At 55.6% G+C, this 56011-nt stretch carries 56 protein-coding genes, 3 tRNA genes and 1 rRNA gene; 24 read left to right on the top strand and 36 right to left on the bottom strand.

Going from position 1 to position 56011, the window contains the following annotated elements; all coding sequences use genetic code 11:
- Positions 1 to 39 precede the first annotated feature (39 nt).
- Genes nusG through rpmG form a run of 3 tightly spaced genes read right to left on the bottom strand, consistent with a single transcriptional unit; the run spans position 40 to position 992 of the window.
- Positions 40 to 576 (bottom strand): transcription termination/antitermination protein NusG, encoded by a 537-nt coding sequence (gene nusG, locus C7386_RS10050; RefSeq protein WP_110435833.1) that lies wholly within the window; start codon positions 574 to 576, stop codon positions 40 to 42.
- Positions 577 to 593: 17 nt separating this feature from the next.
- Positions 594 to 824 carry a preprotein translocase subunit SecE gene (secE, locus tag C7386_RS10045; RefSeq protein WP_110435832.1) on the bottom strand — a complete coding sequence of 77 codons (231 nt, stop codon included), beginning with the start codon at positions 822 to 824 and terminating at the stop codon, positions 594 to 596.
- An 18-nt stretch (positions 825 to 842) separates the two neighbouring features.
- Positions 843 to 992 carry a 50S ribosomal protein L33 gene (gene rpmG, locus C7386_RS10040; protein ID WP_110435831.1) on the bottom strand — a complete coding sequence of 50 codons (150 nt, stop codon included), beginning with the start codon at positions 990 to 992 and terminating at the stop codon, positions 843 to 845.
- Between the two features lie 294 nt (positions 993 to 1286).
- On the opposite strand from rpmG, the gene ruvX reads away from it, so the two are divergent.
- On the top strand, positions 1287 to 1703 hold the full coding sequence (gene ruvX / locus C7386_RS10035) for a Holliday junction resolvase RuvX (RefSeq protein WP_116705447.1): 417 nt from the start codon (positions 1287 to 1289) through the stop codon (positions 1701 to 1703).
- Between the two features lie 199 nt (positions 1704 to 1902).
- On the top strand, positions 1903 to 3243 hold the full coding sequence (locus C7386_RS10030; protein ID WP_116705446.1) for a Na+/H+ antiporter family protein: 1341 nt from the start codon (positions 1903 to 1905) through the stop codon (positions 3241 to 3243).
- A gap of 141 nt (positions 3244 to 3384) precedes the next feature.
- On the opposite strand, the gene C7386_RS10025 is transcribed toward C7386_RS10030, so the two are convergent.
- Positions 3385 to 3753: a hypothetical protein gene (locus C7386_RS10025; RefSeq protein WP_116705445.1), complete on the bottom strand. Its 369-nt coding sequence runs from the start codon at positions 3751 to 3753 to the stop codon at positions 3385 to 3387.
- A 175-nt stretch (positions 3754 to 3928) separates the two neighbouring features.
- Here C7386_RS10025 and C7386_RS10020 point away from each other — a divergent pair, with 175 nt between their 5' ends.
- On the top strand, positions 3929 to 4870 hold the full coding sequence (locus tag C7386_RS10020) for a sedoheptulokinase (RefSeq protein WP_165815531.1): 942 nt from the start codon (positions 3929 to 3931) through the stop codon (positions 4868 to 4870).
- On the top strand, positions 4855 to 5226 hold the full coding sequence (locus C7386_RS10015; RefSeq protein ID WP_165815530.1) for an FGGY-family carbohydrate kinase: 372 nt from the start codon (positions 4855 to 4857) through the stop codon (positions 5224 to 5226). Before C7386_RS10020 ends, C7386_RS10015 begins: the two co-directional genes overlap by 16 nt.
- A 231-nt stretch (positions 5227 to 5457) precedes the next feature.
- Here the strand turns inward: C7386_RS10015 and C7386_RS10010 are convergent, their stop codons facing one another.
- Positions 5458 to 5880 carry a PPC domain-containing DNA-binding protein gene (locus C7386_RS10010; RefSeq protein WP_116705442.1) on the bottom strand — a complete coding sequence of 141 codons (423 nt, stop codon included), beginning with the start codon at positions 5878 to 5880 and terminating at the stop codon, positions 5458 to 5460.
- Positions 5881 to 6005: 125 nt separating this feature from the next.
- Here C7386_RS10010 and C7386_RS10005 point away from each other — a divergent pair, with 125 nt between their 5' ends.
- The gene (locus C7386_RS10005; protein ID WP_116705441.1) at positions 6006 to 6650 is read left to right on the top strand and encodes a chloramphenicol acetyltransferase; all 645 of its coding nucleotides are present in this window, start codon (positions 6006 to 6008) and stop codon (positions 6648 to 6650) included.
- Between the two features lie 45 nt (positions 6651 to 6695).
- On the opposite strand, the gene C7386_RS10000 is transcribed toward C7386_RS10005, so the two are convergent.
- The 4 genes from C7386_RS10000 to C7386_RS09985 form a co-directional block, all read right to left on the bottom strand.
- Positions 6696 to 7130, bottom strand: a complete 435-nt coding sequence (locus C7386_RS10000) for a YolD-like family protein (protein WP_116705440.1) — start codon at positions 7128 to 7130, stop codon at positions 6696 to 6698.
- A 17-nt stretch (positions 7131 to 7147) separates the two neighbouring features.
- The gene (locus C7386_RS09995) at positions 7148 to 8230 is read right to left on the bottom strand and encodes a GGDEF domain-containing protein (protein WP_116705439.1); all 1083 of its coding nucleotides are present in this window, start codon (positions 8228 to 8230) and stop codon (positions 7148 to 7150) included.
- 402 nt (positions 8231 to 8632) lie between these two features.
- Positions 8633 to 10138 carry a Y-family DNA polymerase gene (locus C7386_RS09990; RefSeq protein ID WP_110435822.1) on the bottom strand — a complete coding sequence of 502 codons (1506 nt, stop codon included), beginning with the start codon at positions 10136 to 10138 and terminating at the stop codon, positions 8633 to 8635.
- 20 nt (positions 10139 to 10158) lie between these two features.
- On the bottom strand, positions 10159 to 10515 hold the full coding sequence (locus C7386_RS09985; RefSeq protein WP_110435821.1) for a hypothetical protein: 357 nt from the start codon (positions 10513 to 10515) through the stop codon (positions 10159 to 10161).
- 149 nt (positions 10516 to 10664) lie between these two features.
- Here C7386_RS09985 and yedF point away from each other — a divergent pair, with 149 nt between their 5' ends.
- From yedF to C7386_RS09940, 9 genes are all read left to right on the top strand, one after another.
- A complete protein-coding gene (gene yedF / locus C7386_RS09980; protein WP_116705438.1) occupies positions 10665 to 11276 on the top strand; it encodes a sulfurtransferase-like selenium metabolism protein YedF in 612 nt (203 codons plus the stop codon).
- Positions 11276 to 11518, top strand: coding sequence for a putative Se/S carrier protein (locus C7386_RS09975; RefSeq protein WP_116705437.1), 243 nt, complete (start codon positions 11276 to 11278; stop codon positions 11516 to 11518). The genes yedF and C7386_RS09975 overlap by 1 nt, the downstream gene beginning before the upstream one ends.
- Before the next feature lie 11 nt (positions 11519 to 11529).
- Positions 11530 to 12663 carry an aminotransferase class V-fold PLP-dependent enzyme gene (locus tag C7386_RS09970; RefSeq protein ID WP_116705436.1) on the top strand — a complete coding sequence of 378 codons (1134 nt, stop codon included), beginning with the start codon at positions 11530 to 11532 and terminating at the stop codon, positions 12661 to 12663.
- A gap of 30 nt (positions 12664 to 12693) precedes the next feature.
- The gene (locus C7386_RS09965; protein ID WP_116705435.1) at positions 12694 to 13254 is read left to right on the top strand and encodes an alpha/beta fold hydrolase; all 561 of its coding nucleotides are present in this window, start codon (positions 12694 to 12696) and stop codon (positions 13252 to 13254) included.
- 69 nt (positions 13255 to 13323) lie between these two features.
- Positions 13324 to 14844: an amino acid adenylation domain-containing protein gene (locus C7386_RS09960; RefSeq protein ID WP_165815529.1), complete on the top strand. Its 1521-nt coding sequence runs from the start codon at positions 13324 to 13326 to the stop codon at positions 14842 to 14844.
- Positions 14831 to 15607, top strand: a complete 777-nt coding sequence (locus C7386_RS09955) for a GNAT family N-acetyltransferase (RefSeq protein WP_116705433.1) — start codon at positions 14831 to 14833, stop codon at positions 15605 to 15607. Before C7386_RS09960 ends, C7386_RS09955 begins: the two co-directional genes overlap by 14 nt.
- Before the next feature lie 14 nt (positions 15608 to 15621).
- Positions 15622 to 15849, top strand: coding sequence for an acyl carrier protein (locus C7386_RS09950; RefSeq protein WP_110435814.1), 228 nt, complete (start codon positions 15622 to 15624; stop codon positions 15847 to 15849).
- The gene (locus tag C7386_RS09945; protein ID WP_116705432.1) at positions 15849 to 17390 is read left to right on the top strand and encodes an MBOAT family O-acyltransferase; all 1542 of its coding nucleotides are present in this window, start codon (positions 15849 to 15851) and stop codon (positions 17388 to 17390) included. Before C7386_RS09950 ends, C7386_RS09945 begins: the two co-directional genes overlap by 1 nt.
- Before the next feature lie 11 nt (positions 17391 to 17401).
- Positions 17402 to 19255, top strand: a complete 1854-nt coding sequence (locus C7386_RS09940) for a polysaccharide deacetylase family protein (protein WP_110435812.1) — start codon at positions 17402 to 17404, stop codon at positions 19253 to 19255.
- A 71-nt stretch (positions 19256 to 19326) separates the two neighbouring features.
- Here the strand turns inward: C7386_RS09940 and aguB are convergent, their stop codons facing one another.
- Positions 19327 to 20196: an N-carbamoylputrescine amidase gene (aguB, locus tag C7386_RS09935; RefSeq protein WP_110435811.1), complete on the bottom strand. Its 870-nt coding sequence runs from the start codon at positions 20194 to 20196 to the stop codon at positions 19327 to 19329.
- Positions 20197 to 20274: 78 nt separating this feature from the next.
- Positions 20275 to 22545, bottom strand: a complete 2271-nt coding sequence (gene rnr / locus C7386_RS09930; RefSeq protein ID WP_165815528.1) for a ribonuclease R — start codon at positions 22543 to 22545, stop codon at positions 20275 to 20277.
- A gap of 233 nt (positions 22546 to 22778) precedes the next feature.
- Between rnr and C7386_RS09925 the strand changes: the two genes are divergently transcribed.
- Genes C7386_RS09925 through C7386_RS09915 form a run of 3 tightly spaced genes read left to right on the top strand, consistent with a single transcriptional unit; the run spans position 22779 to position 25839 of the window.
- Positions 22779 to 23534, top strand: a complete 756-nt coding sequence (locus C7386_RS09925; protein WP_110435809.1) for an SDR family NAD(P)-dependent oxidoreductase — start codon at positions 22779 to 22781, stop codon at positions 23532 to 23534.
- Positions 23531 to 24331 (top strand): tRNA lysidine(34) synthetase, encoded by an 801-nt coding sequence (locus C7386_RS09920; protein WP_116705430.1) that lies wholly within the window; start codon positions 23531 to 23533, stop codon positions 24329 to 24331. Before C7386_RS09925 ends, C7386_RS09920 begins: the two co-directional genes overlap by 4 nt.
- Positions 24332 to 24345: 14 nt before the next feature.
- A complete protein-coding gene (locus C7386_RS09915) occupies positions 24346 to 25839 on the top strand; it encodes an AAA family ATPase (protein ID WP_116705429.1) in 1494 nt (497 codons plus the stop codon).
- 247 nt (positions 25840 to 26086) lie between these two features.
- Here the strand turns inward: C7386_RS09915 and C7386_RS09910 are convergent, their stop codons facing one another.
- Together C7386_RS09910 and C7386_RS13810 are read right to left on the bottom strand one after the other, a co-directional pair.
- Positions 26087 to 27064, bottom strand: coding sequence for a TraX family protein (locus C7386_RS09910; protein ID WP_116705428.1), 978 nt, complete (start codon positions 27062 to 27064; stop codon positions 26087 to 26089).
- 195 nt (positions 27065 to 27259) lie between these two features.
- Positions 27260 to 27394 (bottom strand): hypothetical protein, encoded by a 135-nt coding sequence (locus tag C7386_RS13810; RefSeq protein WP_270576750.1) that lies wholly within the window; start codon positions 27392 to 27394, stop codon positions 27260 to 27262.
- 136 nt (positions 27395 to 27530) lie between these two features.
- Between C7386_RS13810 and C7386_RS09905 the strand changes: the two genes are divergently transcribed.
- The 5 genes from C7386_RS09905 (at position 27531) to C7386_RS09885 (ending at position 32031) form a co-directional block, all read left to right on the top strand.
- Complete coding sequence (locus C7386_RS09905) at positions 27531 to 28772, top strand: vWA domain-containing protein (protein ID WP_116705427.1); 1242 nt, start codon at positions 27531 to 27533, stop codon at positions 28770 to 28772.
- Positions 28773 to 29288: 516 nt separating this feature from the next.
- Positions 29289 to 30332, top strand: coding sequence for an O-acetyl-ADP-ribose deacetylase (locus C7386_RS09900; protein WP_116705426.1), 1044 nt, complete (start codon positions 29289 to 29291; stop codon positions 30330 to 30332).
- A 77-nt stretch (positions 30333 to 30409) separates the two neighbouring features.
- Entirely contained in the window at positions 30410 to 31054 is a 645-nt protein-coding gene (locus C7386_RS09895; protein ID WP_110435801.1) for a vWA domain-containing protein, read from the top strand.
- A gap of 5 nt (positions 31055 to 31059) precedes the next feature.
- The gene (locus C7386_RS09890) at positions 31060 to 31863 is read left to right on the top strand and encodes an ADP-ribosylglycohydrolase family protein (protein ID WP_116705425.1); all 804 of its coding nucleotides are present in this window, start codon (positions 31060 to 31062) and stop codon (positions 31861 to 31863) included.
- Between the two features lie 18 nt (positions 31864 to 31881).
- Entirely contained in the window at positions 31882 to 32031 is a 150-nt protein-coding gene (locus tag C7386_RS09885; protein WP_318261279.1) for a hypothetical protein, read from the top strand.
- Between the two features lie 251 nt (positions 32032 to 32282).
- Here the strand turns inward: C7386_RS09885 and C7386_RS09880 are convergent, their stop codons facing one another.
- From C7386_RS09880 to C7386_RS09840, 9 genes are all read right to left on the bottom strand, one after another.
- A complete protein-coding gene (locus C7386_RS09880; protein ID WP_116705424.1) occupies positions 32283 to 32885 on the bottom strand; it encodes a Type 1 glutamine amidotransferase-like domain-containing protein in 603 nt (200 codons plus the stop codon).
- Positions 32886 to 32911: 26 nt separating this feature from the next.
- Positions 32912 to 33799 (bottom strand): peptide chain release factor N(5)-glutamine methyltransferase, encoded by an 888-nt coding sequence (prmC, locus tag C7386_RS09875; protein WP_116705423.1) that lies wholly within the window; start codon positions 33797 to 33799, stop codon positions 32912 to 32914.
- A gap of 20 nt (positions 33800 to 33819) precedes the next feature.
- Complete coding sequence (locus C7386_RS09870) at positions 33820 to 34785, bottom strand: tRNA-dihydrouridine synthase family protein (protein WP_318261278.1); 966 nt, start codon at positions 34783 to 34785, stop codon at positions 33820 to 33822.
- A gap of 5 nt (positions 34786 to 34790) precedes the next feature.
- Positions 34791 to 35726: a DUF1385 domain-containing protein gene (locus tag C7386_RS09865; protein ID WP_116705422.1), complete on the bottom strand. Its 936-nt coding sequence runs from the start codon at positions 35724 to 35726 to the stop codon at positions 34791 to 34793.
- Positions 35723 to 37273: an ATP-binding protein gene (locus C7386_RS09860; protein WP_116705421.1), complete on the bottom strand. Its 1551-nt coding sequence runs from the start codon at positions 37271 to 37273 to the stop codon at positions 35723 to 35725. The genes C7386_RS09865 and C7386_RS09860 overlap by 4 nt, the downstream gene beginning before the upstream one ends.
- Before the next feature lie 569 nt (positions 37274 to 37842).
- Positions 37843 to 38532: a response regulator transcription factor gene (locus C7386_RS09855; protein WP_110435794.1), complete on the bottom strand. Its 690-nt coding sequence runs from the start codon at positions 38530 to 38532 to the stop codon at positions 37843 to 37845.
- A gap of 67 nt (positions 38533 to 38599) precedes the next feature.
- Entirely contained in the window at positions 38600 to 39934 is a 1335-nt protein-coding gene (locus C7386_RS09850) for a hypothetical protein (protein WP_116705420.1), read from the bottom strand.
- A gap of 412 nt (positions 39935 to 40346) precedes the next feature.
- Positions 40347 to 41081, bottom strand: coding sequence for a hypothetical protein (locus C7386_RS09845; RefSeq protein WP_116705419.1), 735 nt, complete (start codon positions 41079 to 41081; stop codon positions 40347 to 40349).
- Positions 41082 to 41100: 19 nt separating this feature from the next.
- On the bottom strand, positions 41101 to 41619 hold the full coding sequence (locus tag C7386_RS09840) for a peptidylprolyl isomerase (protein WP_110435791.1): 519 nt from the start codon (positions 41617 to 41619) through the stop codon (positions 41101 to 41103).
- A gap of 1332 nt (positions 41620 to 42951) precedes the next feature.
- On the opposite strand from C7386_RS09840, the gene C7386_RS09835 reads away from it, so the two are divergent.
- Positions 42952 to 43650 (top strand): ClpP family protease, encoded by a 699-nt coding sequence (locus C7386_RS09835; protein ID WP_116705418.1) that lies wholly within the window; start codon positions 42952 to 42954, stop codon positions 43648 to 43650.
- A gap of 271 nt (positions 43651 to 43921) precedes the next feature.
- Here the strand turns inward: C7386_RS09835 and C7386_RS09830 are convergent, their stop codons facing one another.
- From C7386_RS09830 to C7386_RS09790, 9 genes are all read right to left on the bottom strand, one after another.
- Entirely contained in the window at positions 43922 to 44824 is a 903-nt protein-coding gene (locus C7386_RS09830) for a DMT family transporter (protein ID WP_110437170.1), read from the bottom strand.
- 67 nt (positions 44825 to 44891) lie between these two features.
- A tRNA-Thr gene (locus tag C7386_RS09825) sits at positions 44892 to 44967 on the bottom strand.
- A gap of 2 nt (positions 44968 to 44969) precedes the next feature.
- A tRNA-Trp gene (locus C7386_RS09820) sits at positions 44970 to 45045 on the bottom strand.
- A gap of 6 nt (positions 45046 to 45051) precedes the next feature.
- Positions 45052 to 45127, bottom strand: a tRNA-Asn gene (locus C7386_RS09815).
- Between the two features lie 166 nt (positions 45128 to 45293).
- A complete protein-coding gene (locus tag C7386_RS09810) occupies positions 45294 to 46559 on the bottom strand; it encodes a dihydroorotase (protein WP_116705417.1) in 1266 nt (421 codons plus the stop codon).
- Between the two features lie 24 nt (positions 46560 to 46583).
- Positions 46584 to 47978 (bottom strand): aminopeptidase, encoded by a 1395-nt coding sequence (locus tag C7386_RS09805; RefSeq protein ID WP_110435788.1) that lies wholly within the window; start codon positions 47976 to 47978, stop codon positions 46584 to 46586.
- Positions 47979 to 48004: 26 nt separating this feature from the next.
- A complete protein-coding gene (gene coaE / locus C7386_RS09800) occupies positions 48005 to 48604 on the bottom strand; it encodes a dephospho-CoA kinase (RefSeq protein WP_110435787.1) in 600 nt (199 codons plus the stop codon).
- Positions 48595 to 49533 (bottom strand): DUF4268 domain-containing protein, encoded by a 939-nt coding sequence (locus C7386_RS09795; RefSeq protein WP_116705416.1) that lies wholly within the window; start codon positions 49531 to 49533, stop codon positions 48595 to 48597. Before C7386_RS09795 ends, coaE begins: the two co-directional genes overlap by 10 nt.
- A gap of 2 nt (positions 49534 to 49535) precedes the next feature.
- Positions 49536 to 50561 (bottom strand): L-threonylcarbamoyladenylate synthase, encoded by a 1026-nt coding sequence (locus C7386_RS09790; protein WP_110435785.1) that lies wholly within the window; start codon positions 50559 to 50561, stop codon positions 49536 to 49538.
- A gap of 134 nt (positions 50562 to 50695) precedes the next feature.
- Between C7386_RS09790 and C7386_RS09785 the strand changes: the two genes are divergently transcribed.
- Complete coding sequence (locus tag C7386_RS09785) at positions 50696 to 51088, top strand: HIRAN domain-containing protein (RefSeq protein ID WP_207655869.1); 393 nt, start codon at positions 50696 to 50698, stop codon at positions 51086 to 51088.
- A 2-nt stretch (positions 51089 to 51090) separates the two neighbouring features.
- Here C7386_RS09785 and prfA read toward each other — a convergent pair whose 3' ends face one another.
- The 5 genes from prfA to rrf all read right to left on the bottom strand — a co-directional run bounded on the left by prfA (position 51091) and on the right by rrf (position 55862).
- Positions 51091 to 52155, bottom strand: coding sequence for a peptide chain release factor 1 (gene prfA, locus C7386_RS09780; RefSeq protein WP_110435784.1), 1065 nt, complete (start codon positions 52153 to 52155; stop codon positions 51091 to 51093).
- Positions 52156 to 52204: 49 nt separating this feature from the next.
- The gene (locus C7386_RS09775; RefSeq protein WP_116705415.1) at positions 52205 to 52960 is read right to left on the bottom strand and encodes a YdcF family protein; all 756 of its coding nucleotides are present in this window, start codon (positions 52958 to 52960) and stop codon (positions 52205 to 52207) included.
- Positions 52957 to 54885, bottom strand: a complete 1929-nt coding sequence (gene abc-f, locus C7386_RS09770) for a ribosomal protection-like ABC-F family protein (RefSeq protein ID WP_116705414.1) — start codon at positions 54883 to 54885, stop codon at positions 52957 to 52959. The genes C7386_RS09775 and abc-f overlap by 4 nt, the downstream gene beginning before the upstream one ends.
- 159 nt (positions 54886 to 55044) lie before the next feature.
- On the bottom strand, positions 55045 to 55689 hold the full coding sequence (locus tag C7386_RS09765) for an HAD family hydrolase (protein ID WP_110435781.1): 645 nt from the start codon (positions 55687 to 55689) through the stop codon (positions 55045 to 55047).
- Between the two features lie 56 nt (positions 55690 to 55745).
- Positions 55746 to 55862 (bottom strand): 5S ribosomal RNA (rrf, locus tag C7386_RS09760).
- Between the last annotated feature and the right edge of the window lie 149 nt (positions 55863 to 56011).

The raw sequence follows: 56011 nt of genomic DNA, 5'->3' as shown, positions 1-56011 counted from the left end.
CACTTGCCGTAAATGCGGAAATCTATCTTCCGCTCATTGTCACTCGTCGAGAGTTTCAACCTGATCGAGCTCAAGCTCGACAGGGGTTTCGCGGCCGAACATGGAAACGGTTACGTTTACCTTGTTCTTATCCGGCTCAACCGACGATACAACGCCGATAAAGCCTGCCAGCGCGCCGTCGATAACGCGAACACTGTCGCCTGCGGCGTAGTTTACCTCGATCTCGCGCTTTTCCACGCCCATTGCGATGATCTCTTCCTCAGTCAGCGGAATCGGCTTGGAGCCGCCGGACTTGTCCTGACCCAGAAAACCGGTGCAGCCGCGCGTATTGCGGACCAGATACCAGGTTTCATCGGTCATGATCATCTTAACGAGCACGTAGCCCGGGTACAGCTTGCGCTCTACCTCGCGGCTTTTGCCGTCCTTTACCTCAACGACCTTCTCGGTCGGGATGTTGACGGCTTGGATCAGGTCATGCAGCTTGCGGTTTTCGACCGCTTTTTCGATCGAAGAGGCTACCTTGTTTTCGTAGCCGGAGTACGTATGAACAACGTACCATTTTGCAGCGTCTGACATTGTTGCCTCCTTTTAAGTTAGGCGGCGAAATGTTTAAGCAGCGTCTGGACACCAAGACCGAATACGATGTCAAGCACCCAGATGAAAATGCCGATGATGACTACGCAGGCGATAACGACCAGCGTATTATTCGTCGTCTGCTCACGGGTGGGCCAGACGATCTTACGGCATTCGCTCTTCAATTCGCGGAACCACTTGCCGATACGAGCAAAGAGACCGGGCTTTTTCGCTTTGGTTTCTTCAGCCATTAAGCTACTTCCTTTCCCTTACTTCGTTTCGCGGTGAAGCGTGTGCTTCCGGCAGAAACGGCAGTACTTGTTCATTTCCAGACGATCCGGATCATTCTTCTTGTTCTTCATTGTGTCATAGTTTCTCTGCTTGCACTCGGTGCAGGCCAGCGTGATCTTTACGCGCATAGATAACGGCACCTCCTTTTAATATCTCGCTTCGTTTCCGTATCCCTGTGACACGGCTTGAAGCTAATTGCCTCCCTCTGTCAGCGTTCCGACGTCAACTTTTCAGACACACGAAAAATAGGCGCAAAAAAAGAACCTGCATAGGTGTTTTTAGTATAGCATGTGAGCGATTTACGGTCAAGCATTTTTTCTGAAAAAGTGCTGATTATTTTCGTTTTTTATGGTATACTCAGGGTAATCACACGGGCAGAAAACACCGATTTGAAAAACTGCCCAAGAAACAGGAGTATGACTATGCGTATTTTGGGCATTGATTACGGAGACGCCCGCACCGGCCTTTCGATCTCCGATCCTTCCGGCTTTCTGGCCGGCTCGCCGAGCGTGATCCACGAGTGGAATTACGCCAAGCTGGTGGACAAGCTGGTGGCCTTCATCCAGGAAAACAAGATTGAGGAAATCGTCCTCGGCCACCCGAAGAACATGGACGGCACAGTTGGCCCTCGTGCCGAGAAGTGCGAGACTCTGGCAAAGGAGCTGGAGGAGCGCACCGGACTGCACGTTGTGCTGTGGGACGAGCGCCGCACGACGGTCGCCGCACACGAAATCCTGCACCGCAGCGGCAAAAAAGAGAAAAAGCACCGTCAGAACGTCGATGCAGTCGCGGCAACGCTTATCCTGCAGGGTTATCTGGATTTTAAGCGCCGCCAGTGATTTCCGGTATATCTATTTATATAGTATCCTTTTTCGGCACCTGTTTCCCACAGGTGCCGTTTGCTTTTCCAATAACTTCTTTCGATAAGAAACATTTCTTGACGGTTTGGCTTTTTTCTGCTACAATAAGAAAAACTTCAATACTTTACCGTGTGCAAGTCCCGCTGCATGCGGTTTTTGTTTCTAAGGAGAATGATACATGTCTATTCTTTTCAGCCTGCTCACAAACCCGGTCACGATATCCGTACTGGTGCTCTGTGTTCTGTGCCTGACCGGTTTGAATGTGCTGCTGTCCATGCTCATCGCGTGCATCATCGGCGGCGTGGCCGGCGGTATCCCGCTGCTGAACGCGCCCGAGGGCACGCAGACCGTTATGCAGCTGCTGACCGGCGGCTTTGCCAGCAACGCTACGACTGCGCTGGCGTACATCCTGCTCGGCACATTTGCCACCTGCATCGCCACGACCGGTCTGGCCGATATTCTGTCGAAAAAGCTGTCACGCCTGCTCGGCGGACACAAGCTGGCGCTCATCGGTGTGCTGACGCTCGTTGCCTGCCTGTCGCAGAACCTCATTCCGGTGCATATCGCGTATATCCCGATTCTCGTGCCGCCGCTGCTCGGCATGATGAACCGTATGCGGCTTGACCGGCGTGCCGTTGCGTGTGCGCTGGCGTTCGGCCATAAAGCGCCGTATATCACCATTCCGTTTGGTTTCGGATTGATTTTCCAGCGCGTTATCGCGGATAATCTGAGTGAAAACGGTCTTTCTGTAACGGTCAAGGACGTTACCGCCGCCAACTGGAGTATTGGCGTTGCCATGCTGATCGGTCTGTTCATCGCCGTATTTGTCCTGTACCGCAAGCCGCGGGACTACCACGACATTGAAGCAGACACCTCCGCTGCCGAGGTAATTTCGGAAAAGCTCGAGTATCGCCATTATGTCATGCTTGCCGCCGCGATTGTTGTTGCAGTCGTGCAGGTTATCAGTCAGGATCTGGCGCTTTCCGCGCTGTGCGGCCTGATCATCATCATCGTGTTCCGCGCTATCAAATGGAGTGACATTGACGAGCAGATCGAGGGCGGTATCCGTCTGATGGGTCAGATTGCTATCATTATGCTGGTGGCAGGCGGCTACGCCTCGGTCATCAAGGCCACCGGCGGCATTGACGCGCTCGTAAACGCCGGTATTTCCGCCGTAGGCGGCAGCAAGGTTGTCGCTGCGGTTGTCATTACGCTCATCGGTCTGCTGGTGACGATGGGCATCGGCACCTCGTTCGGCACTGTGCCCGTGCTCGCTGTGCTGTTCGTGCCGATGTGCAGCTCGCTTGGGTTCTCCACTCCGGCTACTATTCTGCTCATCTCAGCCGCCGCTGCCCTCGGTGATGCAGGCTCGCCCGCGTCCGATACTACGCTCGGCCCAACCTCCGGTCTCAACGCCGACGGTCAGCACGACCATATCCGTGATACCTGTATCCCAACGTTTATCGCGTTTAATATTCCGATTATGATCTGCGCGATTTTGATGTCGCAGGTGCTGTAAAATAACACCCCTGCAATAATATTAAGGTTTAAGGCGCGGCCTCCAGCTGCGCCTTTTCTCCGCCGTGACGATAAAAAACGCTCGAGATTACTCGAGCGTTTTATTTTTTATCCACAGCAATGTGGATAACTCGGTGGAAAGCTACTCCGTCTTTCCATCCAGAATTTCCGCAATATCGTCAACCAGCTGTTCCCAGTCATCCTCAGTGCCCTCGGTCTGCAGGAAACCGGTGCCCATATCGTTGACAAAGGCGTGTCCGATGTCGATATAACTGTCGTAATCCGGCTCATGGTAGCCGTATTCCGTGCCGAGCAGCACGATTTCGTCGCATTCATCGCCCTGCAGGTGCGCCATCGCTACATTGAGAAAGCCGTTTTCCGCCATGCTGTCATCATCGTCCGGCGCCGCCCATGCACGCTCCCAGTATTCGTCCTCATCCTCGTTGAACAGGCCGTCCTTGTAATAGTCCAGCTCACGCCGAATGCTCTGCTTGAGAAAATTTCGGTCCATGTTATTCGCTCCCCTTTTCTCTGTTCTGCGACTTTATTATAGCATGTGCAACTCGTTTTTCAAGTCGGTAAATTATCCACAAACTTGTGGACAAATTTGTGCGCAATTCCTTTTCATACACGCTCCGCTGTGCTATACTGCTGACAGAACCATCAGGCGAACCGAGGGACCCGGCATGAAAACATTAGGCATTGACATCGGCACCACAACAATCAGCGCGGCTGTACTCGAGGACGGGCAGTTTCTCGCCAGCGAAACGCGGGCAAACGGTGCCTTTATTCCGTCTGCGCTGACGTGCGCACGCGAGCAGGACGTGGAAAAGATCACACAAATCGCACTTTCTGTTATCGAAACGCTGTTTGAACGCTATCCGGATATTCATTCCATCGGCGTGACCGGGCAAATGCACGGCATTCTGTATGTGGACGCGGACGGCAATGCCGTCAGTCCGCTGTACACCTGGCAGGACGCGCGCGGCAGCCTGCCGCACAGCAAAACCGAAAGCTGGGTGCAGTATCTCACGCGCGAGACCGGATGCCTTGCCGCAGTCGGTTTCGGTCTGGCAACGCACGCGTACAACCTTGCCGCCGGACTTGTGCCGCCCGCCGCCGTCACCTGCTGCACCATCGGTGACTACCTTGCCATGCAGCTGTGCGGATTGGCTGCGCCGCGCATGGATGACAGCAATGCCGCAAGCATCGGCTTCTTCGACGCGGAACACTGTGCTTTCGACCAAAACGCTCTGCAAAAAGCCGGTATCGACCCGAACTTTGTCCCGCAGCTTGCCGCCGAGCCGGTAATCGGGCACTTCCGGAATGCGGCTGTCTGTGCCGCCATCGGTGACAATCAAGCCAGCTTTCTGCGCTCGGTGCGCGACAAAACCGCCGAAATGCTTGTGAATGTCGGCACCGGCAGTCAGTTTTCCGTGTTCACGCCGCACTATCTGCAGGCAGACGGCTTAGAGACCCGTCCCATGCCGGGCGGCGGCTATCTTCTGGCCGGTGCTTCGCTGTGCGGCGGACGCGCTTACGCACTGCTCGAGCAGTTTTCCGCTCCGCCGCGTCCATGCTCGGCACAGAAACGAACAGCTGCTACGACGCAATGGCGCGTCTGCTAAATGAAAATCCGCGTCCGGATGATGTGCCTGCCGTCTGCACCCTGTTTGAAGGCACGCGCGCAGACAGCAGCCTGACCGGCAGTATTTCCGGCCTTACAACGCATAATTTCACGCCTTTACACCTGATTTACGGCGTGATGGACGGCATGGCCGACGAGCTGCATCGAATGTACACCGCGTATCGGCAGGCCGGCGGCACGCCGAAAAGGCTGATCGGCTCGGGCAACGGTCTGCGGCAGAACCGGTATCTGCAGCAGCGCTTTGAGTCTGCCTTCGGCTGTCCGCTCACGCTGTCCGACGGCCGCGAGGAAGCTGCCGCAGGCGCGGCGCAGTTCGCCGCAGAGCAGCAGATTTGACAGCAAAAAAGCTATCGAAAAGTCATATCATCAATATTCTCAAATATTTCGCGCGTTAGCGCGTATCAAATAGCATTTGCTTTGCAAATGCAAAAAATCCGGGGACATGCGCCTCGGATTTTTGACTTCTGGAGGGAGAAAGTTTCGACCATCGGGAGGAACTTTCGTACGACTTTGGAACGGCCCACGGTCCGTTCCTGCTTGTCGGCGAAACTGTAGTTTCACGACAGCTTATGCAAAATGGAACAGATTGAGTCCAGTCACATCGTCATATTTACGGTCGATCTTGCCGTCGATCAGCCGGATTACCATCTCGCAGGTTGCGCTGACGACCGCGCGGTTGAGGTGTCCGCCGAACACCTGTCCCCGCTCATTGCCCGCGCTCAGGTGCAGATGGCAGTAAAATCCGTCGTTCATCGTGTCGATCGTGCCGGTCAGCGACACAATCTCAAAGCTGCCCTTGAAATCGTTCGCGTAATACTTCTTTTCCGCAACATTGTACACGCCGACCGTGAAATCATTGATCGCACCGAGCGCCTGCACGCTTGCGAGCGTAACGTGCTCCTTGAGAGCCACCGCCTTCACCTGCTCTAAAATCTCCTCGCCGCGATCCATACGGACGAGAATCGTATCGTTAAATCGTTTGTAATCCATATTGCGCCTCCTGTTCTCTCATGATTGTAGCATTTCTGCGTTTAAAATGCAATTTCCGTTCCCGCTCGGCGCGGTGCTGTGCTATAATCAGAGTAACCATCAGGGTTCGGAAAGGATGGAATGCTATGCAAGCCTTCAAAAAAGTCGATATGGAAAGCTGGCCTCGCCGTGAGCACTACCGCTACTATACCAAGGCTCTCAAGGTCGAATTCAACATGACGGCGCCGGTGGATGTGCAAAACCTGCTCCGTTTCTGTCATGCACACGGCTGTAAATTCTACGCAGCGGCGATTTACTGCGTCACCAAGGCACTCAACCGCATCGAGAACTTCCGCATGTTCAAAAACGCGGACGGCGAACTCTGTGTCTGGGATAAAATCGTGCCGAATTTCACATTCTTTCATCCGGATGACTGCACGTTTTCCGACTGCTGGACGGACTTTTCCGAGGATTTCCCCACGTTTTACAACGCCATTACCGCAGATATGCAGACCTACAAGGATGTCAAGGGCATCAAGACCAAGCCGAACCAGCCTGCGAATTTCTACTGCGTATCCTGTACGCCGTGGACGGCGTTTACCGGCTGCGGCAGCCGCGTCGCGGACGGACAGCCTGCATACTTCCCCATCGTTGTCATGGGCAGGTATGAAAAATGCGGCGGCAAGGTCAATATGCCGGTCAATATCACCATCGCACATGCGGTAGCAGATGGATACCACGCAGGCCTGTTCTTCCGGTATCTGCAGGAAGAACTCGATTTCTTGCGCTAACTATACAAAAATCCACGCTCTTCTTTGTGAAGAGCGTGGATTTTCTTATTCATTCGGTCCAAATATTGCCCCGTCCAGCATCAGCACATCCTCCATCGGAATCACCGTGCCGTCTGTCAGGGTCAGCCGCCGCGCGAATTCATCCGCCTTTTTGACCACACCGGAAACTGTGCGGTATGCACCGCCGGATTTGCGTTCATCCGGCACAAAATAGGTGATCTCCACCTCGGGTTCTGCATCAAGCACAGAAAGCAGCAGCTGATACCGCTCGTTGAGCGCGGTCAGCATGGTCTCATCCAGCTCGATTTTACGGTCGGTCAGCCGCGCTGTCTCACGGATAACACCGGCATATCCGGTCAGCGCCGCAAACGGTGAAAACTGCGCCGCACGGTCGCTTATGGGCATCTGCGGACGGGTTGGGGAGACATGATGCGGCAGATTCATAATCCCGGCGTATTTTCGATTGTCTATTACGGACATGCTTCACCTGCTTTCTTCTACTGCGTTTCGTCCAGAAAAATCCACAGCAGTTCATGTGCGTCTGCGGAACTCCGGTCGGCCATGGTGATTTTGAGATGTACCCGGCTGCCGCCCCGTATCTGATAGGTCATCTTCAGCGAACCATGCGCCGCAATTTGCTTCTCTATATAGCTGTAATCCAGCAGCTTTGCAAATTCGTCATGATACTCCGGGTGGACCAGTTCGCGGCAGTACTCACGCACGGAAGACATAAACGCATGATGATTATTCTCCAGCATGGTCTTAAAATATGACGGAACATAGATATACCGACAGGTATCCTGCTTGGTATTGACCATGTACACTCCCCTGTAAAGCGGTGCGATCGCCTGCAGAAAACGGGTGACATCCTGCTTTTTGATGAGCAGCTGTTCCAGCTTGTCGTCGATGATACGCATTTGACGGATACCGCCGTTATTGCGGTAAAACTCCATCTTGTCATGCCGCATGGCCGTTTCAGCCTGATTGACCGTCTCGTTCAGCGTCTGTCTGTCCGTGCTCTCAGACACGCCGACCGAGACCTCATACCCCATCTCACGGATTGTGTCGCAGAACGCCGCAAGGCTTTCTGCAAGCTCCTCCGGCTGACGCGCCGGACACAGCAGGACAAACTCGTCACCGCCGATACGATACGCGCAGTCATCCGGGAAATACTTCCGAATCCCGTCCGCAATCGAGCACAGCATGTGGTCGCCGGCCTCATGTCCCAAATGGTTGTTGATCTCATGCAGGCCGACGGCATCCATATAGATGCAGGTCAGCCGCGCATAATTCGCCAGCTGAAAGACCTTGAGGTCGTGCTCGTACTTGCAGCGCGTGTACAAATGGGTCAGCACATCATGATTATAGTAGTCCTCGGAATGGTCGGCTGTATGGTGCGACAGCTGCAGTTCCTCTTCACCGAGCACGATGGGCTGACCGTTCTCACCGTTCTTGAGTGAAAGCGTGATTTCCATATTTTCATCCAGAATCATATCATCCGGATATCGTTTTTCCAAATATTCCGCTACCAGACGCAGGACATTTCCGGCGTGATAGCCTTTTTCGCAGATAATTTTCATTTGCCTTCTCCGTATGCAGCTGCCTTGCGGCTTCACAATCCTTCCAGAAAAGATATATTCTCCATATTATTGTGAATATATTATATTTCCTTTGATTGCCATATACAAGGGTAACTGCCTGAAATGTCGATTTCTCGACACAGAACGTCCGTGGAGAGGCAGAATCAGGCAATATATTTACATTGCCTTAGGGCAATACCGCATAATTGAACAAGAGCGATTTGCGAGCAAATTTTGCGTGCTGACAAGGCGCGGTTTTGCGGTAATACTTGATGTATTACCGTGAAATCGCAACAAAGTCAGGACATAAAATTTCCGCAAAGCGCCGCGGCAGTGCGACCGGAGCCTGCACAAGGAGCCGCAGCTTTAATTGTGCGGTGTTGCCTTAGCATGTTTTTCCGATTATGCGTTATGCCCGCCGATTTTTCCGTTTCGCTCGATGGCAGTCGCGCCTTTCTCGAGGTTCATGCCCTTGAGCAGTGCGTTTTTGCCGTATTTGCTCTTGATGGCGAGCGCCGCCTGCTGCAGCTTTCGCTCCCGCTCGAGTGCGGCCTGCTCTGCCCTCCTGCGTTCCTGCTCAGCGGCATAGTCGGTGAACAGGTCAAGCTGCTCACACCGAGCCGGCTGGGGCGCGTCAGATTCCGGAATGACGTGATTTGCCACCAGATACATGCGCCGGATGAGCAGATTCGGGTCGATAATGCGGTCGAACAGCACGGTCGCTGCGTCCATGAGCTTTTGTGTAGACGAGGTCAGTCCTCCGAGGCTCTGCGTACCGTGTGCAGATTTGGGCAGCGTGCGCCCGTAGCGATCGGTCTCGGTCCTGCCGTGGTAGTTAATCCGCCGTGCCGGATCGTTCAGGTTATCAATATCGTACCCGACGGTCAGCACAAGCCGGTCGGTGACCAGGCCCTTGCTCACCAGATCGAGTACCAGCTGATCCGCCATTTCGCGGACAACCAGACGTGCCTTGTCCGCTGTATACGGACACGCGAGCACCTGCCCGGTGCTGATGCTGTTGGTGCTCGGCTTGTAGGCTTTGATATCCGCGACCGTGCACGGCTCCCATCCCCACGCATGGTCGATGAGCAGCTCCGCATTTTTACCGAACAGCTTATACAGCAGATCCTCGTTTTTCTCCGAGCACAGCGCGATATCGCCCATGGTGCACATGCCGTACTGCTCGAGTTTTTTCGCGGTGCCTCGTCCCACGCGCCAGAAATCGGTGAGCGGCTGATATGACCACAGCTCGTGCCGGAATCTGCGCTCGTCCAGTTCGGCGATACGCACGCCGTCGCGGTCGGCGGGAACGTGCTTGGCGACAATATCCATCGCCACCTTGCACAGAAACAGGTTGGTGCCGATGCCCGCCGTGGCCGTGATGCCGGTGGTGTTCAGCACATCGAGAATGATTTTCCGCGCCAGCTCACGCGCGGTCAGGCCGTAGGTCTCAAGGTAGCCGGTCACGTCCATGAACACCTCGTCAATGGAGTACACAACCATGTCCTCCGGCGCGACATATTTCATGTAAATGGCATAAATCCGGCTGCTGTACGCCATATAATGCGCCATATGCGGTGGTGCGATGATGAAATCCATCGCAAGAGACGGGTTTTCCCGCAGTTCCGCAGCAGAGTAAGACGCGCCGATGAATGTATGCCCGGGCGCACGGCGCTGCCGCTCGGCATTGACCTGCTTAACGCGCTGACGCACCTCAAACAGCCGTCCGCGGCCGGAAATGCCGTAGCTTTTCAGCGACGGCGTGACTGCCAGACAGATGGTCTTGTCCGTGCGGGTCTCGTCCGCGACAACAAGGTGCGTGTCGAGCGGATCGAGGTCACGCTCCCGGCACTCCACGGAGGCATAAAAGGATTTCAGGTCGATGGCAAGATAGGTGCGGGATTGCATGGTTATGCCCCCTTTCTGCGTTACTCGTTTTCCGGATACCACCAGCCGGAATGGCAGATATAGCCGTTCTGCTCCATAAATGGCCGCAGCACATGGATTTGGGCGGTTTCAGGGATGCGGATTCCCTCTTTTATCAGTATAGCAAAAATTCTGCTTTGATACACATCCATTAGCGCAGCCCAGTCATCCGTAACCGCACAGGCAGTCCGGTATTCCGGGGTGTCCTCATCATAATCGTCTATATTATCTGCAGTCCACCAGAACATATTGCTGCTAACTGCATATGCGTCTGCCAGGTCCTTTTCGGTATTCCTGTCCGCAAAGCAGGACTGAATTTCTGCCGGACTTTTGTCCGTAAATGGGTTATTGATCATCATACTGTAATTTTACCCTTTTTAAGAGAACACCGTCAAGAAAAACCATCCTCTCTACCCAGTATTCCGCAAGCCTGTGGATAAATTATGGTCTTCCGTGCTCTATTGTGCTATACTATCCACAGAACATCCCCTAAAGGAGGAACTTTATTATGGTACAAGTGAATGCGATCGGTGACGCATGTCCGATTCCGGTCATCAAAACGCTGCATGCGCTGCAGGATTTAAACGGTGCGGGCACGGTGCAGACGCTGGTAGATAATGAAATTGCGGTGCAGAATCTGACCCGCCTTGCGGAGAGCAAAGGCTGCTCGATCACGACCGAAAAGCGCTCGGACAAGGAGTTCTGCGTGACAATCACGACTGAAAATTCCATCGGCAAGGCAGAAGCCGATGAACAGATTGCCTGCACGGTACCGGCGGCGCAGAAAAAGACAGTCGTTGTCATTTCCGCCGACCATATGGGCGAGGGCGATGAGGAACTGGGTCGTATTCTGATGAAAGGCTTTATTTTTGCGCTCACCCAGCAGGAGCACCTGCCGAGCGCGATTCTGTTCTACAACGGCGGCGCACGCCTGACCTGCGAAGACTCGGCATCGCTCGAGGATCTGAAAAACCTGGCATCGCTCGGTGTGGAGATTCTAACCTGCGGTACCTGTCTCAACCACTACGGCCTGACCGACAAGCTGGCAGTCGGTGACGTGACCAACATGTACGTCATCACCGAGAAGCAGATGCAGGCCGACCTCATTCTGCGCCCGTGATGCGGCGCAAACGGCCGTTTGCGGTCATCGCGTTCGCGTCCACCGAGCAGGCGCTCGCGGCAGAAGCCATGTTCACGCAGCGCGGTCTGCCTGGACGCATGATCCCGATTCCCTCTCAGATGAGCGCAGGCTGCGGACTGGCATGGAAGACCGAAACAAGCGAGGAACAGGCGCTCCTCGACGCTCTGCGTGAAACCGGCATCGGATTCGAGACACATGCTCTCGTCGAACTGTTCGACTGACGGAGGAAATCATGATTTATCTGGATAACGCAGCGACCACGCTGCACAAGCCGCCTGAAGTCGCGGAGGCGGTCAAAAACGCCATCCTTACCGCAGGAAATGCATCGCGCGGCGCACATGGTGTGTCGCTTTCCGCGTCGCGCATGGTGTTCGAGACGCGGAGTCGGCTGGCGAAGCTGTTCGACTGTCCGCGTGCGGACCATGTTGTGTTCACCGCAAACTCCACCGAGGCGCTGAATATTGCAATTTACGGTCTGTTTTCGTCCGGCGATCACGTCATTTCGACCGATCTGGAGCACAATTCCGTGCTCCGTCCGCTGTATGATCTGCAGACGCGCGGCGTATCGGTGGATTTTGTACCGGCAGACCGTCAGGGCAATATCCGCTATGAGGATATGGAAACGCTCTTTCGACCGGAAACCAAGGCCGTTGTCTGCACGCATGCATCCAATCTGACCGGAAACCTGCTCGATATCGCCAAAATCGGTGCAATGGCGCACGCACACGGTGCGCTTCTGGTCGCAGATGCATCGCAGACGGCAGGTGCGGTACCGATCGACATGCAGCGCATGAACATTGACGTGCTCTGCTTCACCGGCCACAAGGGCCTGATGGGTCCGCAGGGAACCGGCGGTCTGTGCATCCGGCCGGGCGTAGAGCTTCGGCCGCTGCTCCGCGGCGGCACCGGCATTCACTCCTACGACCGCGAACAGCCGCAGGCGTATCCTGCACGGCTCGAGGCGGGCACGCTCAATACGCACGGCATCGCCGGACTGCATGCCGCGCTGAAATTTATCGAAAAACAGACCGTGCAGGCCATCGGAGCACACGAACGTGCACTCATGCGGCGGTTTTACGACGGTGTGAAGGACCTTGACGGCGTGACCGTCTACGGCGATTTCTCCCGGTCGGAACGTGCGGCTGTTGTCGCGCTTAACATCCGCGACTATGACTCCGCCGAAGTCGCGGACGCGCTGTTTGCCGATTACGACATCGCCACACGCGCCGGTGCACACTGTGCGCCGCGCATGCACGAGGCGCTCGGCACCGTGCAGCAGGGCGCGGTGCGCTTCAGCTTTTCGTATTTCAACACGGAAAACGAGGTCGATACCGCGATTGCCGCCGTGCGGGAGCTGGCGGAGTAACCCTGTATTTCCCCAAAAGGAGCCTTACCTATGAGCAACCAGCTTGCCGTGCTGTTCCCCGGCATCGGCTACCATATCGACAAACCGCTGCTGTATTACAGCGCCAAACTTGCACGCGCACGCGGCTGCGACCTGCTCGCGGTGCAGTATCCCGCTCTGCCGACCGGTTTGAGAGGTCACCCCGAAAAAATCGAACAAGCTGTGCAGATCGCGCTTTCTGCCGCAGAGGAACAGCTTACCGCCATCGACTGGACCGCTTACGACCGTGTTTTCTTCCTCTCGAAGAGCATCGGCACTGCGATTGCCGCACGGTATGCTGTTCAGCACAACATTCATCCGCGGCAGGTATACTACACGCCGATTGAACAGGCCCTGCCCTATCTCGACCCGACCGGCATCGCCTTTCACGGCACCGCCGATCCGTGGGCGAACACCGAGATGATCACGAACGGCTGCCGGAAGATCGGCATTCCGCTCTATCTGACCGAAAACGCCAACCACTCAATGGAAACCGGCGATACCTTGCACGATATTTTTATTCTGCACGATATTATGGATGAAACCGCACGCTGGATGGATTCTCCGGCGTGACCGCCGTTTTCCGTTTACTTTTTCCGCCCTCTATGATAAAATAGACTATCATAATGAGGAAGTATGTCTATGAGAAAAAATGTACTCGAATATTTGGAATCCTCTGCCCGAATGCACGCGGACAAGCCTGCGTTCTGCGATGAGAACCGCGTGTTCACCTTCGGCGAGCTGCTGAAGGCCGCACAGGGTCTGGGCACGCACCTTGCCAAGACCGTCGATACGCTGCACAAGCCGGTCGCGGTTTTGATCGGCCGCACGGCCGAAAGCGTTGCCGCGATGCAGGGCGTGCTGTATGCGGGCGGCTGCTACGTTCCGATCGACGACCACATGCCGGAAGCGCGTATCCGCCGTATTTTCGAGCAGGTCCATCCTGTTGCCATCGTCTACGCCGAGGGCAACCGCAAGCAGGCCGAGCCGCTTGCCGACTGTGCCCCGCTCATCTCGATGGACGAGGGCTTTGCCGCACCAGCTGACGCAGACCTGCTGCAGTCCATCCGTGAGAGCGTACTGGATATTGACCCGGTTTACCTGCTGTTCACCTCGGGTTCGACCGGTGCGCCGAAGGGAATCGTCATTCCGCACCGTGCGGTCATCGACTTCACCGACTGGATGAGCGAGTTCTGCGGCTACACCGAGCATGATATTTTCGGCAATCAGGCGCCGTTTTACTTTGATCTTTCGTGCAAGGATCTGTACCAGACCCTTTCGCTCGGTGCAACCTGCCATATTTTCTCGAAAAAGCTGTTTACCTTCCCGATGCTGCTGCTCAAGGAGATGGAGCGTGTCGGCGTGACCGCCATCAACTGGGCGACCAGCGCGTTCCACTTTGTGGCAAGTTCGGGTGCACTGAGCAAGTGCGCGCCGCCCACGCTGCGCAAAGCCGCTCTCGGCGGTGAGGCGCTGCAGGCGCGCTATGTGAACGCGTGGAAGGCCGCGATTCCGGGTCTTGAGGTTGTCAACATGTACGGACCGACCGAGACCACCGTGGACTGTGCCGCATTCCATCTCACCCGCGACTACCGCGACGATGAAGCCATTCCGATTGGCAAAGCCTGCCGCAATATGCAGATTATACTGCTCGACAAGGACGGCAAGCCCGTTCCGGACGGCGAGGCCGGTGAAATCTGCGTGCGCGGCAGCGGACTGGCCAGCGGCTACTTCGGCAACTGGGAAAAGACGAACGAATGCTTTATCCAGAACCCGGCAAACCCGTATTTCCGCGATATTCTGTACCGCACGGGCGATATTGCCGTCAAGAAGGACGACGGTCTGCTGTATTTCCTGTCGCGGCAGGACGGCCAGATCAAGCACATGGGCTACCGCATCGAGCTTGGCGAAATCGAAACCGCGCTGCACAGCGTGGACGGCATCGCCGCAGCAGCCTGCCTGTTCGACCGCAACCGCGACCGCATTGTCTGCATCTACGAGGGCGAACCGGATGCCGCGGCACTCGCGCGTGCCATGCGCAGGCTGGTGCCCAAGTACATGCTGCCCAACATCTACGAAAAGCTGGACGCACTGCCGATGAACGCCAACGGCAAGATCGACCGCGTCAAGCTGAAGGAGCAATTTATCCATGCGGAAGATTGAGAATTTCGCACAGATTTCCGATCTGCTGAACGCACAGCTCAAGAAAGGTGTCATCACCAACAACTTTCTGCGCGGTGAGGACTACACACGCGAAATCGAAAACGGACTGTACATCCACGAGGCAGACGGCGCTCTGCTGCTGTTCCGCGAACGCGGCGACCACCTTGTGATGACGTTCTACCTGCATCCGGGCGCGGTGCTTTCCCTGCCGGAGACGGACAGGCCGGTTGTGACCGAGCTGTCCTGCCGCGCGAAAGACGCGGAGGTCATGGCTAATGCCGCCGAGCAGTTCTGTGCCCTCGGTTTTCGTCAGGTGCTGCGCCGCACGCGGCGCACCCGCAAACCGGAAGCATTTCCGGCGGAAACAACCGCAGTTCCGGCAAAGCCGGAGGATTTCGAGGACGTTTCCCACTTTTTAAGTGAGCACTTCTCCGCTCTCACCGGCTGTCTGCCGACTGCAGACAATCTGCGCGAAAACCTCGCAAACGGCCATACCGTTATCACCCGGGACGAAAAAGGTGTTTCCGGTGTGCTGCATTTTGCGGTTTCCCGCGCCTCTACCGAGATTCGGCATCTTGCCGTGCGTGCGGACTGCCGCGGACGCGGACTGGCAGGCGAACTGCTCACCGCCTACCTGCGTGTGACAGACGGCGCAAAAAGTCAGGTATGGGCACGGACCGGCAATGCTCCGGCCGAGCATTTTTACGAACAACACGGCTACCGGCCCGACGGATGGACTTCCGCCGTGCTGCAATATAATTAAAGGAGAAATCGACCATGAGAGAAAAAATTATCGAAATTCTGAATGAGATCTGCCCGGGCAACGACTTTGAGAACGAAACTGCCATCATCGACGACGGCATCATCGATTCCCTCGACATCGTAGCCGTTATTTCCGAGCTGATGGAGGAGTTTGACGTTCAGCTGGGTGTCAACGACCTGACGCCGGAGAACTTCAACTCGGTTGACGCCATCGTTGAACTGATCGAGAACGCACAGGACTAATGGCTTTTACTTCTGCTTCGTTTATCGTACTCACCATTGCGAGCGTGCTGCTTTACTATATTGTACCGAAAAAGGCACAGTGGTGCATCCTGCTGCTGGCGAGTGCGGCGTTTTACATGGCCGGCTCGGTCAAGGCGTTTGCGTGGGTGGTTCTGGTAGCCGGAATGACCTGGGTAACCGGACTTATTCTCGGACGCTATAACGCCATCAAGCCTGCCGACAAGGCGCAAAAGGCCCAAATACAGCACAAAAAGAAGCAGATCGCGATAATTTGCGCGGTCTGCTGTTTTGGCTTGCTCTACGCGATGAAATACTGGAATTTCACGCTCGAGCTGCTGCCGTCCGCGCTCGGCAATCACATTCCCCGATGGGATTTTGTCGTGCCGCTCGGTCTGTCGTTTTTCATTTTCCAGTCCATGAGCTATGTCATTGACGTGTACCGCGGCAAATATGCGCCCGAGCGCAATCCGCTGCGCTACAGTCTGTTCGTATCGTTCTTCCCGCAGATGGTGCAGGGACCGATCAGCCGTTTCGATCAGCTGGCGCCGCAGCTTACCGCAGAGCGCAAGCTGTGCTGGGACGACCTGCAGATCGGCATTCAGCTGGCGCTCTGGGGTTACTTCAAAAAAATCGTCATCGCCGACCGCGCGGCTGTTCTGGTAAACAACGTCATCATGGAGAACTGTCCCTACGGCGGTGCTGTCATTGCGCTCGGTATTCTGTTTTACTGCATTCAGCTGTACTGCGATTTTTCCGGCGGCATCGACATCACACGCGGCGTCGCGCGCATGTTCGGCATCGATATGACGCTCAACTTCCGCCAACCGCTGTTTTCCACCTCGCTCACCGACTACTGGCGCCGCTGGCACATCACACTCGGTGCGTGGATGCGCGACTATGTGTTCTATCCTCTGGCGTTTTCCAAGCCGTTCGGCAAGCTCGGCAAGTGGGCGCGCAAGCATTTCAAGGGCATGATGGGCAAGATCTGTGCCACCTCGACCGCTACGTTTATCGTGTATTTGATCATCGGCATCTGGCACGGCGCCAACTTCCGCTACATTGCGTTCGGCCTGTGGAACGGTATCCTCATTACCGCTTCCCTGCTGATGGAGCGCCGCTTCCTGTCGTGGAAGGAAAAGCTGCACATCAACGACAAATCGACCGGCTGGCGTATTTTTATGACCGTCCGCACGTTCGGACTGGTGTTTATCGGCCGTTATTTCACCCGCGCACCGCGTCTCAAGACTGTATTCACGCTGCTCGGAACGACCGTGCTGCACCCGCATTTCAGTGAGTTTACGTCGGTTGTGCCGACGCTTGGACTGGGTATTTCCGACTTTATCATCATTTTTGTCGGCATTCTCATCGTCCACGGCGTGGAGTTCTTTGAGGAACGCGGCACGGATGTGCAGGCGTGGCTCAACGAGCGCCCGGCGCTCATGCAGCTGACCGTGCTGACCGTTTCGCTCGTGGTCCTGCTGCTGTTCGGCATTTTCCGTGCCGGATACATCTCGTCCGAGTTCATCTACAAGCAATTTTAAGGAGGCAGAGCATGAACGCAAAAAAATGGGTGCTTTCTCTGCCCGTTATCGTGCTGATCCTGGCCGCACTGCTGGCCGGATTCAACTACGTCACCGACCCGTTCGGCGCGTTCGGCGACCGGTTTATGCAGTGGTTTTCGTATGACGAGACCAACAACCCGCGTGCGGCGAAAATCTCCTATCTCGAGCAGCACCATGACGAGTACGACTCGTATTTCCTCGGCTGCTCGTCCACCAGCTCGCTGCCGACCGAATCGTTTAACGAGATGCTGAACGCGAAGTTCTACAACCTCATCATGTACGGTGCGGATATGAAGGACTGCGAAAAGATCGCAAACTACCTGATTGACAACTACACAGTCAAAAATCTGGTGCTGAATGTGTATCTGGACAATGGCCTGACCTACGATGATGAGTCCAACAAGCTGACCCACAGCCTGCACTACAAAACCGATCCGGATATGTCCGCGCTGTCGTATTACTCGCGGTTTCTCCTCGCGGACCCGCGGTATGGCTATCAGAAGCTGGTGAACAAGAAGAAAGACACTCTCATGCCGCAGTCGTTCGACGTATTCGACGAGCAAACCGGCGCGTATGACAAGCGCGTGCGTGATGTGGAGCCGATCGGCTCTACCGCGGATTATCTGAACGCCTATCCGGTATTCACCAATTATCCCAATCACGAGCCGCTGCACCTGTACAAGACCGAAGCCTGCATGCAGTCGGTGGCTGCAATCCGCAAGGTTTGCGAGGAAAACGGCGTTAATCTCATTGTGCTGACCGCTCCGGTGTACACCGACTATTACAAGAACTTTTACGACGAGGATATCACGAATTTCTACGAATCTCTTGCCAAAGTGACCGATTACTGGGATTTTTCGTCCTCGTCTGTCAGCAGTGAGCCGCGCTTCTTCTACGACAGCACGCACTTCCGCAACAACATCGGCGAGATGATGGCAGCCCGCATTGCCGAGAAGGAGTATCCCGACTTTACGCCTGCCATCACCGCGATTCCGTCGGATTTCGGCACTTATGTAACGGCTGACACGCCGCATGACTATTTCACGCAGCGTCCTGCACCGCGCACGGACGACGACACCGCCGTTCAGGTTCCGGTGCTGACGTGGCACCAGCTGACCGAGGATGTGAGCGGCTCAGCTACCATTTCGCCGGAGACGTTCCGCAAGCAGATTCAGGCACTTTCCGATGCCGGCTGCAACACGATTTCGCTTGAGCAGCTGCGCGATTACGTCTACAACGGTACGCCGCTGCCCGAAAAGCCTATCGTCCTCACGTTTGACGACGGCTATCTGAGCAACTACGAGGACGCGTTCCCGGTGCTGGGGGAATACAACATGAAGGCGACCATTTTCGCCATCGGCGTTTCCATCGGCAAGGATACCTACAAGGACACCGACCACGCCATGACACCGCACTTCGGCGCGGCTGAAATGCAGGAAATGGTGGATTCCGGCCTGATTTCCATCCAGAGTCACACCTATGACATGCACCAGTGGCCGCCGTTTGAGGACGGAAACGACCGTGTTCGGGAAACACTCGCGCAGCTGCCCGGCGAAAGCGATGCGGACTACGAAGCCGCTGTCAAGGCTGATATCCAGCAGAGCCAGCAGGCTATCGAGCCGATCACCGGCGAGAAGGTCAACGCGCTGTCTTATCCGGAAGGCGCGTACGGCACACTGACGATGGATGCGCTGCGCAGCCAGGGCATCGAGCTGACGTTCACCACCCAGCCGGGCGTGAATGCGATCGTACAGGGTTTGCCGCAGACGCTGTACAGCATGCACCGCATTACCATGACGGAAGACACCAACATGGATGAATTTCTGGCGGAACTCGCAAAATAATATCTATGATATAGAAAACGCAGACTGAGAATATTCTCAGTCTGCGTTTTTTGTGAATGGAATTTTCCATTTTATAAACCGTAGCCGCGCATTGCACCATACATTTCCGGTCTCCGGTCACGGTAGACACCCCACGAACGGCGCATCTCACGAATTTCATCCAGATCGAACGTATGCGTCAGCACGCCTGCGTTTTCGCGGTCAGCCTGCTCGACAAGCGCGCCGGTTTCATCCGCGATGAAGGACGAGCCGTAGAACGTCAGCGAGGACGACTGGTGCTGGTTATCCTCGGTCGGCTTGACGGTTTCGGTGCCGATGCGGTTTGCCGCGATCAGCGGCATAATGTTCGCCGCCGCGTGACCCTGCATGCAGCGCCGCCAGTGCGGCATGGAATCGCAGTCGAGAATCGGCTCGGAACCGATGGCGGTCGGGTAGAACAGCAGTTCCGCGCCCTGCAGCGCCATGCAGCGCGCGGACTCCGGGAACCACTGGTCCCAGCAGATACCGACGCCGATTTTCGCATAAGCCGTATCCCAGACCTTGAAGCCGGTATTTCCGGGCGTAAAATAGAACTTTTCCTGATAAAAATGGTCATCCGGAATGTGGGTCTTGCGATACTGACCCATGATCGTGCCGTCCGCGTCAATGACAGCCACCGTGTTGAACGTGGTCTCGCCGACCCGCTCGTAGTAGCTGACCGGAATGACGACCTTGAAATCACGGGCAATGGTCTGCATCTCGCGGACCGCCGGATTTTCCTCGAGTGTTGTCGCTAAATGGTAGTTCTCGTAGCTTTTTTCCTGACAGAAATACCAGTTTTCAAACAGTTCGGGCAGCAGAATGATCTGCGCCCCCTGAGATGCCGCTTCGCGGACCTTTTCGCAGGCTTCTTCCAGACCGTAGGTCATCTGAATCGCAGCAACGGTTACTTTATTGGACATAAAAGATTCTCTCCTATACTTATGGCAACACCGCACAATTAAGACTGCGGTGCTTTGCGGAAATTATGCGGTATTGCCTTATCTTCTCTTGCGCGTGGGCGGCTTTTTGCCCTTGCCGGGCTTGCCGCCGCGTCCCTTGCCGCTGTGACGGCGGCGCTCCGCGCGATTGCCTCTCGGAGCACGGTCGGTGTCCTCACGGCGCGGACGATCCAGCTTTTCCGAAACCGGAAGCGAGCCGTCAGCCGGTGCAAAGTCGATCTGACCGGTGGTGTCGCTTGCGGCAAGCAGCTTGACACGCATCGGCGTGCCGATCGTAAACCGCTTGCCGGTGTGGCGGCCAACCATCGCCATGTGCTCCTCGTCGTACTGGTAGAAGTCGCCGGTCATCAGCTCTGCACGAATCAGACCCTCACAACCGTTTTCCAGCGCAACGAACACGCCGAACGACTGCACGCCGGAAACCTCCGCGTCAAATTCCTCACCGATAAACTGCTGCATGTAGGACGCGATATACAGCTTGTCGATGTCGCGTTCGCAGTTGTCGGCAGCCTGTTCGCGGTTTGTGGACTGGTCTGCGGCTTCCTCGCACATCGTTTCGTCTGCCGCGGTAAATTCTTCGCCGAGCAGCGCCTTCTGCAGCATGCGGTGCGCCACCAGATCGGGATAACGGCGGATTGGCGAGGTAAAGTGCAGGTAGAACTTCGCCTTCAGACCGTAATGGCCAATACACTCATCCGCGTAGCGGGCACGCGCCAGCGAGCGCAGCAGAAGCGTCGGCAGCACGCGCTGCTTCGGGTCGTTCTTTGCGCCGCGCAGCACGGTCTGGAACTGCGCCGTATCCTCCGGCTTGGACGGGTCGATGCGGTAGCCGAACGGACGCGCAAACGACGCAAACACGCGCAGCTTGTCCGGATCGGGATTCTCGTGCACACGGTAGACGGTCGGCAGCTCGCGCTTGCACATATACTCGGCAACCGCTTCGTTGGCCTGCAGCATGAATTCCTCAATCAGCTTTTCACTCTCGCCGCGTTCACGGAACCGGATTTCAACCGGCTTGCCGTTCTCGTCCACGCGGATTTCCGCCTCCGGAATGTCCAGCTCGAGTGCGCCGCGCTCAATGCGGCGCTTGTACAGCGCGTGCGCCAGATTGTTCATCGTCTCGGCAGTCTCGACCAGAAAAGCGTATTCCTCGCGCAGCCCCTTGTCCCCCGCGAGAATTTTGTTGACCTTGTTGTAGGTCATGCGGGCCTTGGAGCAGATGACCGACTTGGCAAATTTCGCACCATACCGGCGGCCGTCCTTATCGACCTCCATCAGCGCGGAGAACGCCAGACGGTCCACCTTCGGGTTGAGCGAGCAGATGCCGTTGGACAGCGCGAACGGCAGCATCGGCACAACGTGTCCCGGGAAATAAACCGACGTGCCGCGGCGGAACGCCTCGGCGTCAAGCGGCGAATCCGGCGTAACGTAATGGCTCACGTCCGCGATGTGGACGCCGAGCAGATAATGTCCGTTTTCCAGCTTTTCGAGCGATACCGCGTCGTCAAAGTCCTTCGCGTCATCGCCGTCGATGGTAAAGATCAGCTTGTCACGCAGGTCAAGCCGCTTGCCGGCGGTGCCCATATCGACCTCCTGCGGAATGGCAAGTGCCTGCTCGAGCACCTCGTTCGGAAATACGTCATACACGCCGTTTTCGTGCAGAACAGCCGCGATAGCGGCCTCCATCGTACCGCTTTCGCCCAAATCCACGCGAACAACGCCCTGCGGCATAAACTGCTCATCGCCGTAGTGCGAGATCGAAACAGCCACGCAGTCACCGACGGCGGCTTCGCCGAGGTCATGCTTGTCCACCGCAATCTCCGGATACTTTTTCGAGGTCGGCTGCACGAAAAATGCCTTGCCGCGCTGCACGAGTTCGCCGGTCAGCTCCTTGCCGGCGCGTCCCAGCACGCGGATAACGGTTGCTTCCTTGCGGCCGCGGTTGTTCTTGCGCTCACTCACCTTGACGAGCACGCGGTCGCCGTGCCACGCACCGCCGGACGCATTCGGCGGGATGAACAGATCATCCGGCTTGGCTTCGCCCTCCGGATAATCCGGCGCGACAAACGCGAATGCCCGCTCGGTAGCCAGATAGGTTCCGGCCGCACAGCCGTAGTGCGCGGAGACCGCAAAGCGGTTTTTCTTGTTTTTCATCACCCTGCCGTCCGCAACGAGCGCATCCAGCGCGTTTTTGAGATTGTTTTTGCCTGCATTCGGCAGCTCGCGCCGGATGTCCTCAATACGGCACGGGTGCACCAGAATTTCCAGCAGTCTGGATTCCAATTCGGTGTCTGCTTCTTTATTTTTCATATTCGCCCCTCCTATCTTCGGCTTCTGGCGAAAAATTATCCATTGTAAAAATAAGCTGTCATACTTCATCATTATTATACCATTCTCCCATCTTATTGAAAAGCGAAATCGGGGTAAACCCGTAACCGGCCGCAAATTTGTACAGAATGTGACGAACGGCATGAATTGACGCGGACAACGCATCATGATACTATATAGTATATGAATATCAGAGCAAAACGGAGGGAATTTGCATGAAAGCACTCATCACGGGTGCGTCCTCTGGACTGGGACGCGAAATGGCGCGCCTGCTGGCGGCACGCGGCTACGAGCTGATCCTGTGCGCCCGCAGAGAGGAACGCCTGCGCGAACTGGCGGCAGAGCTGCCGGTACCGTGCCGCATCATCGCGGCGGACGTGTCGGACGAGCAGGAATGCCGTCTGCTGTACGAGGCCGTACAGAGCGAGGAACTGGAGGTCGTGATCAACAACGCGGGTTTCGGCCTGTTCGGCGAGTTTGTCACCGCCGATCTGGATGAGGAACTGCGCATGATCGACACCAACGTGCGTGCCGTACACATTCTCACCAAGCTGGCTGTGCGGGATTTTGTGCAGCGCGGACGCGGCTACATTCTCAACGTGTCATCCTCGGCGGGATTTTTGCCGGGACCGCTGATGGCGACCTATTACGCCACCAAAAACTATGTTCTGCGCCTGACAGAAGCCTTGCGCGAGGAGCTGCGCCGCGCCGGCTCTCCGGTGCGTGTGTGCGCCCTCTGTCCGGGACCGGTGGACACCGAGTTCAACAAGGTCGCAGGCGTGCGGTTTTCGCTCTCCGGTCTGTCGGCAGAGCGTGTGGCGCGCGAAGCTGTTGACGGCCTGTTTGCAGGCAAGGCAGTTGTCGTTCCGGGTGCAGCCATGAAGGCCATGACACTGGCGCGGCATTTCGCGCCGGACAGCATTCTTGCCCGTATCACCTATCATTTTCAGCATAAGAAGGGCGCAAAATGACTGCAAAAGAGATAAAAAGAACGCTGCAAAGCGAATTTGTGCGTACACTGCGCAAGCCGTTCGTGGACGCGGTAAAAGCATATGGACTGGTAAAACCGAGCGATAAGGTTGCGGTCTGCATCTCCGGCGGCAAGGATTCCATGCTGCTGGCACTGCTGCTGCAGGATTTGCAGCACACGGTGGATTTTGACCTCGTGTTCCTTGCAATGGACCCGGGTTATGCGCCGGAGGGCCGCAAGCACCTCGAGGAAAACGCGAAACGGCTGGACATTCCGCTCGAAATTTTCGATACCGATGTGCTGCGCGTGGCAGGGGTGCATTCTGCCGAGCATCCGTGCTTCCTGTGCGCAAAGATGCGCCGCGGCTATCTGTACACCGAAGCACGCAAGCGCGGCTGCAACAAGATCGCGCTCGGTCATCACTATGATGATGCCATCGGCACCGTGCTGATGGGACTGATCTACGGCGGTCAGGTGCAGGCCATGCTGCCGCGCGTCAAGGCCAAGAATTACGAGGGCATGGAGCTGATCCGTCCGCTGTATTTCACGCGCGAGCAGGGTGTCCTCGACTGGGCGGAATATTGCGGTCTGACCTTTCTGCCGTGCGACTGTCCGGCAAAAAAGCTGGAAAGCGACACCAAACGCGCGGAAATCAAGCAGCTGATCGCGTCTCTCGCGGCAAACAACCCGCAGATCGAAGCGAATATCTTCAACGCGGTCAAGAACGTCGATACCGCCAAGCTGCTCGGCTGGCGCGATGCGAACGGTAAACATAATTTTCTGGATCAATTTGAGTGATTCGAGGAACTATCATGAACATAAAGAGAGCAAAAAACGAAATCAAAAACGCACTCAAGGCGTATCTCGCGACCGATGAATTCGGCGCGTATCGCATTCCGCCGATTCGGCAGCGGCCAATCCTGCTGATGGGACCTCCGGGCATCGGCAAAACGCAGATCATGCAGCAGATTGCCGAGGAGACCGGCGTCGGCCTTGTCTCCTACACGCTGACGCACCACACGCGCCAGTCCGCGCTCGGTCTGCCGTTCATCGACAAGGTGATGCTCGGCGGCGAGGAACGCACAGTCACCGCCTACACGATGAGCGAGATTATCGCTTCGGTGTACCGCGAAATGGAACGCACAGACGTAAAAGAAGGCATTCTGTTCCTCGATGAGATCAACTGCATTTCCGAGACGCTCACGCCGATGATGCTGCAGTTTCTGCAGTGCAAGACCTTCGGCAACCAGCAGCTGCCCGCTGGATGGGTGGTCGTAGCGGCCGGAAATCCGCCGGAATACAACAAATCCGTGCGGGAATTTGACGTGGTAACGCTCGACCGCGTTAAAAAAATCGACATTGAAGAGGATTTTGGCGTGTGGAAGGAGTACGCGTACCGACGCGGCATCCATGGTGCCATCCTGTCCTATCTTGAGATCCGGCGCGAGCATTTTTACCGCATAGAGGCCACCGCCGACGGACTGCAGTTTGTCACCGCACGCGGCTGGGAGGATTTGTCCGAGCTGATGCAGGTGTACGAGTCGCTGGGTATTCCGGTTGATCGTCAGGTTGTGGAGCAGTATTTGCAGCTGCCGCAGGTGGCAAGTGATTTTGCGAATTATCTGCAGCTTTATAACAAATACAAGCAGGTTTACCGCGTGGATGAGCTGCTTTCCGGCACCTGGGAGCCGGTTCGCGCTTCCGAACTGCGGGACGCGCCGTTTGACGAAAAGCTGGGCGTACTCGGTCTGCTGCTGAGCAGGCTGGCGGACGGTGCCCGTGACGCGTACCGTCTGGATGCGCTGACCGATGCGCTTCACGCCGACCTGCTCGCCATCCGAGAAGGCGAAAAAGCCATCTCTTCCCTGCCGGATGAAAAACGTGCCGCGCTTGCAGACAAGCGAAACGGCGGCTCGTCCGACAAGGACGCGCTCTATGTCGCCTCCCGCGAGGTGGAGCGTCTGGATGCCTACCGGCAGACGCTCATGCTTGAAAAAGTACCCGAGGATCAGCAGTTTGACCGTCTGAAGGCGCTTTTCTCCTCCGATGTGGACGCACGCGCAGCCGCCGCAGACAAGACCGATGCCGAACTGGCAAACGCATTTGCCTTCCTCGATGCCGCCATTCCGGACTCGCAGGAGTTGGTGCTGTTCGCTACCGAACTGACTGCGAACTGGTTTACCTCGTGGTTTATCCAGAACTTCGGGTGCGATGCGTATTTCGCGCATAACAAGCGCCTGCTGTTCGATGATACGCAGAAACAGCTTCTGCAGAATATTGAATCCGCAAGAAACGAAGAATCCTAAACATTCTGCCCAGAAACCCGGTTGTGCATTAGGCTGCAGCCGGGTTTCCGGCGTATGTAGAAAAGGTAAATTTTAAAGGCAATACCGTATAATTGAACAAGAGCGATTTGCGAATAAATTTTGCATACTGATAAGGCGCGGACGGAACTCGCGCAAGGAACCGAAGCCAAAATCAGAATACAAAATTTCTGCTTAAAGCCTGCAAAAAACAGACCGACATTCACTCTGTCGGTCTGTTTTTTGCGATTTACAAATAATACTTCAACAGCTTGAGCTGCGTCAGCGGACCTTCCGCTGCAATCACCATCGCCCAGATCACCACGAGGTGCAGCGGATACGCCGCATAAAAGGCTTTGTTCAGCTTCGGGTGCGGTTTCCGGCTGCGCTCGCCGTTGTACAGCAGCAGAAGGAGCGCTGCCGCCGCCGTGCCGCGGATCGAACCCCAATCCGGCATACCGAGCGAGGAATAAAACAGCGCACCCCAGAGTAAAACAACAAGCGCGCGGCTCCATCGGCTCTCGGCATACGACAGGCACAAAATCAGCAAAATTCCCCATACACCGTAATCGATGTTGCACCGGAGATGCGCAAGCGGATACCGCTCAAACAGCAGCACAGCAAACACGAGCACCGCAAACCGCGCGAGCCAATCCCGCAGGGCAAGGTGCTTTCGCCAAACGTGCAGCAGCGCGACCGCGATTGCCGAGGCAAGGAGCAGCACGGTGCACAGCCGACGGAAACGCGAGTCAAACTCCGGCTCCGCCGTATAGACCGCGAAGCCGCCGCAGGCGAGCAGGAACACCGCAAACCCTTTGGACTGAATCACCCGCGCCAGCGGCTTTTTATGGAAGAAAACCAGCAGAACCAGCCCGATAAACAGCGTAAACAGAATATTTAAGTTTCGGAACGCCCGACTCGGATCGGCGGGAAACACCTCTCCGAACGCGGGCTCGAGATACCCACGGTTGAGCGTAAACGCATACGGAAGCTGCGAGATGACCCCGAGCAGCAGCAGACGCCCGCCGTATCGGCGGAGATCATGGCTGTGGCGGAATCCTTCGACCAGACAGAAGGTATAAATCGGAAACGCCATGCGTCCGATTGCTCTGGAAATCACATACACCTTGCTAAACGCCGGAAAAAACACCCTGTCCAGACGGCACGCCGCCGCATGGTCAATCACCATCGCAAGGAACGCGGCAAGCTTCAGCATCAGTTCGGTCATAACAGTCCCTCCTTTCCGACTGTTGCGGAAAGCGGCATCCGGAGGAGTATTGACGCTGATCGAATACCGCTTTGTTTCCTATGCTTTTACAGTTCTATTATATCGGTTTCCGCAGATTGTCACAATGTGGGATTCCCACAAAGTCGGAGGTCGGTTGTCGTGCAGATTGGATAAGAAAAACGCCGCCTGCACACATCATTCCTTGATGTAGCGCAGACGGCGCAGAAACTCTTCGTTATCGGTTTTTTCACAGATAGCGTCAATGCCGGAGGAGATGATCCAGACCGCCATGCCGCGCCGCGCGCACAGCACCAGCATATCAATGATCATCTTGTGATGCGCCGATTCCTGTCCCGCGAACGGGAAAAAGCAGATCAGCAGCTTGGGATTGAGCAGATACCACCGATAATACGAAAACCGCAGACGCTCGGGCAGTGACCATGCGCTGAGCGGTGAGGAACTGACAGTGGCAGTACGGACAGCCTTCCGGAAATATCTGCGCTTTGACGGTACTGCCCATACAAAAAAGCCGTTCACCCTCCATTTCGGGGAGCGATGGGTACCGCTGCTGACCAAGCTGTTCACGACCGAAATGGTCCGCACCGACGATCTGGCCATTGACCGCTCTGCGGCGGCCGGAGAAAACGGCATGGTGCGGGCGTCCAATGCACTGCGCGCGCAGCTGGAATCCGGCGACCGCGAAAACGAGGACCGGGATTATGTGGAAGGCTGTTTCGGCCGCAGTCTGTATCCCCCGCGGGAGCTGGCGCTGATTGAACAGCGGCTCTGCACCGGAAACCATCTCGGCTGTCACCTCTGGTTTACCCGCGGTGAAACGGTGCAAGGCAAAACCATGCGTGCCGATGTGCAGCATCTTTTCGAGCAGGCGGCCGAACAGGCCGAACGGAACCGTGCAGATTTCCTCAAAAACAATGACCTGTATCAAAGCTCCATCCTGCGGCTGACCGAGCACATCCGCAACTGCATGCAGGTGCAGCAGCAGCCGGATGCCGTTTCCGCCCGACAGGGACATGTCGATAGTCAGCGCATCTGGCGGCTTCCGGTACTGAAGGACGGAAAGGTATTTCTCCGCAGCGAGGAGGAAAACAATCCCGGCTTTACGGTGGATTTACTGCTGGACGGTTCGGCCTCACGCCTGCACTGTCAGGAGACTATCGCAGCGCAAGGCTACATTCTGGCCCGCAGTCTGGCTACCTGCGGAATTCCGGTCCGCGTCAGCAGCTTCTGCAGTCTGCGCGGTTATACTGTCGTGCGGATTCTCAAGGATTTCAGTGAGAAAAACGCGGAAAGAAAAATTTTCAATTACTTTGCTGCCGGCTGGAATCGGGACGGACTGGCGCTGCGCATGGCAGGAAAGCTGCTGGATACCGCTCCGGCGGATCGGCATCTGCTGATCCTGCTGACCGATGCCAGCCCGGATGACAGCCGCAAAATTCTCCCCACCGGCAAGGTGCCGCTCAGCCGCAGCTACGATAGCGAAGCAGGCGTGCAGGACACTGCTGAGGAGGTCCGTGCTTTGCGGCAGCAGGGCGTCCGGGTCGCTGCCGTCTTTATGGGCGAGAACACCAGCGCCCCCGACGCACGGATGATCTATGGACAGGATCTGGTCCGTATCCAGCGGATGGACCAGCTTGCCACCGCTGCCGGAAAACTCATTCAGGAGGAGATTCGGGAGCTGTCCGGGTGAGCATGTGCAAGTATATTGTAAAAGTTATCATTTTCTCTGCCGCCGACATAAAAAGGAGAAACTGCAATCGCAGTTTCTCCTTTCAGCCTGTCGAAAAAGTCCAGCAAAATGAACTGCACCCTATTTGTTAGACAGTATGATATACTATCTAACAGATGGGGTGCACTTCAATTTCTGTCCTCACTGATTAAAATAATTTCTTATTTTTATTGTATCTGTTTTAGTTTTACCCTATCGCGAATAGAACTCACTTTCTACCACTCTGACCACAAAGTCATACTCCGTTGGGATTGCTTTAGAAGGAGCACCCTGAATAAAGGAAGAAAATAAAACAATCAGCATAACGTTTGATTTTATTTATCTTTTAGCGTAAACTGATAATAAACAGAAGAACTATACTTAAATCAGTAGGATACCCGCAATGATTTTGTAACATGGAAGCAATGTTATTGTGCCTGTAGTAAAACCGGTTTTACTACAATAGATTCAAACGGAAATCAAGAGGATGTGAAAATTATGCCGCTCCAAGTTGTGAGAAACGACATTACGAAAATGAAGGTTGACGCCATCGTCAACGCTGCCAACGAGTCGCTGCTTGGTGGCGGCGGTGTGGACGGCTGCATTCATCGTGCTGCAGGACCGGAGCTGCTGGCAGAATGTGAAACGCTCCGCGGCTGCGAAGCCGGGGACGCAAAAATCACAAAGGGCTACAAGCTGCCCTGCAAATATATTATCCACGCTGTCGGTCCGCGCTGGTACGATGGACAGCATGGTGAACGTGAACTGTTGATCTCCTGCTATCAGACTTCGCTCATGCTGGCGAAGGAATACGGCTGCGAATCGGTTGCATTCCCCTTGATCTCCTCCGGCATTTTCGGCTATCCGAAGGATCAGGCTCTCAAGGTTGCAATTGACACCATCAGCAGTTTCCTTCTTGAAAACGAAATGACAGTATACATTGTCATTTTTGACCGTAAAGCCTATCAGATCAGCGGCAAGTTGTTTGCTGATATTGCAGCGTACATAGATGACCGCTATGTGGACGAACATACCGATAGTCGTTCCGAGCGTCTGCGCAGAATGAACACCTTCCGGATGGAAGAGCCGATGCCTTGCGAGGCATCCGTTCATGAAATTGCAATCGAACAGCTCACACCTTCCTTCTCTGCGGCAGTTGCCCCTAAAAAGGCGGCAACCCTTGATGATGCACTGGGACAGATCGACGAGAGCTTTTCAGAGATGCTTCTGCGGAAGATTGATGAGCGCGACATGACGGACGCACAGTGCTATAAGAAGGCAAATATTGATCGGAAGCTCTTCTCGAAGATCCGTTCGGACAAGTCCTACAAACCTTCCAAGCCCACAGTCATTGCATTTGCCATTGCCCTTGAGCTGCCGCTTGCGGAAATGAAGGATATGCTCATGAAGGCGGGGTTCGCGCTCTCCCATTCCAACAAGTTTGACATTATCGTGGAGTATTTCGTGGAGCATGGAAACTACAACGTCTTTGAAATCAACGAGGCTCTGTTCGCCTTTGATCAGAGCTTGCTCGGCGCATAAAAATGTCGCTTGAAAAGCGACCACTGCTCTCCTGTGATTTGCTACCATAGAGATAACAAATCACAGGAGGTTTTTTTATGAAGCATACAACAGAATTGGTTTTTATCCTGGACCGCAGCGGCTCCATGTCGGGGCTGGAGACAGACACGATCGGTGGATTCAACTCCATGATCGCCAAGCAGAAAAAGGAAGCGGGCGAGGCGCTGGTCTCCACCGTACTCTTTGACAACGAAAGCGTGGTCATCCACGACCGCCTGCCGCTGGAGGATGTGCCGCCCATGACCGAGAAGGAGTATTTCACCCTCGGCTGCACGGCGCTGCTAGATGCCGTGGGCGGAGCCATCCACCACATCGGCAACATCCACAAGTACGCCCGCCGCGAAGATGTACCGGAAAAGACGATGTTCATTATCACCACCGATGGTTACGAAAACGCCAGCCGCCGTTATGACTATGAGACGGTGCGGCGCATGATTCAGCGGCAGAAGGAGAAGTACGGCTGGGAGTTTCTCTTTCTGGGTGCCAATATCGACGCGGCGAAGGAAGCGGCACGCTTTGGCATCGGTGCTGACCGTGCAGTGAACTACAAGTGCGACGAGGCCGGTACAGCCCTGAACTACGAGGTCATCAGCGAAGCGGTTTGCAGCGTTCGCGCCGCAAGACCTCTCGGCGCCGACTGGAAGCGCCGCATCGACGAAGATGTGCAGAAACGTGGGAGATAATGAATATGTACGGTGCGATTTTGGGCGACATTGTGGGCAGCCCCTACGAGTTTGACTGCAACAACTACAAAGGCAAGGACTTTCCGTTATTCAGCCAGCAATCCGAATTTACCGACGATACGGTAATGACGCTGGCCGTGGCACGGGCCCTGCTGGATACTCGCGGACAGGATGATATCACCATCAAAGCGGCGCTGGTGCGGGAGATGCAGCGGCTGGGACGTGCTTATCCCGACAAGGGCTACGGTGCGCGGTTCAATCAATGGCTGTATGAGGATAATCCGCAGCCGTACCGCAGCTATGGCAACGGCAGTGCCATGCGGGTTTCTCCCGCGGCGTGGCTGGCAGAGAGTATACAAGAGGCGCTGCATCTGGCGCAGCTCACCGCCGAGGTAACCCATGATCATCCAGAGGGAATCAAGGGCGCACAAGCGGTCGCTGCGGCGATTTTCCTCGCCCGCACCGGCCACAGCAAGGTGGTAATCAAAGCGTATGTGGAATGCAAGTTTGGTTATGATCTCAGCCGTACCTGCGACGAAATCCGCCCAACCTATCATCATGTGGAGAGCTGTCAGAAGACGGTGCCGCAGGCCATTGCTGCATTTTTGGAAAGCACAGATTTTGAGGATGCTCTCCGCACGGCGGTGTCCCTCGGCGGTGACAGCGATACGCTGACCGCCATCACCGGCAGCATCGCCGAAGCATTCTATGGTGTACCGGAAAATCTGAAACAGGAGTGCCGCAAACGGCTGACACCGGATCTGGAAGAGATACTGCAAGCGTGTGAAAATATGCTTTTACAGCGGTAAAAACATGATAAACTGTAGATGGAAAGAGAAAAAGGAGAGGCTGTCATGGCGATTTTAAACTTTTCCGATGTGCTGAAGAAAGTAGGACTTGACCCGAAAGAGGTCAAGCTGATACGCCACGCATTGTCTGATAAACGATTCAGAATTAGTTTGATGAAATACTTTTAATGCAATAGATTTTTTCTCATATGAATACACAAAAGGGCTCCTTTCGAGAGCCCTTTGGGAGTACGGATTTTTGTCCGCACCCCTCACTCGCAAAACTAAAGGGCCTGCCGTCTGCAATTCACAGACAGCAAGCCCTTTCGGTTGCTTGAACAATTTTTTCGTTGAATTTTTGTCTAACTTTTGGTGCAGTTCAGGTGGCTGTGCCTTCTTTTTATTCCTTGTGAACGGTATTGCAAACTGGGATTTTCAAATTAGTCTTTGCAAATAACCTTTGAACCTTCACCATCGATTACAATTCCCTGACGGTTGTTAATTGGGCATAGATTCAAATCCGAAAATTCAGTCATTATTTTCTCAGTAACTTTCTTAAATGGTGCTGTAAGATAATGCGGAAGAACATAGAAATCAATCAAATCAAGCCCTGCATCATCTTCTTGTGAGTAGTCCTCCGGCTTTTCATCCATTTGTTCGATATATTGGATAGTTGGAGCGCATATAATCGCACCCGCCGATTCACCGATCATCAGTTTTCCCTTTGCCAATTCCTTCTTCAATAGCTCATCCGTTCCCGTTTTACGGAGCTGATCCATAAGGAAGAAAGAATTTCCACCAGTAAAATAGATCACATCCGCATCTTCAAAAACGGACTGTATCGTTAAATAAGCCTCCGTTAAAATATCAATTTCCGTTACGGTTGCTCCCAGTTTATTGAATAGCTTTCGAGCCGAGCCGACATAACCGGTATAGCCTTCACGCAGCGAAGCTGTGGGAATAAATGCGACTTTCTTGTTATCAATTTCTTCTTTTATCAAACTTCCTACACTTGAAAAGTGCGAACATAAAAACAGTTTCATCCATATCCTCCTTAATAAATCCCGATTTACGCATCCCTCGTCAAATCCACATCCGGACGAGCATTTGTGCCATACACAATGCGCGGCACACCGCTGTAATCCTCGGTGATAGTGACATCCTTGTAGCCGTGCCGCTGCATGATGCCTGCCACGTCGTCGGCCTGATGCCAGCCGCACTCGAACAGCAGCCTGCCGTTCGGCACCAGCAGCTCCCCCCAGCTGTCGCAGATGGCATGATAGAAATCCAGACCGTCCTCGCCGCCGTAAAGCGCCTCATGCGGCTCAAAATCGGCTACACTGTGGTCGAGCATCTGCATTTCGTCCTCGGTAACGTACGGCGGATTGGAAACGATGATATCAAACTGCCCAAGTCCGCGCGGAGGCGCGTGCATGACATCGGCCTTCATGGTCAGCAAACGGCTGCTCACGCCCAGATCACGGGCGTTCTCGCGGGTAATGTGCAGCGCACCGTCCGACAGGTCGATCGCGGTCACGCGGGCATCCTCGACCGTGTGCGCCGCCGCAATGCCGATGCAGCCCGAGCCGCAGCACAAATCGAGAATACGAGGTGAAACCCGCTCTTTGGCCTGCTCAATGACCAGCTCGCACAGGCGCTCGGTATCCGAGCGCGGAATGAGCACCGAACGGTCCACCTTGAAGGTCAGGCCGTAAAAATCCCATTCGCCGATAATGTACGCCAGCGGCTCGCCGTCCAGACAGCGGTCGCACAGCAGACCGGCGTAGTCCACAGTCGTATCCTCAACGTAGAAATGGGACCAGCCGGCTGTCTGCTTTTTGTCTGCTTTGCAGGCGTAGGCGGTGATCTCCCGCGCGGTCAGCTGCGGCATCGGGTCACCGCCCTCTTTCAAGCGGCGGAAAAGCTGCATGTAAACATCGTTGATAGTCTTGGTCACACAGGGTCAACTCCTAAAATTTACGCGGGTTTGAACCACAGCGGCACGGCGTTCGCCCGCACCCTGCAATCGCGGAACACGGCTGCGGCTGCCGACTGAAATTCTGCGGCATTTTTTGCTTTTTTAATTGCTTTACCCGTTTTTTCGCTGTTTTCAAACAGATTCAGATGATAAAACCAGATTTCCTTCATGCGGAGCATGGCAATCCGGCTGTCACCGAAGGCTTCGCAGTAGCGCACGAACAATGTATCGTGGAAGGTCTCGAGCATTTTTGCGTCTGCGGCCTTGCCGCCGGTCATGCGCGCCACGAGAGACGGATCGGCGATCAGCGCACGGCCGATCATCACCGCCGGTAAATCGGGATAGCGTTCGCTGACGGTGCTCACATCCCGCTCGGTGATGAGATCGCCGTTGTAGCACACGGGCATGCTGCAGCGCGGCAGCGCCGCCGCAAAGTCTGCCTCCCGGACCCTGCCCTTGTAGAAATCCTGCCGTACGCGCGGATGGATGGTCAGCTCGGTGATGGGATAGCGGTTGTAAATCTCGAGCAGCTTGTCAAACTCGCTTGCCTCATGCACGCCGAGACGGGTTTTTACCGAAATCCCCTCGCATTTTGCGAAAACTTCGTCAAAAAACCGGTCCAGCTCGTCCGGATGTGCGAGAAATCCGGCTCCCTTTCCCTTGGCCGTCACCGTGCCGGACGGACAGCCAAGATTGAGATTGACCTCGGGATACCCGAGGTCATGCAGTGCATTCACCGCCCAGATGCAGTCCGCGGCAGACTTGGTGAGCAGCTGCGGAACCGCAGGCACGCCCTCGTTGTACTCCGGCAGGACATCGCGCTTTTGCCGCGGCGTCAGCTTTTCATTTGTGGTCGGTGTGATAAACGGCATGAAATACTTGTCCACACCTGAGAAAAATTCGTGGTGCGTCCGGCGATAGACCGCGCCGGTCACGCCTTCCATCGGCGCAAAATAATAGTGCATGGCGCTTACCACTCGTCCGAGCCGTCGCCCGGAATGACCGCCTTCATCGCGGTGATCGCAACCTCGATCATGGAATCGTCCGGCTCAAATACGGTCAGGTGCTGCACCATCAGTCCCGGCCAGCGCAGCGCACGCGAGAGCAGGCTCTCCGAGCGGCCGGCGTAGCGGTTAAACTCGTAGCTTATGCCGACAACAAGCGGCAGCAGGATCAAATGCGCGAGCATACGCAGGAACGGATTGGTAATGTCGATGATGGAAAAGACGATCGACGAAACGATAGTCGCAATGATAATCAGCACAAACATGAAGCTGGTGCCGCATCTCGGGTGGTATTTGCCCTGTTTGCGAACATTTTCAACGGTCAGTTCTTCGCCTGCTTCGTAGCAGAAAATGGTCTTGTGCTCTGCGCCGTGGTACTCGAACGTGCGGCGAATATCCTTCATATGCGACACCGACCACATGAACAGCAGGAACAGAATGACGCGCACGCAGCCCTCGAGCACATTGCGCGCGAGCACACCCCAGGTTTTCGGCACAAAACCGCCGAGAAAGCTCGGCAGCAGGATGAACAGGCCGATCGGCAGGGCAATGCCGATGACAGTTGAAATGCTCAGGATGATCTTGTTCAGACCCTCCGAGCCGAATTTCTTTTCCAGCCAGAGTTCAAACTTGGACGGCGGCACATCGGCTTCCTCGTCCTCAAAGAAGGACGCGGAATAGTTGATGGCCTGCATACCCTCCTTCATGGCGGTAAACAGCGTATACGCGCCGCGAAAGATTGGCTTTTCCCAAATCGGGGCACGGCTCGGCGTCGGTTCGGTCTTGCTGACAAGCTCGCCGTTCGCCCTGCGCACGACCGTGCAGGACTTCTTGGGTCCCTTCATTACAATACCCTCGATGATCGCCTGACCGCCGATGGTGGTTTTCTTTTGCGTTGTCATGAATGCTCTCCTTCGGTAAACGGGGTTTCAGGTGCCTTCGAAATGGCACCGGTAATGCCGAGCGCCTCCTCGGACTTGGCAGACGGCAGGGTGACGGTAACCGTCGTTCCCTTGCCGACCTCGGACGCAATATCCAGCGTGCCGCCGTGCATGGAAACGATTTCCTCTGTCACGGCAAGGCCGATGCCGCTGCCTCGCTGCTTGGATGACCCCTTGTAGAATTTCTCCTTGACGAACGGCAGCTCAGCTTCGGGAATACCCTGACCGTAGTCGCGCACAGACGCGACGATGTTGCCGCCGTCACGTTTAAGGTCAATATCAATCTGCTTGCCGTCGCCGCCGTATTTCGCGGCGTTGTCCAGAATATTCAAAAACACCTGCTTCATGCGGTGGCGATCGCCGTTGATGTAGTAGTTTGCATCCACATCTTCGTCGTACAGCAGGCGGATTCCGCTCTTTTTGAGCAGGTTTTCATACATATAAACCGCTTCATACAGCTCGATGGACATATCAAACGTCTCGATCTCCAGCTTCATGCGGCCGGATTCGATGCGCGCAAAGTCCAGCAGCTCCTCGACCATGCGGGTCAGACGGCCCGCCTCCTTCTGGATGATCGTCAGGCCCTGCATGACCTCCTCCGGGTCCTCGCCGCCGCCGGCCAGCAGTGTCTCACTCCAACCGCCGATAGCGGTCAGCGGTGTACGCAGTTCGTGTGAAACCGAAGAAATGAAATCGTTTTTCATGCGTTCGGCGCGACTGATCTCGTCCGACATATAATTGATGGTATCGCACAGCTCACCAATCTCGTCATCATAGGTCTTCTGCAGCCGCACGCCGTAACGTCCGGCCGCGATCTCCTTGGCGATGGTGTTGATCTTGAGCACCGGATCGACGATCGACCGGATAAAATAACTGTTCGACGCCACAACCAGCATGAGGAACAGCAGGCACGCCAGCAGAGAGAAGCCAACGATCATCCAGATCTGCCGTTCGACGATACGCAGCGAGGTGATATACCGCACGCCGCCGACCAGATCGCCGCGCGCACTCAGCAGCGGCGCTGTGACGCTCATCACGCGCTCGCCGGAAAGCGGGTCTCTGCCGGTGAAAACCGCGGTTTTCTGACCGGAAAGCGCCTGCGATGCATCCTCGGTCGAAGCAACGCCGCCACCGGATAATCCGGAGGTGGACAGCAGAATGCGGCCGTTTGCGTCCAGAAACTGCTGTTCAAACTTGTCCTGATCCTGAAATGTGGTGACGGTTGCCTCCGCCTGCGTGTAAAACTGATCGTAGGTATCGGTGAAGTATTTGCGGAATGTGTCCGACGTGGTCGCCGCGCGTGACGCGAGGTTGTCGCGCACAGTGGCATAGTAATACCCTGAAACGCCGACAGAGATCAAAATAACCACAACGGCCAGAATAACGAGCACGAAGGACAAAGAGTTCACCAGCCAGCGGCCCTTGATACCGCCCGGCGAGTGCTGCACCTTTGGTGCCTCCGGCTTCGGAGACGGTTCCGGTTTGCGTTTTTGCTTGCGATTTGTCATAGAAAATGACCTTTCTGATGCCGCTTACCAAGCGGCAGAATGTGCGCTGACGCCGCGCGGGAATTCGCCTACCCGGCGGGGCACAAGAAGGAAGCAACCTACGGTTTCCTCCTTCTTGTGAATCTTCCTCTTTCCCTTAGAGGGCACGGCGATAATTCATAACTGAGACTATAGGGGAACGGGCGTATTGTTCATCTTCCGCAGGTGCTATCTATAATAACGTGCTAACGAATTGCGCGACACTGTTATCCCCCAGGGGACCTTCTCTTGCCCTTCGGGCAATTCACCTTGTGTCGCGCCTGCGAAGATAAAACCGCCTGTGTAGCAGTATGCTGTCTGACACTGCGCATCGGTTAGGACATGGGAGCACTCCGTGCTCCCCTACGGCAGAAAAAATCCTCTGCCGTTCTCCTATTTCGGAGCGGTCGCCGGTCTCTGGTCTGCACCAGATTAGGAAACAAAGGGAAACGGGAGTTCCAAGAGGGTAGAAACCGCAGGTGTCTACCCTTTTGGTTTCCGCGGCGAAACCGCCGCCGTTCCCCCCGCCGCGGGCGCGGCGATTGGCTATATCAGCCCTCCCACATATAACCGTAGCCGCGGACCGTTACAATATGGGTCGGGTCCGCCGGCGAATCCTCAATTTTAATCCGCAGACGGCGGATATTCACATCCACAATCTTCAGCTCGCCCACATAGTGGTGTCCCCAGACCATTTCGAGCAGCTCATCGCGCGAAAGCGCCTTGCCGATGTTCTGCATGAACGCCTTGAGCAGACCGTATTCGATCTGCGTCAGCTCAATCTTCACACCGTTCTTGAGCACCTCACGGGCACGCAGATTGAGCTTGAACGGACCGGACTTGATCACGTCATCCTCGGAGAACGGCGAACCGGATACGCGGCGGTACAGCGCGTCCACACGAGCCGCCAGTTCAATAACCGAAAACGGCTTGGTGACATAATCGTCCGCACCGTTCATCAGACCGGTTACCTTATCCGCTTCCTGCGTGCGGGCAGTCAGCATGATAACACCCGCCTGATAGCCCGCGCCGCGCATGGCGCGGCAGACCTCGTATCCGTCGATACCGGGCAACATAACATCCAGCACCGCAACCGCGATATCCTGATTTTCATGGTACTTTTCCAGTGCTATTTCGCCGGTTTCGGCCTCTATTACCTCGTAACCGCTGCGTTTCAGGTTGAGAACCAGAAAGGAGCGGATATTCTCTTCATCTTCCAGAACCAGAATTTTGCGCTTCATTGTAATATCCTCCTGTACTTTTAGCGCTTATTGGTAACTGCCGCGTTTCTGCGGCGTTTGATGATTCTTAATTGTTCCACGCCTGGTTGACCAGCGAGAATCGGGCTTTGATCTCGTCTCCGGTCAGCGCCAGCTCGCTCTGCTCGCCTTCATTTGTCAGCTTGGCGAAGTAGATGGCCTGCGTGGTCTGTCCCAGCTGGATCAGATCGGTGCGCTCGGCGTAGTATTCACGGTTGGAGCCGGTCGCGCAGTAAATGTTAAACAGCGGGATGGACATTTTGTTCTTGCGGTACTCAAAAAATTCCACATAGCTGAGTCCGCCGTCGCTTACCTTGATTGCGGTGATGCGGTCATGCCATTTCTGGTCGATCAGCAGGCTCCACGCATCCGAAATGTTCTGATAAGTGGTGGCAACCTTGGTCGGAACCTTGCCGATGCCGTAGGCATACCAGTCGAGCATATACACCGCATCGGACGAGGATGTGTCCTTATAGCCCGCCATCAGCACGGCGCGCGGCAGCTCGGTGATGCCGTCGCCGTTGACGTCGCTCGCGTAGACCGCCACCGGACGGTAGGTGCTGTGGCTGGCGGTATCCTCGCCGTCCAGTGCCAGATTGCGCAGCGTGTCGTTCGAGTAGACGAAAATATCCGTCGTCAGACCGGCGCCATTCGCCACCTTTTCCTCAGCGAACACGGCGGTCTTGCTGTCCTGCACACGGCCGGACTGCATGCGCTCAACCGCAGCTGTCCCCTGACTGGTCGCCGTCTCACCGGCCGGCAGCATGGAGCCGTTGTCATACTGATACAGGCGTGCCACGCGCTTGCCGGAGGTATCGCTCGTAATCAGCAGCAGATCCTTTGCGCCGTTGCCGGTCAGATCGGTCAGCTCCATAGCGGTATATTCGGTTTCAAGAATGATACCCGGCGTGCAGTTTTCGTCAAAATCGCACATGGTAAGCGCACCTGTTCCGTCTCCCGGCAAGCGCCAGGTGAGGACCATGCCGCGCTTGCCGCTCGGCTCAAGCACCGGAAATTCGACCGAACGCAATGCCGTTCCGCGGCCGTCGATCGTGCCGGTGCAGACGTAGCTGTCATCCTGCTTGCGGTAAACAGCTACCGTAAATTTGTTACTCGTCGCCGAGGTGGCACCGCGGAAAAACGTAATGGCCTCCTCTACGCCGTCGTTGTCCAGATCGGCAAGCTGAATAGACGAACGGTTTTCGCCCTCGCTCGGCGAGGCGTAGGATACGCCCTGTGCCAGCTGCTTTTCCAGCTCAGTCTGCAGGCTTTGGTAATTGCTAGATGGTTTGGGCGCAGCTAGCAGCTCATCGCCCGAAGGAAACACACAGCCGCCCAGCAGCAAAAGGAGCAGCAGCGCCGGTAAAATTCGCAGTGATCTCATGGAGCTCTCCTACCTAAAATGATGCAAATATTGGTTGACAGGTGCAGGCACCTATACATATTAAGTATAGCACATTCTGACAGTGGGTGGTACTGAAATTTACGCAAATTTTGCAGGATTTCAAGCGGAAAGGGATAGAAAAAGGGCGGACCGTTGGTCCGCCCTCAGGCTGTCGCAAAACTGCAGTTTCGCCGACAAGAGGAACGGACCGCAGGCCGTTCCAAAGTCGTCCAAAAGTTCCTCCCGATAGTCGAAACTTTTTCCCTCTATAAGTCAAAAATCCAAACGCTATCCTTGCGCGGCACATGTCCCCGGATTTTTAGAATTTGCACAGCAAATTCTATTTGATATGCGCTATCGCGCGAATTAACTTTAAAAGGACGCACTATGTGCGTCCTTTTACGGGATTTCATCAGTATCTCAGCGGAATACCGTGCGGTTCAGCCTCACCGGCAGGCAGCAGCGCCGCCGTAATGTCCGGCCGGCGTGTTTCGATAAAGTTTACGCCTTTGCGTATGAGTTCCGCAAGCGTATTGGGATCGTCCGTGCATCGGCTCATGGTGAACAGCCCCGCCTGTCGGCACGCCGAAACCAGCCGCTCGGATAAATCCTTCGGCTCGGCCCTCAGACCGAACAAACCGGTTGTCTGCGCGGCATTGACCAGCGCGTCAATCTCGCTCGGCAGATTGGGCAGCTCACCCATGATATGTAAATCCGGATTGGCAGACGCAACACGAGCCGCTTCTACCAGTCCCAGACCGATGATGATCGTGTCATCCAGACAATCCGCATACCGTAGCGTCATACGCAGTTGCCGCAGCATGGTCTGATCGTGCACGGTAATGGCAATCTTGCCCTGACAGGTGCGTGCCAGCTCGATTGCCTGACTAACCGGCGTCAGCTGCGGCGCCGCCTGATGCAGCTCCGCGTAGCTGTAATCGCTGACGGGCAGCCTCGTGCCGTCGGGCGCGGCAGCACAGCCGTCCGACGAAAGCACGGCAATACCGTCTGCCGACATGGCAACCGAAAAACAGCAGCCTTTTGCGCCCTCGTCGTTGCCGGCCAGAATGGATTCCAGTCCGCCGCGTTCGGTATCCATGCAGCCGTCCGCAGACAGGACAAAAGTCTCCTTATTGGTATAGTACAATACCGATCCTCTCCCTCTGTTACAGGGTCTCCGGAGCCTCGTACTCTACGCCCTGCGTATCCACGGTAACGGACTTCATCTTCTGCTCCTCGCGCGGACGGTCGTGCCAGTCGCGCTTGGTGTTGACGATGGCGTCAACAATGTCCATGCCGTCGATAACCATGCCGAAGGAAGCGTACTGACCGTCCAGATGCGGTGCGTCCTCGGTCATGATGAAGAACTGGCTGCCTGCGGAGTCCGGTGCAGCGGTACGCGCCATAGACAGAACACCGCGGGTGTGGTTCAAGTCGTTCTGGAAGCCGTTTGCGGTAAACTCGCCGCGGATCTCATAACCCGGGCCTCCCATGCCGGTGCCTTCCGGGTCGCCGCCCTGGATCATAAAGCCCGGGATAACACGATGGAAGATCGTGCCGTCATAAAAGCCCTTCTGCACCAGAGAAACAAAGTTGCGAACCGTGTTCGGTGCAACTTCCGGGTACAGCTCTGCACGGATTACGCCGCCGTTTTCCATTTCAATCGTAACGATAGGATTGCTCATTGGTATCAACTCCATAATTTTTGTCATTTTGCAGCATATGCACAGCCAAGCTGTACATATATGTATTTCTATTGTAGCAAATTTAGAGTGGAACGGCAAGTGGTGTTTGTCGAACAGCGGTAGCTATCCATTATTTTGCGCTGATTGACTGGTGCGCTTGAACCGCGTAAGCGGTTCACCCTGTCCGGGCGGCACCTTTTCTGCACCGGGTGACCGGGGCACACGAGTCGCGTGAGCGATACGCTCTGTCTGGGCGGCAGTCTTTTCTGCACCGATTTTGCAGGGTACACGAACTGCGCAAGCGTGTTCGCCCCTAACGGGCGGGGAGTTGCGCTCTGCGGAGCGCGGGAGACTGCCGCGTCCGCGGCGGGGACAAAGAGGAAGGGACACCTACGATTTGCCCGTAGGCTGCTAAACCTTGTTTCCGCGCCGTGCGCGGATTAAATGAGTGCCCTTCCGCTTTGAACTCCTGCCTTTCCCTTGTTAGATAGTCTGGCGCAAACCAGAGACCGGCGACCGCTCCGAAAAAGGGGAACGGCAGTCGGGTTACCATTGCGTGACTTTCGTGAAATATTCGCAGTTCACAGATAGCGTACTGCTACACAGACCGGAGGGTCTCCGCAGGCGCAACACAAGGTGAATTGCCCGAAGGGCAAGAGAAGGTCCCCTGGGGGATAACAGTGTTGCGCAACTCTTTGGCACGTTATAACGGACGGCACCTGCGAGTCTATCGTTTGGTATAATTTATCTTGCGCAGGCCCTGTCTATCACAACTCGCTAACGAATCGTGCGGCACTGTTATGCCGCACCCTGCTGAGAGTAACCCGCCTATGTAGCAGAAATGTATCCGACCCTGCGAATATGCGGATACATGGCGCGCAACGCGCGTCCATGTGGAAGAAAAAATCCTCTGCCGTTCCCCTTTTCGGAGCAGTCGCCGCTCTCTGATTTTCGCCAGATTAGGAATAAAGGAAACGGGATTCACAAGGGTGGAAACCTTGGTGTCCACCCTTGTGCCCACCGTCGTGGGTACGGCGAACCACCGAGCCAAAGATTGGCTGCCACTCCCCCTCCGCAGGATACCGCTGTAAAAACCTGTCGCAAAAACTGGCTATCCACTTTATCCACAGGACTTTCCACAGGGTACCTGGGGATAACCTTGTGCATAAAGTGGATAACTTTTTGTATACACCCTCGCAGGCCGCCGTATATCTCGGTTTTTCGACTACGCATTGTAATATCGGCTGTGGAAAAACCACCGTTGCATAATCCACCGCACCTTGTGGAAAACTTGTGAGCAGGGCAAATTCACCACTTCAGGAGGGATCATCTATGTCCGAAGAAACCCCGTCTATTGCCGCACCGGAACAGAATGCCATCGCGGAAACCGGCTCGATTACGGCAAAAACATCGCGCGGAACGATACACTGCATCACCATTGTCGGCCAGATCGAGGGCCACATGGAACTTCCCGCACAGAACAAAACCACCAAGTACGAGCACCTCATCCCGCAGATTGCGGCAGTTGAGCAGACCGACGAAATCGACGGTCTGCTGGTTCTGCTCAACACAGTCGGCGGCGATGTGGAAGCCGGACTTGCCATCGCTGAGCTGATCGCGGGCATGAAAAAGCCGACCGTGTCGCTCGTGCTCGGCGGCGGGCATTCGATCGGCGTACCGCTGGCCGTTGCCGCTAAAAAGAGCTTTATCGCCGTTTCCGCCGCCATGACCATTCATCCGGTGCGGATGAACGGCACGATCATTGCTGTGCCGCAGGCATTCGAGTATCTGGCGAAAATTCAGGAGCGCATCGTGGATTTCATCACCTCGCACTCACATATCACCGCCGAGCGTCTGCAGCAGCTTATGCGCGAAACCGGTCAGCTGACCGCCGATGTCGGCACTGTGATCTCCGGCAATCAGGCCGCCGCACTCGGACTGATTGATGAGGTCGGCACGCTTTCGGATGCGCTGGAAGCGCTCTATACGATGATTGGCGAGCACAAAACGCAAAAAAGAGACGGTAAATAACCGTCTCTGAGGCTGTCGAAAAACTAACGTTTTCCGAGCAGCCTCTCGCTCGAAACCACGCTTTCGAGCGAATACTGAAGAAAAACCGCGCCCTACGGGCACATTTTTTCTTCCCTTGTATAAATTCCGAGATACATGCTCCCGGAATTTATGAATTTGCTTCGCAAATTCTATTTTATGCGTGCTGCCGCACGAAGCGTAAAAATTAAAATAATACTTTTTTGACAGACTGAGAGACGGTAAATAATCGTCTCTCAGTCTGTCTTTTGCATTATACGCTCTGTTTTTTCCGTTCCGGCAGCTGTGCCAGCACGATAGCGCCAAACATCAGCACACAGCCGAAAATCTCTCGGCCGGACAGCGCCTGACCGAGAATAAGCCAGCCTGCGATAACCGAGATAACCGACTCCAAACTCATGATAAGCGATGCTACCGCCGGGTTCATGCCCTTCTGACCGACAATCTGCAGGGTATAGCCCACGCCGGATGACATCGCGCCTGCATACAGGATGGGCTTCCATGCCGCGAGGATGTTCGCGAAGCTCGGCTGCTCGAAGATCAGCATACCAATACCCGATAAGATCGCACAGAAGAAAAACTGGATGCAGGACATCTTCACGCCGTCCACCATCGGTGAAAAATGGTCGATGACTGTGATATGGATGGAGAACAGCAGCGCACACGACAGGCCGATGAGGTCGCCCATCGCGAAGCCGAAGCTGCCGCCCGTCATGCACAGGAAGTACAGCCCGGCCATCGCCAGCGCAACGCCGCACCAGTGCTTCACACCGCATCTGCGGCCGAACAGCAGGCCGAGCAGCGGCACGATCAGGATGTAGCACGCGGTGAGGAATCCGGCCTTGCCGACCGGCGTATACAGCAGCGCGAACTGCTGGGTGATGCTGCCCGCGCACAGCGCCGTGCCACAGCACATACCGCCGATAACGAGCGTTTTGCGGGCTTTGCGGCGCTCCTCGGGCGCTTGCTTCGGATGCGGGCCGCCACTTTTGCCCAGCACCGCGATGACCGGCAGCAGGACCAGTCCGCCGATGACGTTGCGCGCGAACACAAAGGTGAACGGGCCGACATAATCCATGCCGACGCTCTGCGCCACGAACGCCACACCCCAAATCGTGGCCGTCAGCAGCAGAAGCAAAGAGTTTCGCAGCTTCATACCTGTTTTTCTCCCTTATTTTGCAGAATTTTTCATAAAAAAAGAACCGCTTACAAGCGGTTCTTCATGGAGCTGCTAACCAGATTTGAACTGGTGACCTCATCCTTACCAAGGATGCACTCTACCGACTGAGCTATAGCAGCATTGGCAGGGGCAGTAGGGATCGAACCCACGGCACTCGGTTTTGGAGACCGATGCTCTACCAGCTGAGCTATACCCCTATAAAGTGGCTCCTCAAGTTGGACTCGAACCAACGACCCTGCGGTTAACAGCCGCATGCTCTACCAACTGAGCTATTGAGGAATATAAAATGCTGGTACACGCTGTTTGGATGGTTTATCGCAATCAGCTTGTATATTATAGCGCGGATACAGCTTATTTGTCAATAGGTTTTGCAAATTTTTTTCGCAAGTTTTTTACTTCCGCGCAGAATGTCAAAAAGGGACCCTCTCGGGTCCCTTTTCAGGCTTTATTCGGTAACTTTTGCTCCGGTAACGATCGCCTTCGGCGAACCAGTGAGTTTTTTGCTGGTATACGGTGTGTTGATTCCCTTGGATTTATACGTTTCGTATACCTTCTCAGTATCCCAGTCCAGCAGCACCAGACGGGCGAAATTGCCTGCCTGCACAGCACGGTCGGTCAGGCCGTAGATTTCGGCAGGTGCTTTGCTCATGCGGTCCACGAGCTGCATCGGCGTGAGCTTTCCGGTCTGGACAAGGTAAGTATTGCACACCGAGAACGCGGTTTCCAGGCCGGTGATGCCGGACGGCGCCTTTGCGAACTCGCGAGCCTTCTCCTCCGCGGTGTGCGGTGCATGGTCGGTTGCCACCATGTCGATGGTGCCGTCCGCCAGAGCCGCAATCAGCGCCTGACGGTCAGCCTCCTTGCGGAGCGGCGGATTCATGCGCGCATAAGTGCCGTGTACCGGCACATCATCCTCGGTCAGCGACAGATGATGCGGCGTGACCTCGGCGTAAATCTTCGCGCCCATCGCCTTGCCCGCTCGAATGAGCGCGACAGACTGCGCGGACGAAACGTGCTGGAACAGCACGCGCGCACCGGTATCGAGCGCCAGCGCAATGTCACGGCCGATCATTGCAGATTCCGCGCTCGCCATTGCGCCCGGTACGCCGAAATGCTTGGCGGCCGCCGAGCCGTAGTTGACACCCGGAGACGGCACGAGCGACGGCTCCTCCTCGTGGAAGGAGAGCAGCGTGCCGCGCTTGGCGGCTTCCGCCATGGCGGTGCGGCACAGCGCCGCACTCGTCAGGTTGATGCCGTCATCGGTCAGGCACGGCGCGCCCGCTTCGAGCAGTGCGTCAAAGTCGGTCAGCTCCTGCCCTTTCAGGCCCTTGGTGACCGAGCCTGCCTGCAAAACCTGCACCGGACAGTCCTTCGCCTTGTCGGTAACGTAGCGGATAATCTCGGGTGTGTCACAGGTCGGCACGGTGTTCGCCATGCAGATTACCGTGGCGTAGCCGCCCGCGGCTGCTGCCGCCGCACCGGTCAGCACATCCTCTTTCTGGGTCTGACCCGGATCGCGGAAGTGCACATGGCCGTCCACAAAGCCGGGAGATACCGTCAGCCCGCTCGCGTCATACACCGTGCAGCCTGCGGGCGCGTCGATGTGCTCTGCCACCTGCGCGATAACGCCGTCGTCACCGATCAGCACATCACACAGCGCATCCATCTGCGTATACGGGTCGAGAACCCGTCCGTTTTGAATCAACAGCATGGTAAAACCTCCGTTTTATCTCGTTTAATCGCGGTAGAACGCACCAAAGCCCTTGTATGCCATATACAGATCCAGCTTGGCAATGCACTCGAACGGTGCGTGCATGGAGAGCACCGGAACGCCTGCGTCTACGGTGTCAATGTTGCGGTTTGCAAGGTACATGGCAACCGTGCCGCCGCCGCCCTGATCGACCTTGCCAAGCTGACCGGTCTGCCAGATAACGCCCGCCTTGTCAAAGATGCAGCGAATGCGCGCCATCAGCTCGGCGGTTGCATCCGAGGTGCCGGACTTGCCGCGTGCGCCCGTGTACTTGACGAGCGCGAAGCCGCAGTTTGCGCGCGCATCGTTGCGCTTCTCGGAGACATCCGGATAGTTAGGGTCAAAGGCATTGCAAACGTCGGCAGACAGGCAGACCGAGTTCTCAAAGCACTCGTCGAGCAGCACGTCCTGGGCGCGGCAGAGATCTGCCATAAAGGTGTCGAACGCGCGGGACTGCATGCCGGTTACGCCGTCCGAGCCGATCTCCTCCTTGTCCACCAGCAGGCAGACGCCGGTATGTGCCGGAGTCTCGGTCAGGTCGAACAGAGAGGTTGCTGCCGGATAGGAACAAACGCGGTCGTCGTGGCCGTACGCGCCAACAAACGAGCGGTCAAAGCCGATGTCGCAGGCATTGAACGCCGGAACACAGCACAGCTCTGCAGACAGGAAATCCGCTTCGGTCATGCCGTACTCGCGGTTAAGGTGCTCCATAATGGCGAGTTTGATCTTCTCGCTGCACTTTTCGTCCACGGTTTCGCTCGGAACCGAGCCGATGAGGATGTTCAGACCCTCGCCCTTGATCACCTCGGTCGCCTTGCGGGTCATCTGTTCGGTAGCAAGGTGCGGCAGCAGGTCGGTGATAACGAACTTCGGGTCGGTCGGCTTGTCGCCTACGCGCACCTGCACGCGCTTGACCTCGCCGTTCTCGCACACGCAGACAACGCCGCGCAGCTCGAGCGGAATGGCCGTCCACTGATACTTCTTGATGCCGCCGTAGTAGTGGGTCTTGAAGAACGCCATGCCGTTGTCCTCGTACAGCGGCACGGTGCGGATATCAACACGCGGCGCATCGAGGTGCGCGGCGGTCAGGCGCACGCCCTCGGCGAGGCTCTTTTCGCCAATAACAGCCAGCATGATGCCCTTGTGACGGTTGATGCGGTAGATCTTGTCGCCCGGACGAAGCGTGTCATCGCGCGTCCAGGCACGGAAGCCCTTGCTCTCAGCCATGCGGGCGATTTCCAGCACAGCGTCACGCTCGGTTTTGCTCTCGTCAAGGAATTTTTTGTAACCCTCGGCGTAGGTCTGAATGCCCTGCTTGTCCTCGTCGGTCAGACGGTCAAAGCCGGTCTTTTTGTCGTAAAAAAGCTGTTCGGAAGTCATGTTGCATTCTCCTTTTTTAATCCGAATCACTTAATGAGTTGACTGTATAAAGCATCGGTGTCCCGATACAGCATATCGAGATCGCCGTTGTTTTCGATGATAAAATCGCATTTTTCGCGGTAAAACATGTCGTTCGGCTGCGCATCGATGCGGGCGCGTGCGGCTTCATTGGACAGACCGTCCCGCTCGATGATGCGGGCAACGCGCGTGTCGTGCGGCGCGAGCACAGCGATGATTTTGTCGCAGAAGTCATCCGCACCGGCTTCAAACAGGGTCGGCGCATCGTACAGCACGATGGGACACGCGCTCTGCGCGTGAATCGCATCGAGAGACGCCTTGCGGATATACGGTGTGGTGATTTCGTTGAGCTGCTGCAGCTTTGCAGGGTCGGAAAACACGATTTTCGCGAGTTTCGGACGGTCAAGTACGCCGTTCGCGTCGGTTACGCCGCCGAAGGCGGTATCGAGCGCGGACAGCATTTCTCGGTTCTCCGCACAGAGCGTGCGATAGACGGCATCCGCGTCCACCCAGCCCGCGCCGAGCGAGCGCATCCGCGCCGCGACCGTGCCTTTGCCTGTGCCGCTGCCGCCGGTCAAGCCGATGATTTTCATTAGTTTCACTTCCATTGCTCTACATATGGTTTGAAAACATCATATAAAAGTATGGTATATTTGATAAACCAGTTAAACTGATCTACCTTTTTTGTTTCGTCAAATATCGGAATATTTCTTTGCAAGCGAACACGACTTGCCTTCTTATTCGGCAGCGCCATCCACTCGAGTTGCATATCTATTTGAGCTTGAATATTTTCTCTATGTTTTTCTAAGTATTCAAAAAACTCTTGATCGTCACTGATATACAATTCTACACGTTGTTCATTGGTCTGTGTATTGACATTCAATGAAAGCGAATATCTCGATGCCCCAATGCTAAAAGTGTACCATGTCCTGACCGGAGGTTTTTTCAGCTTAAAATACTCGATAAACTTTTTGTTGCTTTGCGCATATTCGTTAAAATCTGTCCAGTAATTTAGTAATCGAGATTGCAATTGTCCTTCGGTTGCAGATATATTCTTTACTTGTTTTGCCCAATTATTAGGCTGTTCTAAAATATTAAAATGAACTGCCGGAGCCGAATCCCCGATTCTCCACAATTCCACTTCCACCAAGAAAAACGCCGTTTCATCGTCTGTATGCTCATTCAGCCATTCCATCGCTCGACGGTGTTCTTCTCGTGCCTGTTTGACAATCCATACAATGATTTTTGCGCTTTTACCAGCCGCATAGGTCAGCAATTGACCCAAATGTGTATGGTTGGAACTTTCCAGTTGATTTTCGATCACAACGGTATTATCGGTTCCTTCTTCAGAAGCCAATATATCCAAGCTGAACTTGCCTACGGCCGATTCACGCTCACGAAAACACAAATCAACACCGATAGCTTCGCCCAGTAAATTCAGATTATTTTCCAGCCAAGGTGTAAAATCGTATGCTTCATTAGGCCAAACCGTTCGCAAATCATATTCCCGCTTCAAATCAGCCAGTTGTATATTCATTTTTACACCTCAATAATCGAGAATCCCGCCGCCTTCTTAATCCGGTTCGCCACTGCAAGACCGAGACCTTCATCTGAGGGGCACTGCGCCCAAATCTGCGTTACGCTGGTATCATCGAACGCCCGCAGGCGGTCGAATACCTCGCGCGCCTGTGCACCAAGATCGTCCCTCGAGCCGAAGCACTCCACGATGCAGTTCGGGAACATATTCTTGTACTCATCAAAGCACAGCACGCCGGTGGAGTCCCCGATATGCGCTGCAATGTACTTTGCCGTGTCCTGCGGGTTGCCGCGCACGACCGTTACGGGCGCTTTCGGCGCATAATGTCGGTATTTCATGCCGGGCGCCGACACCTTCACGTCATCTCCGATCTTCTCGTACAGGGCGCGGTCAACATCCACCTCACCGAGCACCGAGCGCAGCTGCTCGAGCGTGATGCCGCCCGGACGCAGCAGGCGCGGACGCTCGAGCGCGAGCGTGATTACCGTGCTTTCCACACCGACGCCGCACGCGCCGCCGTCCAATACGGCCGCGATCTTGCCGTCCATATCGTGCATAACGTGCGCCGCCGTGGTCGTGGACGGTCTGCCCGAAGTATTCGCGGACGGTGCTGCCAGCGGTACGCCGCTCTCGTGAATGAGCGCCCGCGCCATCGGGTGCGACGGCAGGCGGATGCCCACGGTGTCCAGTCCGCACGAAACCTCGTCCGGGATGCAGTCGCCCTTGGGCACAATCATGGTCAGCGGACCCGGCCAGAATGCGTCTGCAAGCAGCTTGGCCTGCGGCGGAACCGCCGGACACAGGTCGTAAATCTGGTCAAAGTCCGCGATGTGGACGATCAGCGGGTTATCCTGCGGACGGCCTTTCGCGAGGAAAATTTTCTTTACCGCCTCGCCGTTCAGCGCATTCGCCGCAAGGCCGTACACGGTTTCGGTCGGCATGCCGACGACCTCGCCCGCTCGAATGAGCTCTGCGGCGGTTTTTACCGCGTTTTCGTCGGTTTCCGGTGTCAAAAGAGTTGTTTTCATCAGTTTACACTTCCATTTATGGTATCAATGGTCTTTTTCTTCCACTTTGGTGACAATGCCGTTTCCCGCCAAAGAGATGTTTATCGGACATTCACCATGCTATACTCCAATCATAAAAGAAAGGAGTGCTTCGCATGGCAAAAAACAAGAACATTTTCGTCACGATAACAGGTTTTAAGCACTATTACGGCCTCGAACCGTTCAAGATCGGCAATCTTATCCGATGCATCAAGGAGCCGGGCAATCCGTATGACAGCGATGCCATCCGTGCATTCCTGCCGTACATCGGCAAGGTGGGCTACATCGCCAACAGCCCGCAGACCAAGGCCGGCGGCACGGAGAGCGCGTCGCGCATTTACGAGCGCATGCCCAAGCGGTTTTACGTCCGTGTGCTGTTCACCACCTGCACCAAGATCATCTGCCGCGTAGAATTCGGCGACATGTCCGATCTGAATGCTGAGTTGAAGAGCCAGACCGAGGACAAGTGGGGCGACTGGGACGATGAAGAAGACAAAATCCAGTTTTAAGGTTACATTTCGCTCTGCTCTTTCAGCTTTTCCGCTGTGTCAGCCGCGATGAGTGCGTCTAAAATCTCGTCCATATCGCCGTTCAGGAACTGATCCAGCTTGTAGATGGTCCGCTTGATGCGGTGATCGGACACGCGATTCTCCGGGAAATTGTAGGTGCGGATGCGCTCCGAGCGGTCGCCGGTGCCGACCTGACTTTTGCGGTCAGCGGCGATGGCAGCACGCTGCTTTTCCACCTCGGCCTCGTACAGCCGCGAACGCAGCACGGACAGCGCTTTCTCCTTGTTCTTGTGCTGGCTGCGCTCGTCCTGACACTCGACGACCGTGTTGGTCGGGATATGCGTCACGCGGATGGCGGACGAGGTCTTGTTAATGTGCTGACCGCCCGCGCCGGAGGCGCGGAACGTGTCGATGCGTAAATCCTTCGGGTCGATATAGAAGTCGAGTTCCTCCGCTTCGGGAAGGACAGCCACGGTGGTTGTCGAGGTGTGCACGCGGCCCTGACTTTCGGTCTCGGGCACACGCTGCACGCGGTGTACGCCGCTCTCGAACTTGAGCCGCGAGTACACCTTATCGCCTGCCACGCGGAACACGATCTCCTTGTAGCCGCCCAGCTCGGTCTCGGATTTGTTCATGACCTCGGTCTGCCAGCCGCGCTTATCGGCGTACATCGTGTACATTCGGTACAGGTCGGCCGCGAACAGCGCGCTTTCCTCGCCGCCTGCACCGCCGCGAATCTCAACGTAGATATTCTTCTCGTCGTTCGGGTCCTTGGGCAGCAGCAGGATTTTCAGTTCGTCCTCCAGACGGGCAATGTCGCTCTTGGCCTGTTGCAGCTCCTCCTGCGCCAGCTCCTTCATGTCCGGGTCGGACAGCATTTCGGTCGCGTCCGCGAGCGTGCGCTGTGCCTGCTCGTATTCGCGGAACGCGGTGACGATTGGCTCAAGTTCGTTGCGCTCACGCAGCAGCTTAGCCGCCCGGTCGGGGTCGTCGTATAAATCCGGCGCGGAAAGCCGTATTTCCAGCTCATCCAGCCGCGCCGCTAAGACTTTCAGTTTTTCAAACATACTCTATCTCCAAATCGTGTGAAGCACGGAAAATTCATTAAAATTGCGTTTACCAGCGTCCGGTGAACATCAATCCCATGATGGAGCAGTATTCGCGGCACCTTACCGCCATCCACTGCCCCGGATACGGCGTTTTCGCGGGAACGCCTGCGTCACCCAGACCAGCATGCGCCAGCAGGCGGCGTGCGCGGGCAAGATGATAATCATTTGTAATTACGGCAACAGCTGCGCCCTCGGGCAGCAGCTTTTTTGCGTTGGCGATATTCTGGATGGTCGTGCTCGACTTGTCCTCCAGGATCAGCCGTTCTGCGTCTGCACCGTGCGCGATCATGTAATCCTGCATGGCTGCAGCTTCGGTGCGCGGCTCATCGCCGCCCTGACCGCCGCACAGGATGGCCTGACTGCCCGGATTGACGTTCAGCACCGCGATTGCTGTATCGCATCGTGCCGCCAGAGCCGCCGACGGCTGTCCGTTCGGATTGACGAGCGCACCCAGCACCAGATAGCAATCCGCCTGCGGCGCAGCTGACGGGTCATCCTCGTCGAATGCTATGCCGATCACAAACACCTGCACCGCCGCAAACGACAGCACGAACAATGCAAACAGTACGCGTCCCACGCGCGACAAAATGCGGCACGCCTTATGCTTTTCGCGTCCGCAAAGCATCAGCCATTCCCCCATACAGCCGATAGCGAGCGCCAGCAGGAAAATACCGCCGAACCGCGACGGCTTCCAGAACAGCTGCGGCACGCCAATGACAGCAAACAGCACCGCAAGCCCTATCCATACCCTTTTTTCTTTCATTGCAGTTCCTCCAACTCAGCCGCAACGGCTTCCCATTCGTCCATTTTTGCGGCGAGTTTTTCGTCACAGTCTTCCTTTTCAGTCATCAGTTCGAGCAGCTTGCCGGAATCCGATGCCGCGTCCACCATCTGCTGTTCGAGGTCGGACGACTGGGTTTCCAGCTGCGAAATCTCGCGCTCGAGCGTGTTCAGCAGCTTCTGCAGATTCTTGGTGCCGCCGGTGCGCTTTGGCTTCTCAGGCGGCTTGGGCACATCGTCCAGCGTCGGCACAGCGGCCTTTTTCTTCTTGGGCGCCGGTGCAGGAGTCGCTTCCGGCAGTGCGCCGCCGCCCTTGGCTCGCCAGTCAAGGAACGCGCTGTACGAGCCGATAAAATCGGTCAGGTGACCGTTTTCGAGATACAGCACGCGGGTTGCAAAGCGCTCGACGAAGTAGCGGTCATGCGAAACAAACAGCAGCGTGCCGTCGAATGCCTCAACCGCCTCCTCAATCCACTCGCGGGATGCAAGGTCAAGGTGGTTGGTCGGCTCGTCGAGGATGAGCAGATTGAGCGGATCGTACATCAGCTCGCATAGGCGCAAACGGCTTTTCTCACCGCCGGACAGCATATCTACGGTTTTCAGCTGGGTTTCACCGGTAAACTGGAACGAACCGAGCCGGTTTCGCGCCACCTGCATGGATACATTCTTGTCGTAGATGAGCGTGTCGATGAGGTTGCGGTGCGGATTGGCAAAATACACCTGCTGCGGCAGATACGCCGGCTTGAGTCCAACGCCCTTGCGGATGACGCCGCCATCCGGCACTTCCTCGCCGAGCAGGATTTTCAGCATAGTGGTCTTTCCGGCACCGTTTGCGCCAAGCAGCGCAACGCGCTCGCGGTTGCGGATGTTGAACGATACATTGTGTAATATTTCTCGTCCGTCATAACTTTTTGTAATATCGCGAATCTTGAGCACTTCCTCGGTCTCGTAGTTCGGGTCACCAAACGTGACGGTCATCTTTTTGTCGGTCTTGGGTCGGTCAGTGACCTTCATACGCGCAATGCGCTTCTCGATAGACGCGGCACGCTTCGCCAGATGCTCGGTGCCGTGCTCGTGCATGGAACGCGCGGTCGCCTCCAGACGTTTTTTCTCGGCCAGCTCATGCTCGTGGTGCTTGAGCTGCTCCTCACGGCGGCGCTCGCGCTCAACTGCATAATACGAGTAGTTGCCGTTGTAGAAATCGCAGGTGCAATCGTGGATTTCAATCACGCGGTCGCAGCACTGATCGATAAACCAGCGGTCATGCGAGATAATGAGCACGGTGCCGCGGTAATTCTCGAGGTAATTGCCCAGCCAGTCCACAGCGTCCATATCGAGGTGGTTGGTCGGCTCATCGAGCAGCAGCACATCGGTCTGCTCAAGAATGATGCGGGCGAGGTTGATGCGCGTTTTTTCGCCGCCGGAGAGTAGGTCAAACTTCTGCGAACGCATTTCCTGCGCGATTTCAAGACCGTTGCATACGCGGTTGATCTCGTAATCGCGGTTATAGCCGCCGAGGATTTCCAGCCGCGTTTCCAGCTGCGCGTAGCGCTTGAGCAGCGATGCGTCATCCGGCTTGCGCGTCATTTCGTCGGTCAGCGCATCCATTGCTGCCGCAACTTCGTCGGACTCCTTGAACGCCAAACGGAGAATGTCCTCCACGGTGGATTCCGGCGGAAAATCCGGCATCTGGTCAATGACACCGGCGGTTCGTCCCTGTCCGAACGCAACGTGTCCGCCGTCATACGACAGCCGGCCGGTCAAAATATTAAGCAAAGTGGTCTTTCCGGCGCCGTTTGCGCCTAAAATAGCAACCTTTTCGCCCGGCTGAATGTCGAACGAGATGTCCTTGAGGATCAGGCGGTCACCATAATATTTGGTCAGGTTTTGTACGGTAATATCTGCCACGGAGAGAACTCCTTTCAATGCACTTTTATTCAGTTTATATTATAGCACAATGTGCCCCATAATAGGAGAGAAAACCTGCATAATTTGCAGATTTTTGCGCGGTTTTCTCTGCCCGAAAACACAAAAAAGCTGTCTCAAAAGACAGCTTTTTATGGGAATTCAGAGCAGCAGCGGCAGCAGCTCTTCCACACGGTCGACCACATGCTTCGCGCCTGCGTCCTCCAGCTCCTCGCGGTCGCCAAAGCCGAACGTCACGCCGATGCAGTCAATGCCGCATTGCTTCGCGCCTTCCACGTCGTGCAGGCGGTCACCGACCAGCACAGCCTGTGACAGATCCTGCACCCGCAGACGGTCGAGCGCCTGCTGCGTAACCTGTGCCTTCGTGCCGATCGTGCCATCCAGCGTTGCGCCGGAAACCACGGTAAAATACTGGTCAATATTAAAATATTTGACGATTTTATCAATGAAAAACGCTGGTTTGGACGATGCAGTAGACAGGGTCTTTCCGGCGTCCGTCAATGCCTTCAGCAGCTCCGGAATCCCGTTGTAGAGCATGTTCTCCTTCCAGCCTACCACACCGAACCGCTCGCGGTAAAACGCAATGGCCTGCTTGGCCTGCGCGTCGTCAAATCCATAGCTGCGGCGGAACTCATCGTACAGCGGAGGACCGATAAAGCGTTCCAGCGGTTTCAGCTCCGGCTCGTGGATGCCCATTTTATCCAGCGCATACTGCACCGATTTAGTAATGCCCTCGCGTGAATCGGTAAGTGTGCCATCCAAATCAAATAAAATATACTGATACATCGGCGCTTTTCCTCTCAGTAGTATAGAAAAAGCAGCAACTTTCGTTGCTGCTTAGATGTAGGCGTTGAGTTATCTTCCCGGGCCGTCGCCAGCCAAGTATTGTCACCGTAAACGAGCTTAACTACTGTGTTCGGAATGGGAACAGGTGTACCCTCGTCACCATTAACACCTACTTTTGAAGATTTACACCCTCAAAACTGAACAATCCTACTCGCAATGCTTTTTTCTTCGAGGTTACCTAACATTTAAGGTCAAGCCCTCGGCCTATTAGTATCAGTCCGCTCCATACATTACTGCACTTCCACTCCTGACCTATCAACCT

It is taken from the genome of Agathobaculum butyriciproducens, from assembly GCA_003096535.1.
In the GTDB taxonomy this organism is placed as follows: domain Bacteria; phylum Bacillota; class Clostridia; order Oscillospirales; family Butyricicoccaceae; genus Agathobaculum; species Agathobaculum butyriciproducens.
The sequence above is the reverse complement of the archived record's forward strand: the minus strand, read 5'-3'. Positions and strand labels throughout refer to the sequence as shown.

Excerpts from the sequence above, each read along its gene's own strand:
- rnr (WP_165815528.1), bottom strand. The coding sequence starts at position 22,545 with ATGAAAAATAAAGAAGCAGACACCGAATTGGAATCCAGACTGCTGGAA.
- rpmG (WP_110435831.1), bottom strand. The coding sequence starts at position 992 with ATGCGCGTAAAGATCACGCTGGCCTGCACCGAGTGCAAGCAGAGAAAC.
- C7386_RS09835 (WP_116705418.1), top strand. The coding sequence starts at position 42,952 with ATGTCCGAAGAAACCCCGTCTATTGCCGCACCGGAACAGAATGCCATC.
- C7386_RS09940 (WP_110435812.1), top strand. The coding sequence starts at position 17,402 with ATGAACGCAAAAAAATGGGTGCTTTCTCTGCCCGTTATCGTGCTGATC.
- C7386_RS09890 (WP_116705425.1), top strand. The coding sequence starts at position 31,060 with ATGTACGGTGCGATTTTGGGCGACATTGTGGGCAGCCCCTACGAGTTT.
- C7386_RS10005 (WP_116705441.1), top strand. The coding sequence starts at position 6,006 with ATGCAAGCCTTCAAAAAAGTCGATATGGAAAGCTGGCCTCGCCGTGAG.
- C7386_RS09960 (WP_165815529.1), top strand. The coding sequence starts at position 13,324 with ATGAGAAAAAATGTACTCGAATATTTGGAATCCTCTGCCCGAATGCAC.
- C7386_RS09885 (WP_318261279.1), top strand. The coding sequence starts at position 31,882 with ATGGAAAGAGAAAAAGGAGAGGCTGTCATGGCGATTTTAAACTTTTCC.
- C7386_RS10000 (WP_116705440.1), bottom strand. The coding sequence starts at position 7,130 with ATGTCCGTAATAGACAATCGAAAATACGCCGGGATTATGAATCTGCCG.
- C7386_RS09765 (WP_110435781.1), bottom strand. The coding sequence starts at position 55,689 with ATGTATCAGTATATTTTATTTGATTTGGATGGCACACTTACCGATTCA.
- C7386_RS09915 (WP_116705429.1), top strand. The coding sequence starts at position 24,346 with ATGAACATAAAGAGAGCAAAAAACGAAATCAAAAACGCACTCAAGGCG.
- C7386_RS09860 (WP_116705421.1), bottom strand. The coding sequence starts at position 37,273 with ATGACAAATCGCAAGCAAAAACGCAAACCGGAACCGTCTCCGAAGCCG.
- C7386_RS09900 (WP_116705426.1), top strand. The coding sequence starts at position 29,289 with ATGCCGCTCCAAGTTGTGAGAAACGACATTACGAAAATGAAGGTTGAC.
- C7386_RS09785 (WP_207655869.1), top strand. The coding sequence starts at position 50,696 with ATGGCAAAAAACAAGAACATTTTCGTCACGATAACAGGTTTTAAGCAC.
- C7386_RS10015 (WP_165815530.1), top strand. The coding sequence starts at position 4,855 with ATGGCGCGTCTGCTAAATGAAAATCCGCGTCCGGATGATGTGCCTGCC.
- C7386_RS09850 (WP_116705420.1), bottom strand. The coding sequence starts at position 39,934 with ATGAGATCACTGCGAATTTTACCGGCGCTGCTGCTCCTTTTGCTGCTG.
- C7386_RS09865 (WP_116705422.1), bottom strand. The coding sequence starts at position 35,726 with ATGACAACGCAAAAGAAAACCACCATCGGCGGTCAGGCGATCATCGAG.
- coaE (WP_110435787.1), bottom strand. The coding sequence starts at position 48,604 with ATGGAAGTGAAACTAATGAAAATCATCGGCTTGACCGGCGGCAGCGGC.
- C7386_RS09880 (WP_116705424.1), bottom strand. The coding sequence starts at position 32,885 with ATGAAACTGTTTTTATGTTCGCACTTTTCAAGTGTAGGAAGTTTGATA.
- C7386_RS09920 (WP_116705430.1), top strand. The coding sequence starts at position 23,531 with ATGACTGCAAAAGAGATAAAAAGAACGCTGCAAAGCGAATTTGTGCGT.
- C7386_RS09945 (WP_116705432.1), top strand. The coding sequence starts at position 15,849 with ATGGCTTTTACTTCTGCTTCGTTTATCGTACTCACCATTGCGAGCGTG.
- C7386_RS09995 (WP_116705439.1), bottom strand. The coding sequence starts at position 8,230 with ATGAAAATTATCTGCGAAAAAGGCTATCACGCCGGAAATGTCCTGCGT.
- C7386_RS09985 (WP_110435821.1), bottom strand. The coding sequence starts at position 10,515 with ATGATGATCAATAACCCATTTACGGACAAAAGTCCGGCAGAAATTCAG.
- C7386_RS09895 (WP_110435801.1), top strand. The coding sequence starts at position 30,410 with ATGAAGCATACAACAGAATTGGTTTTTATCCTGGACCGCAGCGGCTCC.
- C7386_RS09970 (WP_116705436.1), top strand. The coding sequence starts at position 11,530 with ATGATTTATCTGGATAACGCAGCGACCACGCTGCACAAGCCGCCTGAA.
- C7386_RS13810 (WP_270576750.1), bottom strand. The coding sequence starts at position 27,394 with ATGATCATTGATATGCTGGTGCTGTGCGCGCGGCGCGGCATGGCGGTC.
- secE (WP_110435832.1), bottom strand. The coding sequence starts at position 824 with ATGGCTGAAGAAACCAAAGCGAAAAAGCCCGGTCTCTTTGCTCGTATC.
- nusG (WP_110435833.1), bottom strand. The coding sequence starts at position 576 with ATGTCAGACGCTGCAAAATGGTACGTTGTTCATACGTACTCCGGCTAC.
- C7386_RS09910 (WP_116705428.1), bottom strand. The coding sequence starts at position 27,064 with ATGACCGAACTGATGCTGAAGCTTGCCGCGTTCCTTGCGATGGTGATT.
- C7386_RS09990 (WP_110435822.1), bottom strand. The coding sequence starts at position 10,138 with ATGCAATCCCGCACCTATCTTGCCATCGACCTGAAATCCTTTTATGCC.
- yedF (WP_116705438.1), top strand. The coding sequence starts at position 10,665 with ATGGTACAAGTGAATGCGATCGGTGACGCATGTCCGATTCCGGTCATC.
- C7386_RS09775 (WP_116705415.1), bottom strand. The coding sequence starts at position 52,960 with ATGAAAGAAAAAAGGGTATGGATAGGGCTTGCGGTGCTGTTTGCTGTC.
- aguB (WP_110435811.1), bottom strand. The coding sequence starts at position 20,196 with ATGTCCAATAAAGTAACCGTTGCTGCGATTCAGATGACCTACGGTCTG.
- C7386_RS09795 (WP_116705416.1), bottom strand. The coding sequence starts at position 49,533 with ATGAATATACAACTGGCTGATTTGAAGCGGGAATATGATTTGCGAACG.
- C7386_RS10025 (WP_116705445.1), bottom strand. The coding sequence starts at position 3,753 with ATGGACCGAAATTTTCTCAAGCAGAGCATTCGGCGTGAGCTGGACTAT.
- C7386_RS09870 (WP_318261278.1), bottom strand. The coding sequence starts at position 34,785 with ATGCACTATTATTTTGCGCCGATGGAAGGCGTGACCGGCGCGGTCTAT.
- C7386_RS09955 (WP_116705433.1), top strand. The coding sequence starts at position 14,831 with ATGCGGAAGATTGAGAATTTCGCACAGATTTCCGATCTGCTGAACGCA.
- C7386_RS10030 (WP_116705446.1), top strand. The coding sequence starts at position 1,903 with ATGTCTATTCTTTTCAGCCTGCTCACAAACCCGGTCACGATATCCGTA.
- C7386_RS09975 (WP_116705437.1), top strand. The coding sequence starts at position 11,276 with ATGCGGCGCAAACGGCCGTTTGCGGTCATCGCGTTCGCGTCCACCGAG.
- C7386_RS09790 (WP_110435785.1), bottom strand. The coding sequence starts at position 50,561 with ATGAAAACAACTCTTTTGACACCGGAAACCGACGAAAACGCGGTAAAA.
- C7386_RS09830 (WP_110437170.1), bottom strand. The coding sequence starts at position 44,824 with ATGAAGCTGCGAAACTCTTTGCTTCTGCTGCTGACGGCCACGATTTGG.
- C7386_RS09950 (WP_110435814.1), top strand. The coding sequence starts at position 15,622 with ATGAGAGAAAAAATTATCGAAATTCTGAATGAGATCTGCCCGGGCAAC.
- C7386_RS10010 (WP_116705442.1), bottom strand. The coding sequence starts at position 5,880 with ATGGATTACAAACGATTTAACGATACGATTCTCGTCCGTATGGATCGC.
- C7386_RS09810 (WP_116705417.1), bottom strand. The coding sequence starts at position 46,559 with ATGCTGTTGATTCAAAACGGACGGGTTCTCGACCCGTATACGCAGATG.
- C7386_RS10020 (WP_165815531.1), top strand. The coding sequence starts at position 3,929 with ATGAAAACATTAGGCATTGACATCGGCACCACAACAATCAGCGCGGCT.
- ruvX (WP_116705447.1), top strand. The coding sequence starts at position 1,287 with ATGCGTATTTTGGGCATTGATTACGGAGACGCCCGCACCGGCCTTTCG.
- C7386_RS09965 (WP_116705435.1), top strand. The coding sequence starts at position 12,694 with ATGAGCAACCAGCTTGCCGTGCTGTTCCCCGGCATCGGCTACCATATC.
- C7386_RS09925 (WP_110435809.1), top strand. The coding sequence starts at position 22,779 with ATGAAAGCACTCATCACGGGTGCGTCCTCTGGACTGGGACGCGAAATG.
- C7386_RS09840 (WP_110435791.1), bottom strand. The coding sequence starts at position 41,619 with ATGAGCAATCCTATCGTTACGATTGAAATGGAAAACGGCGGCGTAATC.
- C7386_RS09855 (WP_110435794.1), bottom strand. The coding sequence starts at position 38,532 with ATGAAGCGCAAAATTCTGGTTCTGGAAGATGAAGAGAATATCCGCTCC.
- prfA (WP_110435784.1), bottom strand. The coding sequence starts at position 52,155 with ATGTTTGAAAAACTGAAAGTCTTAGCGGCGCGGCTGGATGAGCTGGAA.
- C7386_RS09805 (WP_110435788.1), bottom strand. The coding sequence starts at position 47,978 with ATGACTTCCGAACAGCTTTTTTACGACAAAAAGACCGGCTTTGACCGT.